The organism is Paraburkholderia sediminicola (assembly GCF_046026675.1).
GTDB lineage: Bacteria > Pseudomonadota > Gammaproteobacteria > Burkholderiales > Burkholderiaceae > Paraburkholderia > Paraburkholderia sediminicola_F.
The window spans coordinates 857,792-914,070 of sequence record NZ_JAQQEY010000001.1 but is presented as its reverse complement, the minus strand read 5'-3'; the positions used below and the strand labels follow the sequence as shown (position 1 = coordinate 914,070).

At 62.3% G+C, this 56,279-nt stretch carries 52 protein-coding genes, 1 other RNA gene and 1 riboswitch (2 of these 54 running past the window's edge); of the genes, 25 read left to right on the top strand and 28 right to left on the bottom strand.

Translation table 11 applies throughout. From position 1 onward, the window contains the following. From PQQ86_RS03975 to apbC, 4 genes are all read right to left on the bottom strand, one after another. Positions 1-22 carry the 5' end (the start) of an Orn/Lys/Arg family decarboxylase gene (locus PQQ86_RS03975; RefSeq protein ID WP_408265035.1) on the bottom strand. The gene continues 2,264 nt to the left of window position 1, outside the view, so 22 of the gene's 2,286 nt are visible here — the first part of the coding sequence; the start codon lies at positions 20-22; its stop codon lies beyond the left edge, outside the window. An 84-nt stretch (positions 23-106) separates the two neighbouring features. Further along, positions 107-676 carry a dCTP deaminase gene (gene dcd, locus PQQ86_RS03970; protein WP_012432068.1) on the bottom strand — a complete coding sequence of 190 codons (570 nt, stop codon included), beginning with the start codon at positions 674-676 and terminating at the stop codon, positions 107-109. 249 nt (positions 677-925) lie between these two features. Then, the gene (locus PQQ86_RS03965) at positions 926-1,459 is read right to left on the bottom strand and encodes a superoxide dismutase family protein (RefSeq protein ID WP_093636251.1); all 534 of its coding nucleotides are present in this window, start codon (positions 1,457-1,459) and stop codon (positions 926-928) included. A 131-nt stretch (positions 1,460-1,590) separates the two neighbouring features. Continuing rightward, positions 1,591-2,679: an iron-sulfur cluster carrier protein ApbC gene (gene apbC, locus PQQ86_RS03960; RefSeq protein WP_408265034.1), complete on the bottom strand. Its 1,089-nt coding sequence runs from the start codon at positions 2,677-2,679 to the stop codon at positions 1,591-1,593. 340 nt (positions 2,680-3,019) lie between these two features. On the opposite strand from apbC, the gene PQQ86_RS03955 reads away from it, so the two are divergent. Together PQQ86_RS03955 and metG are read left to right on the top strand one after the other, a co-directional pair. Next, positions 3,020-3,673 (top strand): YiaD family glycine zipper/OmpA-like lipoprotein, encoded by a 654-nt coding sequence (locus tag PQQ86_RS03955; RefSeq protein ID WP_054035104.1) that lies wholly within the window; start codon positions 3,020-3,022, stop codon positions 3,671-3,673. Between the two features lie 396 nt (positions 3,674-4,069). Further along, the gene (gene metG / locus PQQ86_RS03950) at positions 4,070-6,202 is read left to right on the top strand and encodes a methionine--tRNA ligase (protein WP_408265033.1); all 2,133 of its coding nucleotides are present in this window, start codon (positions 4,070-4,072) and stop codon (positions 6,200-6,202) included. A 114-nt stretch (positions 6,203-6,316) separates the two neighbouring features. Here metG and PQQ86_RS03945 read toward each other — a convergent pair whose 3' ends face one another. Beyond that, a complete protein-coding gene (locus PQQ86_RS03945) occupies positions 6,317-10,753 on the bottom strand; it encodes a translocation/assembly module TamB domain-containing protein (RefSeq protein WP_408265032.1) in 4,437 nt (1,478 codons plus the stop codon). Between the two features lie 28 nt (positions 10,754-10,781). Continuing rightward, positions 10,782-12,620: an autotransporter assembly complex protein TamA gene (locus PQQ86_RS03940; RefSeq protein WP_408265031.1), complete on the bottom strand. Its 1,839-nt coding sequence runs from the start codon at positions 12,618-12,620 to the stop codon at positions 10,782-10,784. Positions 12,621-13,046: 426 nt separating this feature from the next. Here PQQ86_RS03940 and PQQ86_RS03935 point away from each other — a divergent pair, with 426 nt between their 5' ends. The 4 genes from PQQ86_RS03935 to panD all read left to right on the top strand — a co-directional run bounded on the left by PQQ86_RS03935 (position 13,047) and on the right by panD (position 15,568). Beyond that, positions 13,047-13,232, top strand: a complete 186-nt coding sequence (locus PQQ86_RS03935) for a DUF3460 family protein (protein WP_054035105.1) — start codon at positions 13,047-13,049, stop codon at positions 13,230-13,232. A 4-nt stretch (positions 13,233-13,236) separates the two neighbouring features. Further along, positions 13,237-14,109, top strand: coding sequence for a segregation and condensation protein A (locus PQQ86_RS03930; protein WP_054035106.1), 873 nt, complete (start codon positions 13,237-13,239; stop codon positions 14,107-14,109). Positions 14,110-14,297: 188 nt separating this feature from the next. Then, on the top strand, positions 14,298-15,131 hold the full coding sequence (gene panC, locus PQQ86_RS03925) for a pantoate--beta-alanine ligase (protein WP_408265030.1): 834 nt from the start codon (positions 14,298-14,300) through the stop codon (positions 15,129-15,131). Positions 15,132-15,181: 50 nt separating this feature from the next. After that, on the top strand, positions 15,182-15,568 hold the full coding sequence (gene panD / locus PQQ86_RS03920; RefSeq protein ID WP_408265029.1) for an aspartate 1-decarboxylase: 387 nt from the start codon (positions 15,182-15,184) through the stop codon (positions 15,566-15,568). A 74-nt stretch (positions 15,569-15,642) separates the two neighbouring features. Here the strand turns inward: panD and PQQ86_RS03915 are convergent, their stop codons facing one another. Continuing rightward, the gene (locus PQQ86_RS03915) at positions 15,643-16,281 is read right to left on the bottom strand and encodes a ParA family protein (RefSeq protein WP_408265028.1); all 639 of its coding nucleotides are present in this window, start codon (positions 16,279-16,281) and stop codon (positions 15,643-15,645) included. A 210-nt stretch (positions 16,282-16,491) separates the two neighbouring features. Here PQQ86_RS03915 and PQQ86_RS03910 point away from each other — a divergent pair, with 210 nt between their 5' ends. Continuing rightward, on the top strand, positions 16,492-16,911 hold the full coding sequence (locus PQQ86_RS03910; RefSeq protein WP_408265027.1) for a PaaI family thioesterase: 420 nt from the start codon (positions 16,492-16,494) through the stop codon (positions 16,909-16,911). Positions 16,912-17,082: 171 nt separating this feature from the next. On the opposite strand, the gene PQQ86_RS03905 is transcribed toward PQQ86_RS03910, so the two are convergent. Together PQQ86_RS03905 and PQQ86_RS03900 are read right to left on the bottom strand one after the other, a co-directional pair. Next, positions 17,083-17,499 carry a DoxX family protein gene (locus PQQ86_RS03905; protein WP_408265026.1) on the bottom strand — a complete coding sequence of 139 codons (417 nt, stop codon included), beginning with the start codon at positions 17,497-17,499 and terminating at the stop codon, positions 17,083-17,085. A 143-nt stretch (positions 17,500-17,642) separates the two neighbouring features. Beyond that, positions 17,643-19,112 (bottom strand): cobyric acid synthase, encoded by a 1,470-nt coding sequence (locus PQQ86_RS03900; RefSeq protein WP_408270059.1) that lies wholly within the window; start codon positions 19,110-19,112, stop codon positions 17,643-17,645. Between the two features lie 167 nt (positions 19,113-19,279). Between PQQ86_RS03900 and cobU the strand changes: the two genes are divergently transcribed. Genes cobU through PQQ86_RS03880 form a run of 4 tightly spaced genes read left to right on the top strand, consistent with a single transcriptional unit; the run spans position 19,280 to position 22,707 of the window. After that, positions 19,280-19,834, top strand: a complete 555-nt coding sequence (gene cobU, locus PQQ86_RS03895) for a bifunctional adenosylcobinamide kinase/adenosylcobinamide-phosphate guanylyltransferase (protein ID WP_408265025.1) — start codon at positions 19,280-19,282, stop codon at positions 19,832-19,834. After that, a complete protein-coding gene (gene cbiB, locus PQQ86_RS03890; RefSeq protein ID WP_408270057.1) occupies positions 19,834-20,769 on the top strand; it encodes an adenosylcobinamide-phosphate synthase CbiB in 936 nt (311 codons plus the stop codon). Before cobU ends, cbiB begins: the two co-directional genes overlap by 1 nt. Then, positions 20,762-21,799 (top strand): threonine-phosphate decarboxylase CobD, encoded by a 1,038-nt coding sequence (cobD, locus tag PQQ86_RS03885; protein ID WP_408265024.1) that lies wholly within the window; start codon positions 20,762-20,764, stop codon positions 21,797-21,799. The genes cbiB and cobD overlap by 8 nt, the downstream gene beginning before the upstream one ends. After that, entirely contained in the window at positions 21,796-22,707 is a 912-nt protein-coding gene (locus PQQ86_RS03880) for a cobalamin-binding protein (RefSeq protein WP_408265023.1), read from the top strand. The genes cobD and PQQ86_RS03880 overlap by 4 nt, the downstream gene beginning before the upstream one ends. 36 nt (positions 22,708-22,743) lie before the next feature. Here the strand turns inward: PQQ86_RS03880 and PQQ86_RS03875 are convergent, their stop codons facing one another. From PQQ86_RS03875 to PQQ86_RS03845, 7 genes are all read right to left on the bottom strand, one after another. Then, positions 22,744-24,159, bottom strand: a complete 1,416-nt coding sequence (locus tag PQQ86_RS03875; protein ID WP_408265022.1) for a Fic family protein — start codon at positions 24,157-24,159, stop codon at positions 22,744-22,746. A 206-nt stretch (positions 24,160-24,365) separates the two neighbouring features. Further along, positions 24,366-24,956, bottom strand: a complete 591-nt coding sequence (gene cobC / locus PQQ86_RS03870; protein ID WP_408202244.1) for an alpha-ribazole phosphatase — start codon at positions 24,954-24,956, stop codon at positions 24,366-24,368. Next, on the bottom strand, positions 24,941-25,717 hold the full coding sequence (locus PQQ86_RS03865) for an adenosylcobinamide-GDP ribazoletransferase (RefSeq protein WP_408265021.1): 777 nt from the start codon (positions 25,715-25,717) through the stop codon (positions 24,941-24,943). Before PQQ86_RS03865 ends, cobC begins: the two co-directional genes overlap by 16 nt. Before the next feature lie 63 nt (positions 25,718-25,780). Then, positions 25,781-26,842: a nicotinate-nucleotide--dimethylbenzimidazole phosphoribosyltransferase gene (gene cobT / locus PQQ86_RS03860; RefSeq protein ID WP_408265020.1), complete on the bottom strand. Its 1,062-nt coding sequence runs from the start codon at positions 26,840-26,842 to the stop codon at positions 25,781-25,783. Between the two features lie 37 nt (positions 26,843-26,879). Then, a complete protein-coding gene (locus tag PQQ86_RS03855; RefSeq protein ID WP_408265019.1) occupies positions 26,880-27,719 on the bottom strand; it encodes an ABC transporter ATP-binding protein in 840 nt (279 codons plus the stop codon). Next, entirely contained in the window at positions 27,716-28,771 is a 1,056-nt protein-coding gene (locus tag PQQ86_RS03850; protein ID WP_408265018.1) for a FecCD family ABC transporter permease, read from the bottom strand. Before PQQ86_RS03850 ends, PQQ86_RS03855 begins: the two co-directional genes overlap by 4 nt. A gap of 27 nt (positions 28,772-28,798) precedes the next feature. Then, positions 28,799-30,697, bottom strand: coding sequence for a TonB-dependent receptor domain-containing protein (locus PQQ86_RS03845; protein WP_408265017.1), 1,899 nt, complete (start codon positions 30,695-30,697; stop codon positions 28,799-28,801). 91 nt (positions 30,698-30,788) lie between these two features. Further along, positions 30,789-31,044, bottom strand: a riboswitch (cobalamin riboswitch). 207 nt (positions 31,045-31,251) lie between these two features. Between PQQ86_RS03845 and PQQ86_RS03840 the strand changes: the two genes are divergently transcribed. The 5 genes from PQQ86_RS03840 (at position 31,252) to PQQ86_RS03820 (ending at position 33,671) form a co-directional block, all read left to right on the top strand. Beyond that, positions 31,252-31,608, top strand: a complete 357-nt coding sequence (locus PQQ86_RS03840; RefSeq protein ID WP_054035121.1) for a hypothetical protein — start codon at positions 31,252-31,254, stop codon at positions 31,606-31,608. Further along, entirely contained in the window at positions 31,605-31,916 is a 312-nt protein-coding gene (locus PQQ86_RS03835) for a cell division protein ZapA (RefSeq protein WP_200618763.1), read from the top strand. Before PQQ86_RS03840 ends, PQQ86_RS03835 begins: the two co-directional genes overlap by 4 nt. 94 nt (positions 31,917-32,010) lie before the next feature. Continuing rightward, positions 32,011-32,192: non-coding RNA, 6S RNA (gene ssrS / locus PQQ86_RS03830), on the top strand. A gap of 92 nt (positions 32,193-32,284) precedes the next feature. Further along, positions 32,285-32,743, top strand: coding sequence for an EVE domain-containing protein (locus PQQ86_RS03825; RefSeq protein WP_408265016.1), 459 nt, complete (start codon positions 32,285-32,287; stop codon positions 32,741-32,743). A gap of 196 nt (positions 32,744-32,939) precedes the next feature. After that, a complete protein-coding gene (locus PQQ86_RS03820; protein ID WP_408265015.1) occupies positions 32,940-33,671 on the top strand; it encodes an SIMPL domain-containing protein in 732 nt (243 codons plus the stop codon). A 92-nt stretch (positions 33,672-33,763) separates the two neighbouring features. Here PQQ86_RS03820 and lgt read toward each other — a convergent pair whose 3' ends face one another. Both lgt and PQQ86_RS03810 read right to left on the bottom strand, forming a co-directional pair. After that, on the bottom strand, positions 33,764-34,669 hold the full coding sequence (lgt, locus tag PQQ86_RS03815) for a prolipoprotein diacylglyceryl transferase (protein WP_408265014.1): 906 nt from the start codon (positions 34,667-34,669) through the stop codon (positions 33,764-33,766). A gap of 143 nt (positions 34,670-34,812) precedes the next feature. Then, positions 34,813-35,796, bottom strand: a complete 984-nt coding sequence (locus tag PQQ86_RS03810) for a LysR family transcriptional regulator (RefSeq protein WP_408265013.1) — start codon at positions 35,794-35,796, stop codon at positions 34,813-34,815. 232 nt (positions 35,797-36,028) lie between these two features. On the opposite strand from PQQ86_RS03810, the gene ilvD reads away from it, so the two are divergent. Beyond that, entirely contained in the window at positions 36,029-37,702 is a 1,674-nt protein-coding gene (gene ilvD / locus PQQ86_RS03805) for a dihydroxy-acid dehydratase (protein WP_408265012.1), read from the top strand. A gap of 187 nt (positions 37,703-37,889) precedes the next feature. Next, positions 37,890-38,231 (top strand): c-type cytochrome, encoded by a 342-nt coding sequence (locus tag PQQ86_RS03800; RefSeq protein ID WP_408265011.1) that lies wholly within the window; start codon positions 37,890-37,892, stop codon positions 38,229-38,231. Positions 38,232-38,314: 83 nt separating this feature from the next. Here the strand turns inward: PQQ86_RS03800 and PQQ86_RS03795 are convergent, their stop codons facing one another. The 3 genes from PQQ86_RS03795 to PQQ86_RS03785 all read right to left on the bottom strand — a co-directional run bounded on the left by PQQ86_RS03795 (position 38,315) and on the right by PQQ86_RS03785 (position 41,089). Beyond that, positions 38,315-38,989, bottom strand: a complete 675-nt coding sequence (locus PQQ86_RS03795; RefSeq protein WP_408265010.1) for a DUF2486 family protein — start codon at positions 38,987-38,989, stop codon at positions 38,315-38,317. A 104-nt stretch (positions 38,990-39,093) separates the two neighbouring features. Next, positions 39,094-39,510, bottom strand: a complete 417-nt coding sequence (locus tag PQQ86_RS03790; protein WP_408265009.1) for a DNA polymerase III subunit chi — start codon at positions 39,508-39,510, stop codon at positions 39,094-39,096. A 52-nt stretch (positions 39,511-39,562) separates the two neighbouring features. Beyond that, positions 39,563-41,089: a leucyl aminopeptidase gene (locus PQQ86_RS03785; protein WP_175052656.1), complete on the bottom strand. Its 1,527-nt coding sequence runs from the start codon at positions 41,087-41,089 to the stop codon at positions 39,563-39,565. A gap of 137 nt (positions 41,090-41,226) precedes the next feature. On the opposite strand from PQQ86_RS03785, the gene lptF reads away from it, so the two are divergent. The 3 genes from lptF to PQQ86_RS03770 are packed head-to-tail and all read left to right on the top strand — an operon-like array spanning position 41,227 to position 43,862. Continuing rightward, positions 41,227-42,324, top strand: coding sequence for an LPS export ABC transporter permease LptF (lptF, locus tag PQQ86_RS03780; protein WP_408265008.1), 1,098 nt, complete (start codon positions 41,227-41,229; stop codon positions 42,322-42,324). Between the two features lie 3 nt (positions 42,325-42,327). Next, the gene (lptG, locus tag PQQ86_RS03775) at positions 42,328-43,476 is read left to right on the top strand and encodes an LPS export ABC transporter permease LptG (RefSeq protein WP_408265007.1); all 1,149 of its coding nucleotides are present in this window, start codon (positions 42,328-42,330) and stop codon (positions 43,474-43,476) included. 11 nt (positions 43,477-43,487) lie between these two features. Further along, the gene (locus PQQ86_RS03770; RefSeq protein WP_408265006.1) at positions 43,488-43,862 is read left to right on the top strand and encodes a sirohydrochlorin chelatase; all 375 of its coding nucleotides are present in this window, start codon (positions 43,488-43,490) and stop codon (positions 43,860-43,862) included. 431 nt (positions 43,863-44,293) lie between these two features. Here the strand turns inward: PQQ86_RS03770 and PQQ86_RS03765 are convergent, their stop codons facing one another. The 7 genes from PQQ86_RS03765 to PQQ86_RS03735 all read right to left on the bottom strand — a co-directional run bounded on the left by PQQ86_RS03765 (position 44,294) and on the right by PQQ86_RS03735 (position 51,369). Next, positions 44,294-44,536: a DUF6429 family protein gene (locus PQQ86_RS03765; RefSeq protein WP_408265005.1), complete on the bottom strand. Its 243-nt coding sequence runs from the start codon at positions 44,534-44,536 to the stop codon at positions 44,294-44,296. 607 nt (positions 44,537-45,143) lie between these two features. After that, a complete protein-coding gene (gene cobA / locus PQQ86_RS03760) occupies positions 45,144-45,896 on the bottom strand; it encodes a uroporphyrinogen-III C-methyltransferase (protein ID WP_408265004.1) in 753 nt (250 codons plus the stop codon). A gap of 74 nt (positions 45,897-45,970) precedes the next feature. Next, positions 45,971-47,287, bottom strand: a complete 1,317-nt coding sequence (locus PQQ86_RS03755; protein ID WP_408265003.1) for a sulfate adenylyltransferase subunit 1 — start codon at positions 47,285-47,287, stop codon at positions 45,971-45,973. Positions 47,288-47,308: 21 nt separating this feature from the next. Next, the gene (gene cysD / locus PQQ86_RS03750) at positions 47,309-48,271 is read right to left on the bottom strand and encodes a sulfate adenylyltransferase subunit CysD (RefSeq protein WP_054042851.1); all 963 of its coding nucleotides are present in this window, start codon (positions 48,269-48,271) and stop codon (positions 47,309-47,311) included. 113 nt (positions 48,272-48,384) lie between these two features. Then, positions 48,385-49,131, bottom strand: coding sequence for a phosphoadenylyl-sulfate reductase (locus PQQ86_RS03745; protein WP_408265002.1), 747 nt, complete (start codon positions 49,129-49,131; stop codon positions 48,385-48,387). After that, complete coding sequence (locus PQQ86_RS03740) at positions 49,128-49,667, bottom strand: DUF934 domain-containing protein (protein WP_408265001.1); 540 nt, start codon at positions 49,665-49,667, stop codon at positions 49,128-49,130. The genes PQQ86_RS03745 and PQQ86_RS03740 overlap by 4 nt, the downstream gene beginning before the upstream one ends. A gap of 22 nt (positions 49,668-49,689) precedes the next feature. After that, positions 49,690-51,369 (bottom strand): nitrite/sulfite reductase, encoded by a 1,680-nt coding sequence (locus tag PQQ86_RS03735; protein WP_200657813.1) that lies wholly within the window; start codon positions 51,367-51,369, stop codon positions 49,690-49,692. Positions 51,370-51,588: 219 nt separating this feature from the next. On the opposite strand from PQQ86_RS03735, the gene PQQ86_RS03730 reads away from it, so the two are divergent. The 4 genes from PQQ86_RS03730 to PQQ86_RS03715 all read left to right on the top strand — a co-directional run. Continuing rightward, complete coding sequence (locus PQQ86_RS03730) at positions 51,589-52,530, top strand: CysB family HTH-type transcriptional regulator (protein WP_408265000.1); 942 nt, start codon at positions 51,589-51,591, stop codon at positions 52,528-52,530. A 32-nt stretch (positions 52,531-52,562) separates the two neighbouring features. Then, positions 52,563-53,723 (top strand): ABC transporter substrate-binding protein, encoded by a 1,161-nt coding sequence (locus tag PQQ86_RS03725; RefSeq protein WP_408264999.1) that lies wholly within the window; start codon positions 52,563-52,565, stop codon positions 53,721-53,723. A 290-nt stretch (positions 53,724-54,013) separates the two neighbouring features. Next, positions 54,014-55,222: an efflux RND transporter periplasmic adaptor subunit gene (locus PQQ86_RS03720; protein WP_408264998.1), complete on the top strand. Its 1,209-nt coding sequence runs from the start codon at positions 54,014-54,016 to the stop codon at positions 55,220-55,222. A gap of 15 nt (positions 55,223-55,237) precedes the next feature. Then, on the top strand, positions 55,238-56,279 hold the 5' end (the start) of the coding sequence (locus PQQ86_RS03715) for an efflux RND transporter permease subunit (protein WP_408264997.1). It continues 2,168 nt past the right edge of the window; the window shows 1,042 of its 3,210 coding nt (coding positions 1-1,042); the start codon lies at positions 55,238-55,240; its stop codon lies off the right edge, out of view.

The following is a 56,279-nucleotide window of genomic DNA, read 5'->3' as shown; positions in this document are numbered from 1 at the left end:
CGACGGGAAAACGAAACTTCATGGGCGATTCTCCAAAAAGAACGACCGCTGCATTTGACTAAGCAGCGGTCACCCGAATAGCTGGTGGGTCAGTACGCTGCCGACGTCACGTCTTGGGCAACGTGACGCCGTGCTGACCTTGATATTTGCCGCCGCGATCCGCGTACGACGTCTCACAAATTTCGTCGCTTTCGAAAAACAGCACCTGGGCGACGCCTTCGTTCGCGTAGATTTTCGCAGGCAAAGGTGTCGTATTCGAGAATTCGAGCGTGACGTGTCCTTCCCATTCCGGCTCGAACGGCGTGACGTTCACGATGATCCCGCAACGCGCATACGTGGATTTGCCCAGGCACACAGTCAGGACGCTGCGCGGAATGCGGAAATATTCGACGGTGCGGGCCAGCGCGAACGAATTCGGCGGGATGATGCAGACATCGCCCTTGAAGTCGACAAACGACTTCTCGTCAAAGTTCTTCGGATCGACGATGGTCGAGTTGATATTGGTGAAGATCTTGAATTCGTCGGCGCAGCGGATGTCGTAGCCGTAGCTCGAGGTGCCGTAGCTGACAATCTTCCGGCCGTCTTCGGAAACGCGGACCTGATCCGGTGCAAACGGCTCGATCATGTTGTGCGACGCGGCCATGCGCCGGATCCACTTGTCGGATTTGATAGTCATAGGTGAACGCTGCTCGACTTGAGTGACAGATGTGTGACGGGTAACGATCCGGTGTAAGGTCCGGGCCGGGCGCCCCCGGCTGGGCGACCCGAGCTACGCGTCCCGTCCGAAAGGCGCTTATTTTACGCGATCAGGAGAATGCTGCCGCGGCCGGTGCCTGAGAGCTGTCCCAGGCACCGCAAAAGGCTTGCCGTGAGGCCATTCATCGGCTAAACCCCGGCGGCGGATAAGACCTGCGGGGCATTACACTCACTGGCGAATCAAGCCGCATGCGAGCGCGGGGCCCGCGCCATGTTGCGGGTACGCGTAAGGGTCGGTCGCGTCGTGATGCAACAGAACCGCGCGTTGCAACACCGAGCGGATACCGTCGAGCGACACGTCCGGCGCAACAATGAAGCCGGTGGCCACGCCGTTCGCATCCGCGTGGATGTTGCCAAGGTCGCCTTCGACCCGGGCACCGGTTTTCAGACGCTCGGCTGCCGGAGAGAACACCGGGCCGGCGCTGGAGCCGTCGGCGGCATTGCAGTCGCCGCGCTCATGCACTTGCAACGCGTGGTCGCTATCTGGCGGCAAGCCCGAGAGATTGTAGGTGACCTGCACACCGTCCGAACGCTCGATGAACGTGACGAGACCGCGTGCCTGATTGCCCACGGTGGGCAGCAACTGCGCGTCAGCACGCTTTTCCTGTGGTCTCAGGAACGTGCTACAGCCGCATAACAGCACACTGCTGGCAGCCAGGACGATGAACGCATGCACCGCCTGCCCGTCGATTCGTTTTCCCATGCGATCCTCTTGCCGGCCTGGTGGCCGCCCCTGCGGCCGCTGAGCCGAACTTGTGAAGTCGACATGATACCGCGAGACCAGACGCAAATTGGCGACTTGGCCCCGCTTTAACCCCTTGTCCGAACGGCTAGTCAGGTGTTCTGGACGACGATGCTGGGAAACTTCGAGGTCATGTCGCGCGCCCGCTCGGCGATATGGATCGCAACCTTGCGCGCGATCGACCGGTAGATCTCCGCGATACGCCCTTGCGGGTCCGCCACGACGGTGGGTTTGCCGGAGTCGGCCTGCTCACGGATAGCGATGTCGAGCGGCAGGCTGCCGAGCACGTCGACGCCGTATTCCTTGCCCATCCGCTCGCCGCCGCCCGCGCCGAAGATATGCTCTTCGTGACCGCAATTCGAGCAGATATGCATACCCATGTTCTCGACGATGCCGAGAATCGGAATGCCGACCTTCTCGAACATCTTGAGACCCTTCTTCGCGTCGAGCAGCGCGATGTCCTGCGGCGTCGTGACGATCACGGCGCCCGTCACCGGCACGCGCTGCGACAAGGTCAGTTGAATGTCGCCGGTGCCCGGCGGCATGTCGACGATCAGGTAATCGAGGTCTTGCCAGTTGGTCTGCCGCAGCAGCTGTTCGAGCGCTGAAGTGGCCATCGGCCCGCGCCACACCATCGGGTTGTCCTGCTCGATCAGAAAGCCGATCGAGTTGGCCTGCAAGCCGTGGCCGGTCATCGGATTCATCGACTTTTCGTCGGGCGATTCCGGACGGCCGACAATCCCGAGCATCATCGGCAGCGAGGGGCCGTAGATGTCCGCATCGAGGATGCCGACCGACGCGCCTTCGCTCGCCAGCGCCAGCGCGAGGTTCACGGCGGTCGTGCTCTTGCCGACCCCACCCTTGCCCGACGCCACCGCAACGATGTTTTTAACGTTCGGCAAGAGTTTGACGCCACGCTGCACGGTATGCGCGGCGATCTGCTGGGATACCTCGACACGCACGTTTGCCACGCCGGGAACGGCCTTCAGCGCTTCGGTGAATTGCGTGCGGATGGCTTCAAACTGCCGTTTGGCCGGATAGCCGAGTACCACCTCGAGGCCAACCGTGTCACCCTCCACGGCCACGTTCCTGATGTTCTTCGCAGCCGCGTAGGGCTTGCCCGTGTTGGGGTCAGTGACGGCCGCGAGGGCAGCGTCGACCAAAGCCCGATCGATACTCATTGACACTCCGTGGGGAACACTTGCGGCGTGGTGGAATCCAAGTCTCCGCCACGCGCCAGAATTTGAAAAAAATTGTTAGACAGCATTGCTAAAACCAGGCACGCCGTGCACCCTTCGGGCAGGCGGAACGCCATGGGGTCGCATCGCTGCGTACTTCAGTCATCATTGTAGTGGCTGGCGCCAAGCCTTGCCGGAAGACCCTTCTCCGCTGTCGGACCGGGACCACGGAAGACGCAGGATTCTCGTATTGTCGACTTGCGCGCTTTACGGCCGTCACGTTCGACGGATAGATTGATCGCTTCCACCCGCTTTACTCGCTTCACTCAAGAGGAATCAGAAAATGAATGCAAAAATCATGACTCGCCTGGCTGTTTTTGCCGTTGCCGGTTCGTTGCTGGCAGGCTGTGCAAGCCAACAAGGTACGGACACGGCCGTCGGCACGGGCGTAGGCGCTGCCACCGGCGCGGCGATCGGCGCGATCTTCGGCGGCGGTAAGGGCGCGGCGATCGGTGCGGGCGCCGGCGCAGCGGTGGGTGGTATCACCGGCTACAACTGGCAAGCCATTCACAACAAGCTGTCGGGCGCCACCAAGGGTACCGGCACGCAGATCACCGAGCAGCCGGACGGCTCGCTCAAGCTGAACATCCCGAGCTCGGTCACGTTCGACACCAACAGCTACGCGGTCAAGCCGTCGTTCGCACCGGTGCTGGATCAGTTGACGCAGACCATGCAGCAGAATCCGGAACTGATCGCCCAGGTGATCGGCTACACGGATAGCACGGGTCAGCCGGCTTATAACCAGACGCTGTCGGTCAACCGCGCGCAAAGCGTGACGGGCTATCTGGGGCAACGCGGCGTCGCGCCGCAACGCCTGTCGGCACAAGGCATGGGCCAGAACCAGCCGGTCGCTGACAACAACACCGAAGCCGGCCGTGCCGCAAACCGTCGCGTGGAAATCTATCTGCGCGCCACGGCTCAGCACGCCACGCAATAACGGCACAGCCTGTAGAGGGAGAAGCAACCGGGCGCCGGGCGGCTCTTGCCACTTCGGTCTGAGGCGTCCGGCAAGCCGTAAAAAGCGCGGGAAACAAAATCTCGCACGAGAACGAAAAAAATTTCGAACTCTGCCGAAAATCCGCGGTCTGTCTTTACGGTACGTGGCTGGCGAAGCCGCCGCGTCACCATTCTCCTCTTGTCGTTGTTGCTCCGGGGTTAATAGCCCCGGTTTTTTTTGGGCGCTCGGTTTTCGCTCCGCAGGAAGTCTCCCTAGGGGACACACCGCCCTGCCCTGGCAGCGACCCACCCGCGCGGCCGAGGCGGCCCAGCCCGCGCCAGACGCCGGCCCTGCTAGAATCAACGTTTCGTCCCACCGCAGGCTCCCACCATCCTTATGTCAGCACCCGCAACCGATCTCTCCGCAGGCGCGCCGTCAGGCCGTCGCCAGGTTCTCGTCACGTCGGCCCTTCCGTATGCGAATGGGCAAATCCATATCGGCCATCTGGTTGAATATATCCAGACGGACATCTGGGTCCGGACGTTGCGAATGCACGGGCACGAGGTCTACTACGTGGGCGCCGACGACACGCACGGCACGCCGGTCATGCTACGCGCGGAAAAGGAAGGTCTGACGCCGAAGCAACTGATCGACCGTGTCTGGCAGGAGCACAAGCGCGATTTCGACAGCTTCGGGATTTCGTTCGACAATTACTACACGACCGATTCAGAAGAGAATCGCGTGCTGAGCGAATCGGTCTACCTTGCGCTCAAAGACGCCGGCCTGATCGAAGCGCGCGACATCGAACAGGCATACGACCCCGTCAAGGAAATGTTCCTGCCGGACCGCTTCATCAAAGGCGAATGCCCGAAGTGCGGCGCGAAGGATCAATACGGCGACAGCTGCGAAGTCTGCGGCTCGACTTATCTGCCGACCGACCTGATCAATCCGTATTCGGTCGTCTCGGGCGCCACGCCGATTCGTAAGACCTCGACGCACTACTTCTTCCGCCTGTCCGATCCGCGCTGCGAGAATTTCCTGCGCGCGTGGGTGGGCGGTCTGGCACAGCCGGAAGCCACCAACAAGATGCGCGAATGGCTCGGCGATGCCGGCGAAGCCAAGCTCGCCGACTGGGATATTTCGCGAGACGCGCCGTATTTCGGCTTCGAAATCCCGGGCGCGCCGGGCAAGTATTTCTACGTGTGGCTGGATGCGCCGATCGGCTATTACGCGAGCTTCAAGAACCTCGCTGAAAAACGCGGCCTCGACTTTGACGCGTGGATTCGCAAGGGCTCGACCGCTGAGCAATACCACTTCATCGGCAAAGACATTCTGTATTTCCACACGCTGTTCTGGCCGGCCATGCTCGAATTCTCGGGCCACCGCACGCCGACCAACGTGTTCGCACACGGCTTCCTGACGGTGGACGGCGCGAAGATGTCGAAATCGCGCGGCACGTTCATCACCGCGCAAAGCGTGATCGACACGGGCCTGAATCCGGAATGGCTGCGCTACTACTTCGCCGCCAAGCTGAACAGCACGATGGAAGACCTCGACCTGAATCTCGACGACTTCCAGGCGCGCGTGAACAGCGATCTGGTCGGCAAATACGTGAACATCGCGAGCCGCGCCGCCGGTTTCCTGATCAAGCGTTTCGACGGCCGCGTGCAGGACAGCGCGATGCAGCACCCGCTGCTCGCCACGCTGCGCGCCGCCGTGCCGCAAATCGCCGCGAACTACGAAGCACGCGAGTACAACCGCGCGCTGCGTCAGACCATGGAACTGGCCGATGCGGTCAATGCGTACGTCGACACCGCCAAGCCGTGGGATCAGGCGAAGGATCCGGCGAATGCGGCCGCGTTGCACGAAACCTGCAGCGTGAGCATCGAGGCATTCCGTCTGCTGTCGCTGGCGCTCAAGCCGGTGCTGCCGAAGTTGGCGGAAGCGGTCGAAGCGTTCCTCGGCATCGAACCGCTGGTGTGGGCCGACGCGAACGTGCCGCTCTCTTCCACGCGCCCGATCAACGCGTACAAGCATCTGATGACGCGCGTAGATCCGAAGCAGATCGAGGCACTCATCGCAGCGAATCGCGATTCGCTGCAAGCCACGCCGGAAGCCACGGCGCCGGTGGATGCCAAGGCCAAGTCGAAGGCAGCGAAAGCAGCCGCCGATAAGGATGAGACGCCTGGCATCATCTCGATCGACGACTTCGCCAAGATCGATCTGCGCATCGCGAAGATCGTCGACTGCAAGACGGTGGAAGGCTCGGACAAGCTGCTGCAACTCACACTCGACATCGGCGAAGAGAAGACGCGCAACGTGTTCTCGGGCATCAAGTCGGCCTATCAGCCGGAGCAACTGGTCGGCAAGCTGACGGTAATGGTCGCGAATCTCGCGCCGCGCAAGATGAAGTTCGGTCTGTCCGAAGGGATGGTGCTGGCGGCTTCGGCCACCGACGAGAAAGCCGAACCGGGCCTCTACGTGCTCGAGCCGGATAGCGGTGCGAAGCCGGGCATGCGCGTGAAATAAAGCGCGCGGCGTCGAACGCTGCAGGCATCAACAAAAACGGCACGCCTTAAAAGGCGTGCCGTTTTCATTTGTGTCGCGGCGTTTGTCAAAGCACGGCCACCGCCATCACCGCCATCACCACCGGATCTGATCGAAGCGCCGCGTGTAAAGCAATTCCATGCCGTCGAACGTGCCGCCATATGCCGCGACCGACCAATAGCGCGTGAGGTTCACCGTCGCCTTGATCGCATTGCTCGCCGACTGCAGACCCTGCTCGTAGCCCACCACGAGCCATTCGTTGATCGCCTTCGACACCATCACCACTTGCGGATCGGTCAACCCGACTTCGCTTCGCCCGATCGAAAACTCGTCGAGCCCGAAGGTCTGCGCGATCCGTTTGCCGCTCGCGCTACCAAGCAAGGCAAGCGCGGTTGTCATGGTGCTTTGCTGACCGAGGTTGTTACCCTGATCCGTGCCGTGTCCGAACAGCAGCCACGAGAGCTTTTCGTTATCCGCCACGTTCGGCTCGGACACCAGCTTCGCGACCGGAAACTGGACGGTGCCCGTGACCTGCACGCCCGCCTCGACCTGCTGATTGCGGCGCATGGCCAGGATGTTGATGCCCGGATTGGCCACCGGACCGTTGAACGTGAAGAAGCCATTCTCAATGTTGAGCTTGCGGCCGAACGCGGTATAGGTCGAGCCCTGCGTCACGCGGACATTCCCGACCGCGCGCAACGGCAGGTTCGGCGCGCTCATCGCGGTGATCGTGCCGCTCAGGCCGAGATCCGCGCCCATGCCGCGGAAACGGAAGCTGTTGCCGAGACTGATGTCGATATTGGCGCGCGGCGCGAACGGACCGATTGGCTTGTTGGTACCCGCCACTTGCGGCGGTGGCCGCTCGCCCGCCACCGTGCCGTCCGGACGTACCACCACCACGTCGTCGCCGAGCTTCGGCGCGGACTGCTCCGGCATATCGAACAACGCGTGATCGACCACGAATTTGCCATTGATCGCCATGCCGCCCTCTGCCCCGGCGTTCGCCACGCTCGCGCTACCCGATAGCGATAGATTGCGGTCCGGCGCCGCAAACAATTCCAGCTTGTCCGCGACGATGCTCGCGGTCAAATCCGGCTGTGCGCCATCCAGGCGCACACGGCCGGTGGCGCGCAGCGTGCCGCTCGCGCCGTGAAACTCGACCTGCTGGAAGTCCACCAGATTTTGCGAGAGCGCGATGCGCACCACACCGTCCTTCAACTGCACGCCCTGGTCGACCATCGTCGCCGACAAGCCATCGCCGATCAGCGACCCCGTCAGGTTCGGCTTGGCGACCGTGCCGCCGAGCGCAAGTTTCAGCGCGAGGTGGCCGTCGAGCAGATAGCTCGGGCCGAACAGGCCGCCGGTTGTTTTCAACGACGGCACGTTCGCATTCACATTCCCGCTGACCGCGCCCTCTTCGTTGACGGTCAGGAAGCCGTCGCGCATCACGAGTGTGGTATGCGCGTCGGCGTCGATCACGCCAATCCGGCTCGCCTGCGCGTGCACGATCGCATTCAGCCGGTTACCGCCGCTGAATTCGGCGCGCGCGCTCATATCCGTGATGCCCAACGAGGCGAGACCACGACCGATCTCGACCGTAACGTCGCCGCTGCGACGCTTCAACTGAATGTGGCCGCTCGCGGTGCTGCCGAGCGCGAAATCCCAGTCGCCGTCGAATACCAGATCGGTTTTGACGGCCGGCGGCTCGCCGGTGATTTGCCGCCGCAGATCTTGCAGGCGCGCGAGCGAAATGTCGGTCAAGCTGCCCGTGGACTGGATCTTGCCGTGGTCGAACGCGAACGATTTCAGGCTCAGCACCGCGCCCTCGAGCGTAAGGCGGGTCGCCCCAAGCGTCAGACGGTTCGGCCCGGCGCTCACGGCGAGCGGCGACTCGAGATTCAGCGCCGGTGTGCCGCGATTCTGCAGGCGGGTCACGGTGCCGTCCCAGCGCGTGCCGTCGCGTGCTTCGGTCAATTTGCCGTTGGCGGCGAGTGTCAGATCGAGCGGACGGTCCTGCAATTTGCCGGTAGCCACCGCTTCAAGCGTATGGTTGGCGCGCGTGCCCGACAGGCGCGCCGTGAGCGTGGTGAGATCGACGCCGCCAGCGCTGAGATTACGCGCGTCGGTCGTGAAAACGAGCGCGCCGTTCGCGCCGTCGCGCAGTTCGGCGTGACCTTCCGCATGCCCGATGCGGTTACTGCTGAACACCACACTGTCTGCCTTGTAGTTCAGCACGACATTCGGATGCGCGAACGAGCCGGTGACATCGCCATCGGCGGCGATAAGACCGGCGAGCCCGAAACCGAGGCGTTCAAGTTCCGGAGCATCGACACGGAAACGCAGCCGGTCGCCGCGCGCACCGAAGCTGCCCTGCAAGTCCACCTGATTGCCCGCCACCGAGAGATTCGCGCGGCTCGGCAGAATCCGCGAGCCGGACAACTGGACCACGCCGCCGCCCGTCAGCGGCAGGCCGTCGTAGACGCTCGGGCCGAGTTTGAATTCGGCCTTGGTGGTGAAGACCGGGCCGAGCATGCCGGCTGCCGTGAGCGTGCCGTTCACGCGTGCCTCGATCTTGTGGGCGGCAGGCGCGGCGTGCCTGGGCGGCGGCGTTTTGCGTTGAGCCACGTCGGCCCGCACTGCGGCCTTCGCTGTGTTCTTTACCGCGGCGGCGGCCTTGTCGCCAGGGGCCGCGCTTTTCGCACCGGCGGTGCTGCCCGCTTCTGCCGCGCCTTGTGCGCCTTGCGCGACTTTCGCGCCTTTCGCGCTTCTGGCAGGGCTTGCCGCAGGCGCCGGGCCCGTTACCGGCGTACGGGACGGCATCTGCGAAGTCAGCGTCAACGGATCGAAATCAGTCAGTTGCGCTTTCAGGTTGTAGGTGGAGTTCGCGTCGTGCTTAAGCGCACCGGATAGATCGATGCGGCCTTTGCCCGATGTGACCCGTACGTCGTTGAAGCTCAAGCGCGCGGGGTCGAAGATCACCTTGCCTTGCGCGCGCAACCCCGCTTTCGGGTCGGCGAGATCGAGTGTCAGGCTTTGCACGTCTTCGTTCAGACGGATGCCGATCGGACCGGAAAGCTGGGTAGGCCGCACGGTCGCTTCGAGCGCGTTCAGGTCGAGTCCGGCGACTTGCAGATCGAACTGGCCGCGTTTGCCGGTCAGCGCGCCACCGCCGGTGAGCGTGGCGCTCTTCACGAGCCGCACCATCAGGTTCGAAATACGCTGCGCCTGCGCGTCGAGCCGCACGTCGGCGTTGGCATCGATCACAGGGAGCAGGTTCTGGTCGATCGCACCGGGTTTGGCATTGACGATCGAGATATGGCCGGCGACGGCGAACCCCGCTGCGGCTTTTGCTGCTGCATCGGTGTTGACGCCGCCTTTGCCGTTTTTGACAACGTGCTGCGGCTCGGCAATACCGGTAGCGCTGCTGGCACCGGCAGTGCTCGCAGCGCCGGAAGCGCCGGCCGAACTCGCCGTATTCGCCGAGCCGGCAACACTTACCCCGCTGGCCGCACTAGCCCCACTGATCGCCCCCAAGGTCACCGCACCAGTTGCATCCTGTCCCACCGGCTGCAGTTCAGCCCGCACCGCCAGATCCGCCAGCGGTGCGCCTGGCGCAAACGCCTGCGGATTGATGTGATCGAAAGTCAGCGTGGCGCGTTGCAACGGCACGTCGCCGAACGGCGTGGCCTCGACTCGCGCATGGCCGGCGAGCTTCATGCCGCTAGCATCGAGTTCGGCGATGAGATTCTCCAGCGAACCGGTCAGATGGCCACCCACCTGCACCGCCTCGTTGTTGACCTTACCCGAATAGCCTATATCTCCGGTCAGCGGAAATGGCCGCACCCCATCGAGCTTCGCCGTCGCCGTCACGGCGCCGAACGGCGTGTCGAGCCGCTCGATCGCGGCCTCGTGGTGCCTGCCGTCGCTGCGGCCATGGAACATGAAACGGGACAGCTCGGTCGTCGACCCACCCTCGCGCAACAGCAGTTTGTCAACCTGCACGTCGCGCACCTCGAGTTGCATCGGCAAGCGCAAGTCTTGCGGCAATTTCAGCGGCCCGCTGCTGCTCGACGACGACGAACCGACACGGGCGTCGATCGTACCGACATGCAGGTAGTCGATCGCGAAGCGCCAAGGCTTGCGTGTCAGTTCCCAGCGGCCGGCCACGCGGTCGATCTGGATATCGGTGCCACTGCCGTCGAGACTGCGCCAGCGCACCTGCCGGAGTTGCACACCGTGGGCGATAGCGCCGCTCTCGAGCGTGCCGGTCAGCTTGCCACCCAGCAGTTTGACGGCCGCCTGCCACGCGTAAGCCGTCCCGCGCTCAGTCGTCAGCGCGCCGTACAGCAGGCCGATCGCCACGGCGACCAGCAGCACCAGCACGACGACCATCCACGCAAGCGCTTTCAGCAACAACCGGCCGCGACGGCGCCTGGGCTGCGGCGCATCGGGCGGAGGCTGCTGTCCGGGCGCTCCAGGCGGAAGAGCGCCGGGCGGCTGCGCGGGAGGTTGGGCGGAAACGTCCGTGGTCATGCGTGGATCATGTAGAAGCAGTTTTCCATCAGAAGGCGATGCCGAGGGTCAGGTACGGCCGCACGCTCCGGTTGCGGATCCCGTAGGCGACATCGACGTTGACCGGGCCGACCGGGCTGCGCCAGCGCGCTCCAACGCCGACGCCGGGATAAAAGACTTTCTCGCCCCAGGTATCGGTGGCGGTGCCGACGTCGAAGAACGCGGCTGCGCCCCAGTCGTGATTGAACCAATGCTGGTACTCCGCCGACGCGGTCACGAGATACTTGGTGGGCAGCACCGAACCGTCGACGTTATTACCAATGCTTTGATAGCTGTAGCCACGTATCGAATTCGAACCGCCCGCGCGGAACAGCAGCGAAGCCGGAATCCCGCTCGAACTGCCGCTCGTGAACACGCCGCCGAGTTCGGCACGGATCAGCACAAGGTCTTCCCTGCCGATCGGCAGATACTGCTGGCCACGGGCGTAGGCGCGCGCGAACGTCTGATCGGTCAGCAGGCCTTTGACCGCGAAGCCCGCTTCAACGTGAATCAGGTTGCCCGAACGCGGGAACAATGGATCGTCGGTATTGCGGCGGGTCCACGACCATGACGGCACCAGCGCGCGACTGGTAGTCGGCGCGATCGCGTTCTGATCGAGCCGGTCCTGGTAATAGAGGATCGCGTAGTTGTAGTCGATGAACTGCGACGTACGGGCCCGCTGCACGCCGCCGCGGATACTGTAGATACGCGTGTCGGACACGTCGGTAGTGGTGTAGGAAGCCAGCACGCTATTGGTCCAAGCGCGCGGCCCCGGCGGCATCGCGAGCTGGATTTGCCCGTACTGCTGGATCTGGTCGATGCGGCCGTCGACCGTAAACGGCCACGCTTTGCCGAAGGTGTCGAGATACGAATACGAACCCTGGATCAGCGGGCCGTTGTCGGTCGAATAACCCACGCCACCGCGAATACTGTTGTACGGATATTCCGACACCTTCACGTGCATCGGCGTTTCGACCGGCTTGGCCGGATCGCTGTCCACGTCGATCGCCACGCTCGCGTAGTACGGCGTGTTCTGCAACTGCCGCTGCAATTCGGCGACGCGTTGCACGTCATAGATATCGCCGGCCGAAATCGGATTCACGTTGTCGACGATCTGTTCCGGATAACGCCGCGTGCCGGATACGTCGAGCTTGCCCATCGTGAAAGTCGGGCCGCTCTCGTACGTCACCGATAGTTTCGCTTCGTGCGTACGCGGGTCGATCCGCGCCTCGGAGTGGTAGATTTTCGCGCCCAGGTAACGGCGCGACTGCAGCGCCTTGAGCGACGCGTTTTTCGCGTCGTCCCAGTCGCCTTGCGAAAACGGGTCGCCCTCGTGCAGTGAAAACGCAAAGCGCGCGGCATTTTCCTGCGCCGGATCTTCGGTCAGCACCGGGCCGCGAAACGATAGCGAAATCGACGTGATGAGGGTTTGCGGGCCGGGATCGACGCTCACCGTCACACGCTTCTGGTCGTCGACGGTTCGCACGTCGGTGCGCACGACCGGCGAGAAATAGCCCTGCGTGGCGGCCAGGTCGCGCACCTGTTGCGGGGTGGCCGTAATCAGAAACTCAAACTGGTCGTCGCTGATGTCGGGACGCTTGGCGAAGCGCGCCACATCCAGATGCGCTTCGAGCAGCTTGCGCAGCGAGCGCGGCGTGGCTTCGATATCGACCTTGTAGCTGGCTGGCGGGCGCCGTGCCGCGTGTGCGTCAACCGAAGCAAGCATGAGCATGACGATGCCGAACGCCAGCCACGCGCGCAGCCAGCGCCGAATGGGCGTCAGAGGCCCTCGCTCGTCACCGGTTTTGCCGCGCCGCCTAGGCGGCTTTTCGATCGCACACCCCGCCAAACAGGACCTCCGGCCGTGGTTGATGAATTCTGTCGCTCGGGCTCGCCGCGGCGGCCGAAGCTCGCTATTTGACCACATCGGCGCGACCGCGCCATCTCTTAAAAGGGCGTTTGCCGTATGGGACCCGGCGGGCGCTTAATCTGGTGCGCCGCCCCGAAACGGCATGCGTAGTGACGTCCACCCGGACGGCATAATCCGTGTTCACATGCCGATTCGCACACCGCTCCGCCGGCGACGTGCCCGCCTTTGACGCGTCGCAGCAGCGCGGGTTCCAGGCGTTTTTGCATGCGGGCCGCTCGCGCCGGCCATCGTTTTTCGACCACGCGCGGCGCATGCGGTAAAATTATGGAATAGGAGCGATGCTGCGCGGGTTTGCGCTTGTTCCCACCAAGCAGCCGCCATTCCCCAAACCACGGACGTCTAGCCATGTATCAATCGGACATCACCCAGTTCCTGAACCAGCTCAAGCAACAAAAACCGAATCTGGAAGCTGAGCAGCGCCGTGGCCGGTCGCTGCTGTGGGACAAACAGCCGATCGACCTCGAAGAACGCGCCGAGCAGAAAGCCTCGCGCGTGGAGCAGACGCCTTACTCGTACTATCAAAACTTCTAAGCGCGTGAGTCACGCCGACGAGGCAAAGGGCGCCACTCAGGCGCCTGACGCCGCGCTTGCCGCGCCCGCCACCGATTCGACGCCGGACACCGTAGACGGCATCGCTTTCGCACGCCTGTACGGCGAGCCGCTCTTCAAGCTGCCGACGGATCTGTACATTCCGCCGGACGCGCTCGAGGTGTTCCTCGAAACGTTCGAAGGTCCGCTGGACCTGTTGCTGTATCTGATCCGCAAGCAGAACTTCAACGTGCTCGACATCCCGATGGCGGATGTCACGGTCCAATATCTCGGCTACGTCGACCAGCTGCGCCAGACCAATCTCGAACTCGCGTCCGAGTATCTGCTGATGGCCGCCATGCTGATCGAGATCAAGTCGCGCATGCTGTTGCCGGTGAAGAAGGCCGATAGCGGCGACGAAGCCGAAGATCCGCGTGCCGAACTGGTGCGCCGCCTGCTCGAATACGAACAGATGAAGCTCGCCGCACAGCGCATCGACCATCTGCCGCAACTTGGCCGCGATTTCCTGCGCGCCGAGGTGTATATCGAGCAAAGCATCACGCCGCGCTTTCCGGATGTGGATAGCGAAGACCTGCGCGCCGCGTGGGCCGACGTGATCAAGCGCGCCAAGCTGGTTCAGCATCATAAGATTTCGCGCGAGGAGTTGTCGGTGCGCGAGCACATGAGCACGATCCTGCGGCGACTGCAGAACGCGCGCTTCATGGAGTTCTCGGACCTGTTCGACACGAGCAAAGGCGTGCCGGTGGTCGTGGTGAACTTCATCGCGATGCTGGAGTTGTGCCGTGAGTCGCTCATCGAAATCACCCAGGCCGAGCCGTTCGCACCGATCTATGTGCGCCTCGCCTATCTGCCGGCCTGATGCCGCAAAACGGGGCCTGCATGCGCCAGCGCTGCAGCAGACGCCTCCTTTCGGTGCACCCCGGGAACAAATCCACTACAATCCCGCGCTCCGAACCTGTCATTACCAGTGAGGCAGCGGGCCACGCGAAAACCTGAGTTTTTGCGCCAACCAAGTCTCGCGCCGCGCGAGGAAATCCCTGTCCGATCATGAAAGTCATCAGCTCGATCCATGAATTGCGCGACCAGTTGCGCGGCCAGAATCGCACCGCCTTTGTGCCGACCATGGGCAATCTGCACGAGGGCCATCTTTCGCTGATGCGCCTCGCGCGCCAGCACGGCGATCCGGTGGTGGCGAGCATCTTCGTCAACCGCCTGCAGTTCGGCCCGAACGAAGATTTCGACAAATACCCGCGCACGCTCGAAGCCGACATCGAGAAGCTGCAGAAAGAAGGCGTCTACGTGCTGTTCGCGCCGACGGAACGGGATCTGTACCCGGAACCGCAGGAGTACCGCGTGCATCCGCCGCACGATCTGGGCGACATCCTCGAAGGCGAATTCCGCCCTGGGTTCTTCCAGGGTGTGTGCACGGTGGTGATGAAGCTGATGTCGTGCGTGCAGCCACGCGTCGCGGTGTTCGGCAAGAAAGATTACCAGCAGCTGATGATCGTGCGCAGCATGTGCCACCAGTTCGCGCTACCGACCGATATCATCGCCGCGGAAACCGTGCGTGATAGCGACGGCCTAGCGCTTAGCTCACGCAACCGCTTTCTGCAAACGACCGAACGCGCCGAGGCGCCGGTGCTGGCCGCCGAGCTCAATCGCGTGCGCGATGCGGTGCTCGCCGGTGACCGCGACTTCGCAAAACTCGAACAGGCGGCGATGGCGGCACTGGCCGCGCGCGGCTGGCAGCCTGACTACATCGCGGTGCGCAAGCGCTCGAATCTGCTGGCACCGGGCGCGCAAGACGTGAATGCGGAGTTAGTCGTGCTGGCGGCAGCCAAGCTCGGCACCACCCGCCTCATCGACAACCTCGAAATCTGAAGCCGTCTTAGTTTGCGCAAACGCGCATAAGAAGCCACAAGGGATTGGTCATGCAACGCAACATGCTGAAGTCGAAAATCCATCGCGTCGCGGTCACGCACTGCGAACTGCACTATGAAGGCTCGTGCGCGATCGACGAGGACTTGCTGGAAGCTGCGAACATCGTCGAAAACGAGCGGATCGACATCTGGAACATCAACAATGGCGAGCGTTTCTCGACGTACGCGATCAAGGGCGAACGCGGCAGCGGCATGATTTCGCTGAACGGTTCGGCCGCACGGCGCGCTCAGTTGGGCGATCTGGTGATCATCGCGGCGTTCGCCGTGGTCGACGAAGCGGAACTGAAGGGAGGCTGGAAACCGGATCTGGTGTTCGTCGACGACAACAACAAGATCAAGGGCAGCCGCGATCACGTGCCGACCCAGAACTGGACCTGAGCCGGATCTGAACCGGCCTTTCGCCGCACGGCACGGTTCCATGTAGCGGGCGGTCACGCCGCCTGCTATTCACTTCAAACCTTCTTACCGGCGCCGTTGGTCCATTGGATAATCGGCTGCCATTGCTCCAGATCCTTCTCCACGCGGCTCTTTGCGACGTCCCACAAAGTCAGGCCGTGCGCTGCCAGTTGCACGTAGTTCTGCGTGTCGCGCAGGTAACCCAGCACCGGCAGCTTCAAGCCCTCGACAAAGCGATGCAGTTGCTCCGCTGAGCGCGTGCGCGCGTCGACGCGCATGCCCACCACGCCGATCTCGATCGCGCCTTTCCTGACCGCCTTCTCCTTGGCCAGCCGCTCAAGAAATTCCTGGGTGGCGAGAATATCGAACATTGACGGCTGCAGCGGCACGATCACCTTGTCGGCCAGATCCAGCGCGATATTGAGGCGGTTGCCGTGCAACCCGGCCGGCGTGTCGATGACCGCGTGTTCCAGACCTCGGGGCGGTTTGGCGGGGTTTTCGAGGTCGACCTCCCAGGTCTCAATGGCCGGCAGCGCAGGCGGCCGCAGCGACAACCACGCGTGCGACGATTGCTGTTTGTCCATGTCCGCCAGCGCGATCCATTCCCCTTGCGACGCGAAATAGCCGGCCAGATTAGTGGACAGCGTGCTTTTGCCCACGCCGCCCTTCGGATTCGCCACCATGATTACCGTCATGAATTCTCCCGGAAAGAAGGCTGGGCGCCGCCAGCCGGTTTACCGCGCAGTTTGCTCTGACTTGCGCCGATGTGCCCTGATCCGTGCCGGTTTCAGGTTCACCCGCCGATCCAGCCGTTGATAATATCGACAAATGCACCGGGGCCGAAGCCCCCAAACGGCTATTGACCGCCTTACATCACTGTTTTTTCCATCGAGGACCCGAATCTCATGAGCAAACTTCGCCCGGAATACTCCATCGAGCGCCTGCACGAACGTCAGAAGGGCAAGCTGCCCGGCTTGCTGGGCGTGCATGTTCTGGCGCTGGAGGAAGGCACTCTGACCGCGGAATTGACCGTGCGCGAGGAGTTGCTGGCGCCGAACGGTTTTTTGCATGCCGCCACAGTGATCGGCCTCGCCGATACCGCCTGCGGCTATGCATGCCTCGCCCACCTGCCCAAGACGGCGGGCAATTTCACGACCATCGAGCTGAAAAGCAATTTTCTCGGCACGGCGACAGAAGGCACGATCCGCGCGGTTGCCAAGGCCGTCCATCTGGGCCGCAGCACGCAGGTGTGGGACGCCACCGTCACCGATCCGAACGGCAAGACGATGGCGCTGTTTCGCTGCACGCAGATCGTGTTGTATTGATTGATTGGCGCGGGGCGCGGCGCAGGGTCCGAAATGCCCGGAAAGCCCGGAAAGCCCGAAGTATTACTCCTCGCTCAGTGCAACAAAAAAAGCACGCGGCCTCACGGCGCGTGCTTTTTTGTTGCCGGCAAGGCGGAGTGCCGGTGCGGTTTAGTACCTGGGTGAAACGTATCAGGCGGCCACTGCGCGCGGCGCCTTCGCACCGCTCAGCGCCAGCGCACCGGCGCCAAGCAGCGACTGCACAGCCAGCGTCACCGCCCAGAAAGCCGGATATTCCCAGCCGCCATGCGGCGACGCGAACCCCCAGCCGTTCTGCAGATGCTGCGACGTTGCGCCAAGCATGAACGGCAGCAGCACCAGCGCGACCCAGCGGACCTGCACGCCGAGCAGCAGCGCAATACCGCCGATCAATTCGACGAACGCCGTCACATAGCCGAGCCAACCCGGCAAGCCGAGCGAAACGAAAAACTGCGCCGTTCCCGGCAGCGTGAAAACAAAGATCTTCTGCAAGCTGTGCGCGAGATACAGAACGCCCAGGGCCAGACGAAGGATCAAGGCGGCCAGATCGGCGGAGCGGTTCGAGTTCATGACGAATCCTTTACGAGAGGGAGACGACCCGCATCGGGCGTCGACGTCAAGACTGTATTCGAACCAATTGAGGTGAAAAACTGCCTCTTAGGCTTTGATTATTTCCCAATGGGATTTAATCGCCCTCATCCAGCCAACTTCGCTCAGCCAATCGCAGCAAAAAGCTTCGAAAGATCGAGGTGCTCGGCGAGCGCGTCGGCCAGACGATCCAGCGAAGCCTCACGCAACGCCGGGTAGTCGATTTTCTCGGTGTCGCTCAGTCCCGCCCACGCCAGCAGCGCGGCGCACGCAGCCGGCGTGTCGAACAGCCCGTGCACGTAGGTAGCGAGGATTTGGCCATCGGCCGAGATCGCACCGTCGGGATGCGCGTTTGACGTTTCGCCCAATTGCAGCGCGGGCGAGTTGAGCGCCGGGCCCTGCGTCTCGCCCATGTGAATCTCGTAGCCGGCCACCTCGGGCGCCCCCGGCAACGCGAGCCGCCCTGTCACGTTCTTGAGCGTTTTTTCGCGCGTCAGCACCGTCGAGTAATCGAGCCAGCCGAGGCCCGCGCTCGTTCCTGGCGCGCCTTCTACACCGTGCGGGTCGGCCACTTCATGGCCGAGCATCTGCATGCCGCCGCAAATTCCGATAACACGGCCGCCGTAGCGTAGATGCCGTTGCAACACCGTGTCCCAGCCTTGCGCGCGCAAAAAGGCCAGATCGCCCGGCACGTTTTTCGAGCCCGGCAGAATAATCAGATCGGCCGGCGGAGGTGGCGTGCCGCTTCGTACGTAATGAAAATCGACCTGCGGATGCGCGCGCAGCGCGTCGAAATCAGTGTGATTGCTGATGTGCGGCAGCACTGGCACGACTACCCGCAACATCTGGTTCGGATCGTCGCTTTGGCCGCTGTGCGCCGCACGCAGTTCGGGCGGCAGCATGTCTTCGGCGTCGAGCGTCAGACCGTGCAGATACGGCACCACACCGAGCACCGGTTTGCCGGTCTTCGCTTCGAGCCAGTCGAGTCCAGGCTTGAGCAAACTGACATCACCGCGAAAGCGATTGATGATGAAGCCGCACACACGCGCCTGCTCGCTGTCCGACAGACACGCGAGCGTACCGGTCAGATGCGCGAACACCCCGCCCCGGTCGATGTCGGCCACCAGCACGACCGGACAATCAACGGCTTCAGCGAAACCCATGTTGGCGATATCACGGTCGCGCAGATTGATCTCGGCGGGACTGCCCGCGCCCTCGACAAAAATCGTGTCGTACGCTGCTTGCAGACGCGCATACGATTCCAGCACCGCCTCGAAAGCGATCGGCTTGTAGTCGTGATACGCGCGTGCGTCGAGATTCATGCGCGCCTTGCCGTGGATGATCACTTGCGCGCCACGGTCACTCGTCGGCTTGAGCAATACCGGGTTCAGATCGGTGTGAGCGGCAATGCCAGCGGCCAACGCCTGCAAGGCCTGCGCGCGGCCGATCTCGCCGCCGTCGACCGTCACCGCGCTATTGAGCGCCATGTTCTGCGGCTTGAACGGCGCAACCCGCACCCCGGCGCGGCGCGCCAGCCGGCACAAACCCGCGACGAGCGTGCTTTTGCCGGCATCGGACGTAGTGCCCTGAATCATCAGCGTGCCGCGCGGCACAGATACGGCGTCATGCGGGTTCGAAATAGCGGTCACGGAATATCGGCTTGGGCGGTGAATAGACAATGAATGCGGACAATGAATGCGGGCGATGAACGCGGCATTATCCCATCGTGCCGGCACGCGCTGCACGCCGGTACAATCACGCGATGATTTCCCGCGACCTCACCTTCGTTCTCGGCGGCGCCCGTTCGGGCAAGAGCGTGCACGCCGAACAACTGGCGAACGACAGCGCCCTCCCCGTCACGTACATCGCCACCGCGCGCGTAGCCGACGACGCCGAATTCAGCGCGCGTATCGCGCATCATCGCGAGCGGCGTCCGGCGCATTGGGCGTTGCACGAAGCAGACGTGGATCTCGCCGGCGCCGTCACGCAAATCGACGCGCCCGGTCACTGCATTCTGATCGACTGCCTCACGCTGTGGCTCGCCAACCTGCTGTGCCCACCTGACGGCGACGGCTTACCGGTCGATCACTATCACACGCACTTTGCCGCTTTCGAAGCAGCGCTCATCAACGCCAGAGGCAAGATCATCGTGGTCAGCAATGAAATCGGTTTGGGCGTGGTGCCGCTCGGCGCGGAAACGCGTCTCTATGTCGACGAACTCGGGCGGCTCAATCAGCGCATCGCCGCGTTGAGCACCCAGGTCACGATGATGGTTGCGGGCTTGCCGCTCGTCTTGAAGACAGCGGGCGGCGCATGATGCTGTCGCTGCCTTTGATCGTTACGCTGGCAACGGCGGGCGTCGCCGTCGACCGTTGGCTCGGTGAGCCGCGCACGGCGCATCCGCTGGTCGGCTTCGGCAAATGGGCGATGCGCCTCGAAACGCGCTACAACACCGGCCGGCGCTTACGTCTCAAGGGGCTGCTCGCCTGGTCGCTGGCGGTGATGCCGCCGGTGCTGGTCGCCTGGTGGCTGGTCTCCGTGCTGCCTTTTTTTGCGGCCTGCGCGGTGCATGTCGTGTTGCTGTGGTTCGCCCTCGGCGCACGCAGCCTGCACGATCACATTGCACCGATCGCCGAGGCACTGGCGCGGCGCGATCTGGCGCAAGCGCGCCTCTTGACCTCGCGCATCGTGTCGCGCGAAACCGCTCATGCCGACGAAGCGGCGCTGTCGCGCGCGGCCGTCGAATCAGCTCTGGAAAATGGCAACGACGCGATCTTCGGCGCGCTGTTCTGGTTCGCGATCGCGGGCGGCCCGGGCGCGCTGGGGTTTCGTCTGGCCAACACGCTCGATGCCATGTGGGGCTACCGCACGCCGCGCTATTTGCGCTTCGGCTGGGCCGCCGCGCGCATCGACGATGTGCTCAACTGGATTCCCGCGCGCCTCACCGCAGCGAGCTACGCCCTGCTTGGCGACACGCGCACCGCGCTACGTTGCTGGCGCGAACAGGCGCCGCGTTGGGACAGTCCGAATGCCGGGCCGGTCATGGCGTCAGGCGCGGGCAGTCTGAACGTGCTGATCGGCGGGCCCGCGGTTTATCAAGGCGCGCTTGAACACAGGCCGACGCTCGGTTTCGGACACCCCGCGAAGGCCAGTCACGTTACGGCGGCGTTGATGCTGGTCGAACGGACAGTCATTCTCTGGCTGGCGGTACTGATCGTGCTGGCCTTGCTGAGTGTGCCCTTTCATGGTTGATGGAACGGTTGGCCACAGGGCCGATACCGGCACCGCGCTCGACGCCGTGGTTCACGGCGGCAATTTGCATGAAGCGGCTGAGCGCTATGGCATTCCGTACGCGCAATGGCTCGACCTGTCGACGGGTATCAATCCGCACGGCTATCCCGTGCCGCCGGTTCCCGCCGATGCCTGGCGCCGCCTGCCCGACGACGGTGACGGTTTTGCCGCCTGTGCCGCGCGTTACTATGCCGCGCCCGATGCCGCGCACGTGCTGCCCGTAGCGGGGAGCCAGGCAGCGATTCGCGCGCTGCCATCGCTTCTGCCACGTGCCCGGGTCGGCATCGCGCCCCTCACGTACAGCGAATATGCGCCAGCGTTCGAGCGTGCTGGGCATGAGGTCCTGCCACTGGATGTGTCCTGGGACACGTTGCCCGACGCGCTCATCCATGTGGTCATCGTGAATCCTAACAATCCGACCGCTGAGCGTTTGAGCGCAGGCAAGCTGCTGCACTGGCATGCGCAACTCGCCGCACGCGGCGGCACGCTGCTGATCGACGAGGCCTTCGCCGATGCGATGCCTGCGGCGTCGCTCGCGGCAAGCACCCATCGCGATGGGTTGATCGTGTTGCGTTCGCCGGGGAAATTCTTCGGGCTCGCCGGCGTGCGCGCGGGCTTCGTACTCGGCGCGCCAGTTTTGCTCGATGCATTGCATCGTTCGCTCGGGGCATGGACGGTTAGCGGCCCGGCTCGTCATGCCGTCAAAGCCGCGTTTGAAGACCTGGCGTGGCAGCAGCAGATGCGTACGCTGCTAGAAGCCGAGAGCGCCCGCCTGGTAGGTCTCTTGCAGGCACACGGTCTCGCCACGCACAGCACCCCCCTCTTTGCGTGGACCGACAGTGCTCGCGCTGCAGCTCTACATGAAGCGTTAGCACAACGCGGCGTGTGGACACGGCTCTTCACAGCAACGGGAAGTGTACGTTTCGGGCTGCCTGCCAGCGACACGGAATGGGCACGCTTTGAAGAGAGTCTGCGCGAGGCTGTTCGATGATTCGACTCTCGCGCTTTTTCATCGCCGCGGCACTTGGAGTGAGCACGCTGCACGCGCACGCCGCGATCACCGTCACCGACGACACCGGCGCAACCGTCACGCTGCCCGCTCCCGCGCAGCGCGTCATCAGTCTCGCGCCGCACGTCACCGAACTGCTGTACGCCGCGGGCGGTGGCGCGAAACTGGTCGGTGCGGTGTCCTACAGCGATTACCCGCTTGAAGCGAAGCAACTGCCGCGTGTCGGCGACAACAAGGCGCTCGACCTCGAACGGATCGTCGCGCTGAAGCCCGATCTGATCGTCGTGTGGCGGCATGGCAATGCGCAGCGCCAACTCGATCGCCTTCGTGAGATGCATGTGCCGCTGTTCTTCAGTGAGCCGCATCATCTCGACGATGTTGCGATGTCGCTGACGAAGCTCGGGCAATTGCTCGGCACCTCGCCGACCGCCGATGCCGCAGCAACAGCATACCGTCAGGACATCGCACGATTGCGCACGCAGTATGCGAGCCGCCCGACTGTCAGCGTGTTCTATCAGGTGTGGGATCAACCGTTGATGACGCTCAACGGCGAACATATGGTCAGCGACGTGATTACGCTATGCGGCGGCCGTAATGTGTTTGCGAAACTCGAGCCGCTGGTGCCGACCGTCTCGACTGAAGCGGTGCTCGCAGCGAATCCGGAAGCGATTGTCACTGCCGCACCCGGCGCGACCAAACCGGACAGCGCCTTGCCTCAACTCGATACTTGGCGCGCCTGGCCGAGCCTCAAAGCGGTGGCGAACAACAATCTGTTCGCCATCGACGGCGATCTGATCAACCGGCCCGCGCCGCGTATCGAGCAAGGGGCGAAGCAAATGTGCGAAGACCTGGAACTCGCGCGCTCGCGGCGGAAGAACGGCGCGCAGTGATGCCGCTGCGAAAGTCGTGAAGCAGGCCGTGCCGCGTCAGCGCGAGACGGCGTCCGCCCGCTTGAACGGCCAGCGTTCGAACTCGGAAAGCCGCAGCCGGTAGCGCGCGACATTGCCCAGGTAGAGTTGATCGAGATCGGACTGGATCGCATCGACGAATGAAGATACCTCCGCCGCATCCACCTGATTCTGCGCGAGCGTTTCAATCTCGCCGCGCGTGCCGGCGAGGCCACCGCGAATCACCTCCTGCACCACCTGTATCAACGCATTGCGATACTTGAGGCGGAACGCGTCCGGCTCGCCGATCGATTGTCGAATCGCCAGATAACGCTGACACGAGCGCTCGTACGCCCAGATGAAGACGTCGCGCAACAACTCGACGCGATTGGTCTCGTACACCCCGAGCGTACCGTCGACGTAAGCCTTTTCGGGAACGTCGATGAACGACAGCGGACACAAATTCTGCCGGATCAGCGGGATATTCGCGGTCAGCCGCGAGACCCGTTTGTTGACGTCTTCGAATGGCTGCAGATAGGGCAAGTGCACCATGCTGAAGAAAGCCTGTTCGAAGGGATCGTCGATCTGGGCGGCCTTGTTCAACACCGCCTCGAAGCATTCCGCGATTTGCTGCGGCACCGCGAGCGGAAAAAATACGGTGCCGCTGATCTCCACTTCACGCACGCGCAAACGGCCGCTGGCGAACGGGTCGGACATCAGGTTGTCGGAGAGAATCGCGTGAAGGTTCAGTACCGTGAATCGATTAAAGCCCACTTCGTTCGCGCTCTCGACGATCATTTCGATCGCGGCCTTGTGGTTCAGGATCATCTGCGTTTCCTGAGCGTCCTTGCCTTCCGCAATGTGCCCTTGCTCGATCAGCCGTACGGTGTCGAGCCGTGTGTAGGTATTGCCCTCGAGCCGCGACGACGCCCACGACAAATCGATCAGAAGCCGGCTCATGATGTCGCGTGCGTATGTGCCGGCCGGCCGCACATCGGCCGACGTGCGGCCCCATTCATGCAGGCGTTCACGCTGCGCTTGCGATAGATACGCGTCCTGATTCGGACGATAGCGTTCGAGAAACGCACGGTTATAGCCGACCGGCCGACGCTCGTGCAGCGGCCTGTTCACTTCCGAGCGCACCTCGAGGCCCGCACTCGATACGGGCACGTAGGCCTCGCCGGAAGTGCTTGCGCCAGCGATAACCTGGGTGGGAAAAACAGCCGCGCCTGGAGCCGCGGCCTGCTTGTAGGACACTGCCCGGCCGGCACCTTCCGAAACGATCCGGCCCGCTTCGAGCAACACGTCGAGACGACGTTGCAGCGTGCGGCGCTGCATGGGATGACGGCGCCCGGCAAGTGCCGCGGCAAGCGCACGAACGCTCCGCCCCTCGGCGCTTGCCGCGATGAGCTGCTCGATCAGATCCAGTTCCTGCTTGATGCCACTGCTGTTCATGCGCGCCACCTCTTGCCAATGTGTCGCGATAAATCCTAATCGCGACACTTTTCCATGGAATTGTGGCACAAATCGCCCTAATCGCGACACTTTTTGCAATTCAAAGTGTCACGATTTCTGTTTTCACGACAAATTTCCTAGAAAAGTGTCACGAATAGGACTGGACTAACGCAATTCGGGGGACTGCAGGGTCCAAGCCCCTTCCCTCACACATTCCATCTCACCAACGACCACTGCTGCGTCTCGTCATCCCTGCGCAGCCAGACAATCCCCGCCATCTCCAACGACCAGCGCAGACAGCTTTCCACCGGCACCTCCAACACCAGCGAAGCGATCACCCGCATGACGCCGGCATGCGTGACTACGTATGCGGGCGACAACTCGCGCGTCTGCGCAAACGCGTCGAACCACGCCCGCACCCGCGTGACGAATTGCGCGACGCTCTCGCCGCCATGCGCCCGCGCATGCTCGAAGTTAGCCGCCCAGGCGTCGAGCAGGTCGCGATCGATCGCGTCCCAACGCTGCTCCTCCCAATCGCCGAAATTCATTTCCTTCAGACGATCGTCGTGACTGAGCGCGCAACCGAAATCGTTCGCCATGACCGCGGCCAATGTCGCGCAACGCGTCAACGGACTCGACATCAGCACACGCGGTGGCGGTATCTGCAAGGTCGCCAGTTTCAGCGCAAGGGCACTCGCCGATGTCTCGACGTCTTCGGCGAGCGCCACGTCGCTGTGGCCGTAGCACACCCCTGAATCGAGCGCGACGGCAGGATGACGGATCAGGACGATATCCATGCGAGCCCCACGAGGTAGATGCTCAGTTCAAAGATCTGTTGCGCGAAGCCGAGGCAGTCGCCGGTGTAACCACCAATGCGTCTGATGAAATAGCGGCCCAATGCAAAGCGCAGTGCTACCAGTACGGCAAGCATCACGCAGGCGAAGCGCCAATTCGGCGAATCCAGCAAGTTCGGCCAGAGCAACAACGGCAGACCGAACACCGCTGCGCAGAACATCGCGGGGCCGCTCAGGCGCTGCGCAACCGGTTTGGCTTTGCCTTCGGCGCGCACGTAGTCGAGTGTGGCCAGATAGCTGATGGCAAACATGCGGCTCGCGGCATGCGCTGCAATCATCAGACTTGCGGCGCGCATCGGCGGCAACGTGGTGAGCGTTTGCCACTTCAGTGCCAGCGCAATCACGAGCGCGATGGCGCCGAAGGCGCCGATGCGCGAATCATGCATGATGCGCAATGCGTCCTCGCGCGTATAGGCGCCACCGAACGCATCGACGCAATCGGCAAGTCCGTCCTCGTGAAATGCGCCGGTGACGAGAAGCGACACCGCCATCGACAGGAGCACCGCCACGCCCGCTGGAAAGACATGCAACGCCGCGAGATAAACCAGCGCGCTCAATCCACCGACCAATAGACCGACGAGCGGGAAATAACGCGCCGCCGCATTCAGATAGTGCGGCTCATGGCCGACCCAGCGCGGCACAGGCACGCGCGTGAAATAGCCGAGTGCCGTGAAGAAATAACGGAGTTCAGCGAGCGGATTCATGAGTAAGCCGGACGCACGCTTCTGTATGACTGCACGTCGCACAACCGCGCTTTGTATAACGGATCACGCATCGCGATTTGCGACACCGGCCGATTCGAAGCTGGCCATTTCGTTCACGAACGCTACCGCCGCGCGCAGCAGCGGCACCGCGAGTACCGCGCCGGTGCCTTCGCCGAGACGCATATCGAGCGAAAGCAAGGGCAGCGCGCCGAAATGATCGAGCATGCGCCGATGCCCCGCCTCATTCGACGCATGCGCGAACACACAATACTCACGGACGTTCGGCGCCAACGCATCGGCCACCAACAACGCCGAGGTCGCGATGAAACCGTCGACGAGGATCGTCATGCGCGCTTGCGCGGCAGCGAGATATGCACCCACCATCATGGCGATTTCGAAGCCGCCGAAGATGGCGAGCACGTTGAGCGGATCGGTAGAAGCAGCGTGATGCGCGACCGCAGAGGCGAGTACGTTGCGCTTTTTTGCAAGCCCCGCGTTGTCGAGACCGGTCCCGCGGCCGACGCATTCGTCGATCGGAACGCCGCACAAGCGGCTCATCAGACACGCGGCCGACGACGTATTCGCAATGCCCATTTCGCCGAAACCGATCACATTGGTGCCGAGCGCCGCGTGATGCCGCACGCGAGCCGCACCCGCCTGCATCGCGGCCAGCGCCTGTTCGTGCGTCATGGCGGGTTCGTGCGCGAAGTTGCGCGTGCCGGCCGCAACCGGAATGTTGATGAGACCGTCTGTTGACGGCAGCGGCGTCGCAATGCCTGAGTTGACCACTTCGAGCTCGACGCCGGAGACGCGGCTCAAGGCATTAATCGCCGCGCCGCCCGTGAGAAAGTTAGCGACCATTTGCGCGGTCACCGCTTGCGGGTACGGACTCACGCCTTCCTGCGCAATACCGTGGTCACCGGCGAACACGATCATCGCCGGACGTTCGACCGTGGGGTGCCTCGTACGCTGGATCAGCCCCATCTGGCGCGCGAGCGTTTCCAGCCGCCCAAGACTGCCGGGCGGCTTGGTCTTGGTATCGATGATGTGCTGGAGTTCGGCACGCAGCGTTTGATCGAGCGGTTCGACTTCGGTCAATCCCGGCAAACCTGGCAAAGAAGTCATAGACGTTTCTAAAAAAGAGAGTGTTTTTATAAAGCGCTTAGCCTGCCGGCGTGTCATGCGCCGCAGCCGATTCGTGACGCGAGCGCGGCGCGGGAATCAGCGCCTCATGCTCGCCGTCGCGAATCAGAATCAACGGATAGCCGAACGCACGGCTCGTCAGCGTGGGCGTCAGCACGTCGTGCACCGGTCCAGCATACGCGCCGCCGTTGCCGTCTAGCAGCAGCGCATGCGTCGCGAAGCGGCGCGCGAGGTTCAGGTCGTGGCACGAAAACATCACTGTACGCCGAGGTTCGTGCGTCCAGGCGGTCAGCGCTTCGAGACAGTCGATCTGGTGGTGCAGATCCAGATGCGAGAGCGGTTCGTCGAGCAGCAACAACGGTGCTTCCTGGCACAACACCGCCGCGAGAGCAACGCGTTGACGTTCGCCGCCCGAAAGCGACAGCACGTCGCGCGCAGCGAATGCGGCGAGGCCCAAAACGTCCAGCGCGGCATGCGCGGCCGCGCGATCGGCCTCGCCGTCCCAACCCCAGCCGGTCAAATGCGGAAAGCGGTTCAGCATCACGATGTCGAGCACACTTGCGCTGAAGGCGTCCGCAGCGCTTTGCGGCATCAGCGCGCGACGCTGCGCAAGCGGCAATGGCTGCCAGTCGGCGAGACGCACCCCGTCGAGTTCGACATGACCCGCCGACGGCTGCGCCAGACCGGCGAGCGTGGATAGCAAGGTCGTCTTGCCCGCGCCGTTGGGACCCGCGACGCACCAGATCTCGCCTGCGTAGAACGTATGCGTGAACGCGTCGAGCAAGGTGCGCATGCCCGCACGCAAAGTCAGGCGTTGCGCGCTAAGCGCCGAATGCGGGGCGGTGTGTGCGTTCATCATCGGCGCCTGCGCAACAGCATCCACAGAAACACGGGCACGCCGACGATCGACGTGATCACGCCGACCGGCAATTGCGCCGGTGCGATCACAGTACGTGCAATCAGGTCCGCGCCCATCACCGCGACACCGCCACCGAGCGCCGCTGCCGGCAGCAGCATGCGCTGATCGTTGCCGAACGCGAGCCGCAGCATGTGCGGCACGACGAGCCCGACAAAACCGATCGTGCCCGCCGTGGTCACCGCCGCGGCGGCCGCCAGCGACGCCACCAGATACACGCGCAAGCGCAGCGGCATCACCGCAACACCGAGCGCCTGCGCGGCGGCGTCGCCCCGCAGCAGCACATTCAGGCGCGGCGCAACGGGCACAATCGCCACCAGCACGACGACGAGCGCGGCGAGCGCCGTCCATGGCATCGTGCCGCCGTTCAGATCGCCGGTCAGCCAGAACAGCATGCCGCGCAGCCGATTGTCCGGCGCAAGGTTGAGCAACAGAGTAATGAGGGCGCCCCAGCCGGCTGCGATCACCGCGCCGGTCAGCAGCAAACGCGGCGACGTATCCTGCGGCTCGCCCCGCCACAACTCGCGGCGTGCGAGGCCGAGTACCAGCAAGATCGACACGAAGGCGCCGGCAAACGCGCTGGCGTCGACGATCCACCACGCACAACCGGCGATCATCGCCACCAGCGCGAACGTCGCCGCGCCGCCCGACACGCCTAATATGTAGGGTTCGGCCAGCGGATTGCGCAATAGCACTTGCAGCAGCGCACCGGCCAGCGCAAGCAACGCGCCGCACGCGAAGCCGGCCAGCGCGCGCGGCAATCGCAGCGTGCGCACGATCTCACCGGCAAGATCGCCGGACTCCGCGTGCGACGCGTGCGACGGCAGCAACGCCGCCAACACGCGCGCTGGCGCGAGCGACACGCTGCCCAGCGCGAGCGACGCCATCAGCACGACCAGCGCGATCGCCGCGAGCGCGAGCCAGATCGCGGCCGCGCGCTTCGCGCTCATCACGCGCAACATGGTTGTGGGCATCGGGCTCGAACCACGGTTCATCGGCGCGTTCTCATGCAGGTACGTTCGTCACTGCTGCTGCCAGCCGACCGTGACATACGCACCGCGCCGCGGCGAGTTATACGAGTAGGCCGTTTCATAGTCCTTGTTCAACAGGTTCTGGATCTGCGCGGCGACGTACCACGCCTTCGTGATGTTGTAGCGCGCCGACAGATTCACCGCGCCGTAGCCGCCCAGCGTGCCGCTGCTATCTTCACGGGCGCCGCTGACGATCCACTCGCCGCCGACGCGCCACCCGGCAATGCTGCGATTCACCGTCAGCGACGCGAAGCGCCTTGCACGCCGCACAAGATCGGTATCGCTATCGAGGTCGACAGGATTCTGCAGCGTTACCGATGCGCGCACATCCGTCTTGCCCACATGCCCGCTCCACGAACCTTCGAGTCCCTGCACCTTCGCATGGCCGACGTTCTCGGCCAGATAGATGCCGGGCGTAACCTGCTCGTAGTCGATCAGATTCGAATAACGCGTCTGGAACGCGCTCAGACGCATCACGCCAAGCGCGTTCGACGCGTACTGCAACGCGGCTTCGATCGAATGGCTGCGCTCCGGCTGGATCGACGGATTGCCGCTGAACGGATAGTACAGATCGTCGAAGCTCGGCGCGCGGAACGAATCCGAATAGCTTGCAGTCGCCTTCCAACGCTCGGTGATGTCGAAACCGTAGCCGAGATAGTAACTGTTTGCCCCGCCGAAATCGGAATACTGATCGCGTCGCACATTGGCCTGAATCTGATTGCGCCCAAAGCGCCCTGTATAGCCGACAAAGCCCGAATCCACATGCCGGTCGGGCGCGGCGAACGTATCCGAGTCGAGGCTCTGATCCAGATGCTCATAGCCGACCTGCAGTTTCTGCTGCGCGGCAAGCGCGAAATCGTTCTGCCACGTGTACTGGCGATTGTCGGTATCGAAGCGGCCGTTGTAGACGCCGTTGGTATTCGACACGCTGCGGTCGTCGCCTTCGGAAACGATGAAGTGCGTGGTCCACCAGTCGGTCAGTTTGCCGTTCGCGAACACCGACACCTGGCGCACTTTGCTGTAGAGATTGTTCAGATCGGTCGGCACACCGTACGCGTTGTCGTAGCTGCTATTGCCGTTCGACTGGAAATAGGTGACGCCCGCGTCCCACTTGTCGCTGAACTTGTGGCGCAGCGAAGCCGAGATACTTTCGTTCAGATAGCCGTTCGCGTTCGGATTCGAGTTGGGCGCCTGGGACGGATTGAGCGAGGAGAAGCCGTCGTCTTTCGAACGCGCGAGCGAAATGCTGAAGGTGGTGTTGCCGTCTTTATCCAGCGCGCCGTTCACACCGGCTTGCTGCGTCTGCGTGTGATAGCTGCCATAGCCCAACGAAAAACTGAAGCGCGGCGGATGGTCGCCGCCGTCTTTGGTGAACACCTGCACCACGCCGCCAATTGCGCCCGAGCCGTAAAGCGCGGACACGTTGCCATTCACCACTTCGACGTGATCGATCTGGTCGAGCGGAATCTGCGCGAGTTGCGGCGCACCCAGGCTCACGGAGTCGACTCGCACGCCGTCGATCAGTAAAAGTGATTGCGTCGACGATGCGCCGCGCAGAAACAGGCTTGTCGTGGAACCCGGGCCACCGGTGCGCGAAATTTGCGCCCCGGGCGCGAGTTGCAGCAGGCCGGGCAAATCGGTCGCGGTCGTGTCGGCAATGTCCTGCTGATCGAACAGTGTGGTCTGTGGGATCGCATCGGCGAGCGGTTGCGGCCCACGCTCCGCGGTCACGACAACGGGCGACAACACCGCAGGTGACGAACCGCTCGCCCCCGTATCGGCAGAAGAAGATGAAGACGAGGACGAGGACGAAGAAGATGCTTGAGCATGCACGACGAGCGGCAGGCTCGCAAAGGCGAGCAACGCCGCGCGAGCGATAAGGGACAGCATGGGATGACATTCCTGTGGATAGCGTGCGCGGCCCGCTTCCCCGCGGGCCGATGCGTAACGAGGCGCCCGCGTTGTTTTACGTTTGCGCGGGAACGAGCCTCTCCCTCTGGCCGGTATCCGGGCTGGCGACACATCGATCCCGCCTTCCCACGCGTGACGCGCAGTGGCACACTCGCGTGTTCGGCTTCAAACACGCGATCAGGATCGACCTGCATGACGAATGCGGTCGCTTACCGTTGCGGGGGCAGCGCAGGTTGGCGCGTTCAGGCGAAGCGCGCGCCCTGCTTTCCGTTTAACTACGCACACTGTGAAAAGCGCGCGCGGGCACCAAAGTGCGGCCAGTTTAGGAGCGGCCTTCAGGTCCGTCAAGAATGGTTAATCCGTGCGCAAACTGTTCTGTTAAGTGCAGGTTATTGTCCGATGCACGAGTTGTTTTTCATCATATGGTCGATAAAAGCCGGCACAAAGCGATGTTGTTACGTCTCGAAACGAGACAATTGTCGGAACCTGCGACATTCCGCGCTAAAATGCGATGTCTTTAGAGGACGCAGCAGATGCTCACCGAACTCGAAACACTTTCACAGAATATCGGCAAGCTGATCACGATCAGCCAACGCCACAATGAAGCGCGGCTCGCGCTCGAAGATCAGCTCGCCCAAACGCGTGCCGAAGCAGAGGCCACGCGCACGGAACTCGCGCTGATGCGCGAGGAGCGCGATGCGTTGCAGGCTGAACGCGACGCGCTGTCGGCAAAGATCGACGACGCGCAGGTGCGCCTCAACGCGATCCTTGAAAAATTGCCGCGGGCTCGCGCGCACAGCGAGCCTGATAATCAGCTCGATCTGCTCGAGGCCGCGCCGCATGAGGAAGAAGCGGAGAGCGACGTCACCCGCCATGGAGAAAATGCATGACCACCAAGCAGATCGAAGTATCGATTCTCGGCGTGCCCTATCGTCTCGCCTGCTCGCCGGAAACTGAAGGCGCGCTGCTTGAAGCGGTTGCCCGCGTCGACGCCGAGATGTCGAAGATCCGCAATAGCAGCAACGTGCGCGGCACGGATCGCATTGCCGTCATGGCCGCGCTGTCGCTGGCATCAGAACTGCTTAGGCTGCAAAGCAGCGTGCGACACGGAGAAGCATTTCCCGCTGAAGAAATCCGGCGTACAATGCACCAAATGAACGAGCAACTGGGTACTGTGATTCAGCAGTACAGCATGTAGAAAGTATCTTGCAGCCGGTCCTGAGATCGGTTGCGGATTCAAGCGAGGTGCGTGAGCAAAGATTCATGCAAACGTTTTGAATTCAATCGGTTTGACTTCCCTGCCTGGTTCGCCAAGGTCATATATTCCTTGAACCAATGCCATGTGCACGGTTGTGGAAATTTGTAGCACGGGTGTGCGCGTCACTCTGTCTGATGTACCCGAAGTGCTGCTAACTGCGACCAATTCTGAACCCCCGGTTCAGGATGCCGGCCTAGCGGCTAAGGCGGGGACCTTATTCAAACGGCATCGGACTTCGGTTCGGTGCCGTTTTTCTTTGGGCCTCGATTTTTCTTGCTGTATCAAACCTTTAACGTTCAATTCGATTCATGCGCTACTGGCTAATGAAGTCCGAACCGGACGAAGCAAGCATCGACCATCTCTCCCAGGCACCGCACCATACGTTGCCGTGGACAGGCGTGCGCAACTATCAGGCGCGCAACTTCATGCGTGACATGATGCAGGTCGGCGACGGTGTGCTGTTCTATCACTCGAGTTGCCCGGAGCCCGGCATTGCGGGGCTCGCGGAGGTATCGTCCACTGCGTATCCGGACCCCACTCAATTCGATAAGAAGAGCCCCTACTACGACCCGAAGTCGTCGCAGGAAACGCCGCGCTGGCTACTCGTCGATGTGGTGTTCAAAAAGAAGATCCCATTGATTCCGCTTGCCGCGCTGCGCGAGCATGAGGAATTGAAGGACATGCGTGTGCTCGTCAAAGGCAACCGCCTGTCGATCACACCAGTGACCGAAGCTGAATGGCGCTTCATCACCAAACGTCTTGTTTGACGTTGCATACGCGCATGTGACCCGTTGCCGCTTGTGTCACGCGCATGTCTGTGCGCTGATGAACACAAACGTTCAGCAAACGTCAAATTAGGGAACCAAGCTCAGGTTACAAGCGCCTAACGGACTCGCAAACGTTGTGCCATCGCATGGCGTTCGCTCCAATCGTGCACAACCTGTTCAAGCAAGGAGTCCAAGAATGACGAAAAATACCGCACGTGCACTCGCTCTCGCTCTCATATGCGCCGCGCCGGCCGCGCTCGCGCTGACGCCGGCCATGGCCCGCGCGCAGGGCGTGACGCAATATCAGCCCGCAGGCGTGCTGTCGCTGAATGCGCAAGCAAGCTCGGAAGTGCCGCAAGACGTCGTCGATATCACGCTGTTCTATGAGCAGGAAGCGAGCGATCCGTCCGTGCTCACCTCCACGCTGAATCAGCGCGCCGATGCGGCGCTGCAAAAAGCTAAAGGTGTGAACGGTGTAACGGCTCGCACTGGTTCCTTCTCTATCTACCCGTCCACCGATCGTGACGGCCGCATTTCCGCATGGCGCGGCCGTACCGAAGTTGTGCTCGAATCGCACGACTTCGCCGCGGCGTCGAAACTCGCGGGTCAGATGGCATCGATCATGCAGGTCGGCAACGTGCAGTTCTCGCTGTCGCCGGAAGCGCAGCGTGCCGCGGAACAGAAGCTCACCGGTGAAGCCATCAAGTCGTTCCGCGAGCAAGCCGCTTCGTCAGCGCAGGCGTTCGGCTACAGTGGCTATTCGATTCGTGAAGTCAACGTCGGACACAACGGTGTCATGCCGCGTCCCATGATGATGATGAGCGCGCGTGCAATGGGTGCTGATGCGAAGGCATCCGCGCCGGTACCGATCGAAGGCGGCACGTCGACTGTCACGGTCAATGTGTCGGGCTCGGTGCAGATGAAGTAAGGCGTTTTACGCTAAACGTACGGCTGTAAAGAAAAAAGCCACGGCATGCCGTGGCTTTTTTGTTGGCTGCTCACTACGATAAAACGTAGCGCTTAGTTCGCGCCGACCGCCTGCGCCGGTTCACGCCGCGCACGGCGATAGGACCACACCAGTATCCCGATGCCCACGAGGATCATTGGCAGCGAGAGCCATTGGCCCATCGAGAGACCCATTGCCAGAAGCCCAAGGAAATCGTCCGGTTCACGCGCGAACTCCACCGTGAAACGCGCGAGACCGTAGCCGATCAGGAACACCGCGGAAATCGCGCCCAACGGCTTTGGTTTGCGCGAAAAGAAGAACAGCACGAAGAACAGCGCCACGCCTTCCAGCGCAATCTCATACAACTCCGACGGATGACGCGGCAGCATGTGATATTGCGCGAACACTTCGTTCAGATGCCATTGCGCGGCCAGTTGCGGATGGGTGGTGAGCCACGTGGCGTCGTCCGGCGCGGCGCCTGGAAACAGCATCGCCCAGGGCGCTGACGGATCGGTCACGCGGCCCCACAACTCACCGTTGATAAAGTTGCCGAGGCGCCCTGCCGCGAGCCCGGTCGGCACCATCGGCGCGACGAAATCGGTGACCTGCAGCCATGAGCGCTTGCGCTGATAGGCAAACAGCACCATCGCCAGCGTCACGCCGAGGAAGCCGCCGTGAAACGACATGCCGCCTTCCCACACCTTGAAAATGTCGAGCGGATGCGCGAAGTAAAAGCTCGCCTTATAGAACAGCACGTAGCCGAGCCGGCCGCCGAGGATCGTACCGAGCACGCCGTAAAACAGCATGTCGTCGATATCTTTAGCGGTCCAGCCTTGCGCGGCGACGTACGGCAGACGCAGCCGCAAGCGGCCGACGACGATCGCCGCGATGAACGCAACGAGGTACATTAGTCCATACCAGCGCACAGCAAGCGGCCCCAGATGAATGGCAACGGGGTCGAAATTCGGGTGAATGAGCATCGTGTTGTTATGGGCAGTTCAGGTTCAGAAGCGGATTTCTAGTCGAGTTTCAAGTAGCAGCCGGCGTTGTGCGCATCGTGCGGCGCATGCGTTGGACGGTTCCGCTTGCAATGCGTTCGCGGCAGCGGCTCACCTAAGCTCGCCTAAACACGAGGCGCCACGAACTGCGCCTCCATGGTGGCCGCGTGCGCTCGCACGATCTCGATGAAACCGGCCAATACCGGACTCACCTCCGCCGTGCGCCAGACCAGCCCCGTCTCGATCGCCGGCACCGATTCGGAGAGCGGCCGGTACACGACACCCGTGCGGCGCAGATTACGCAACGATTGCGGCACCAGTGCGACGCCCATCCCGGCCGACACGAGGCTCACGATCGTCTGCATCTGGATCGCCTCCTGGCTGACCCGGGGCGCCAGGCCCGCCACGCCGTAGCAATCCATAATGATGTCATAAAAGCCTGGCGCCAGACGTCTTGGGAAGATCACGAGCGGCTCTTCGGCGACGTCGCGCAGGCTGATGGGCGTGTCCAGCCACTCCGCGCGCGGGTCAGTCCTCGAGCCGGCGGCGCTGCCCACCCGCTCGGCCATGTCCGTCGACATCGCGATCACCAGCGGCTCGCGGGCGATCGGCAACCACGCGAGCTGGGTGGCATGGCGCGACGGTAGCGGCGCGATCACGAGGCCTGCATCGATGCGCCCGGCCACCAGTTCGTCGATCTGCACGTCGCTGGTGGCTTCGGTCAGTTCGAGGCGCACCCGTGGATGACGCGCGCCGAAATCGCGCAGCAGTAACGGCAGCAGGCCGTAATCGGCCGTCGAGACGAAGGCCAGCGACAGCGCCCCGGCCTCGCCTCGCGCGAGGCTCTGCGCCAGCGGCTTCAACCCCTCGGCGCTCGCCAGCAGGCGCTGCACTTCGGGCAACAGGTCAGCGCCTACCGGGGTCAGCTCCACCGAGCGCTTGGTGCGTGCGAACAACTCGACGCCAAGTGTTTCCTCCAGCGCCCGAATCGCCTGCGACAACGGCGGCTGCGTCATGGAAAGACGCACGGCCGCCCGCCCGAAGTGCTTTTCTTCGGCGACGGTCACGAAATAGCGTAATTGGCGCAGGTCAGGAATCGTGGGTAGCATGATTAATACATTTTACGACCTAATCGAGCCTGAATAATATATTGGACACGCGCTTCGCAAAACTGCACCCTTGCGCAACGCGTCGGAACTAAACTGAACTGACCTGAACCGCCGTATCGGCCGACGCCGGCGGCAACGCATTGGCAGCGTCCGCGCCGCCTCTGCGGCAGTACCTGAGCCCTGAGCCCCGCACACGCAGCACGGATCAAAACAAAACAGATTGGAGTTCCCCATGGCATACAACCGTCGTTCGAAGAACATCACGCAAGGCGTGGCGCGTTCGCCGAACCGCTCGATGTACTACGCACTTGGCTATCAGAAAGAAGATTTCGACAAACCGATGATCGGCATCGCCAACGGCCATTCGACCATCACGCCGTGTAACGCCGGCCTGCAGCGTCTGGCCGACGCGGCGGTCGCCGCGGTCAAGGGCGCCGACGCGAATCCGCAGATCTTCGGCACGCCGACGATTTCGGACGGCATGTCGATGGGCACGGAAGGCATGAAGTACTCGCTCGTGTCGCGCGAAGTCATCTCCGACTGTATCGAGACGTGCGTGCAAGGCCAGTGGATGGACGGCGTGGTCGTGATCGGCGGCTGCGACAAGAACATGCCGGGCGGCATGATCGGCATGCTGCGGGCAAACGTGCCGAGCATCTACGTGTATGGCGGCACGATCCGTCCGGGCAACTGGAAAGGCACCGACCTGACCATCGTGTCGTCGTTCGAAGCAGTGGGCGAATTCACGGCCGGCCGGATGTCCCAGGAAGATTTTGAAGGGGTCGAAAAGAACGCGTGCCCGTCCACGGGTTCGTGCGGCGGCATGTACACCGCCAACACGATGAGCTCGTCGTTCGAAGCGATGGGCATGTCGCTGCTGTACTCGTCGACGATGGCCAATCCCGACCAGGAAAAGGTCGACTCGGCAGCCGAATCGGCACGCGTGCTGGTCGAAGCGGTCAAGAAGGATCTGAAGCCGCGCGACATCGTCACGAAAAAATCGATCGAGAACGCTGTGGCCGTGATCATGGCCACGGGCGGCTCGACCAACGCCGTGCTGCACTTCCTCGCCATCGCCCACGCGGCCGAGGTGGAATGGACCATCGAAGACTTCGAGCGCATGCGCAAGAAGGTGCCGGTGATCTGCAACCTGAAGCCGTCGGGCCAGTTCGTGGCGACCGATCTGCACAAGGCCGGCGGCATTCCGCAAGTCATGAAGATTCTGCTCGACGCAGGTATGTTGCACGGCGATTGCATCACGATCACCGGCAAGACGATCGCCGAAGAACTGAAGGATGTGCCGAGCAAGCCGCGCGCCGATCAGCAAGTGATTTTCCCGATCGAGCAGGCGCTGTACAAGGAAGGCCATCTGGCGATTTTGAAGGGCAACCTGGCTGTCGACGGCGCCGTCGCCAAGATCACCGGCCTGAAGAACCCGGTCATCACCGGCCCGGCCCGCGTGTTCGACGACGAGCAAAGCGCGCTGGAAGCCATTCTGGCCGACAAGGTCGTTGCCGGCGACGTGGTCGTGCTGCGCTACCTCGGCCCGAAGGGCGGCCCCGGCATGCCGGAAATGCTCGCGCCCACGTCCGCGATCATCGGCAAGGGGCTCGGCGAAACCGTCGGCCTCATCACCGACGGCCGCTTCTCGGGCGGCACGTGGGGGATGGTGGTCGGTCACGTCGCGCCGGAAGCCTTCGTGGGCGGCACGATCGCGTTCGTGCAGGAAGGCGACTCGATCACGATCGACGCGCACAAGCTGCTGCTGCAACTGAACATCGACGACGCCGAACTGGAACGCCGCCGCGCTGCATGGCAGCAACCGAAGCCGCGCTACACGCGTGGCGTGCTGGCGAAGTACTCCGCGTTGGCGCTGCCGGCCAACAAGGGCGCAGTGACGGGCTAAGCTGGAATTGAGCACGCGCTGCGCTGATGCGCCTCGATTCTCCGGGGCTAACGCGTAGCATCGCTCGACGCCACATCGGCTGCGTGAGTTACGAAAAAGCGCAAAGGGGCGCACGGGAAACCGTGCGCCCCTTTCCTTTTATAATGCGTGCACCACGAGTCGGGCACCTGCACCGACGGAGACCAGAATGAAATCAATGTCGTATGCAGCGCTCGCGGCGGCCAGCGTGCTGAGCGCTATGTTAGCCGCAGGCAGTCCGGCGGCGCACGCGGAGGTGCCCGCCGCCCTCGCGCTTGCCCAGCAGCAAAACTGCATGAGCTGCCACTCGGTGACGCGTCCATTCATGGGACCGGCGCTGCATGACGTCGCCTCGAAATATGCCGGCCGCGAAGATGCCGCCACCTATCTGCAGCACAAGATTCTGGATGGCAGCACGGGCGTGTGGGGCGTGGTACCGATGCCCGCGAATACGCAACTCACGCCCGATCAGGCGGCTACGCTGGCGAGCTGGGTGCTGACGCTCAAATAATCACACTTAAACGAAGACTCAATTGAACGCCGTTTGATGAACGCGGTGAGAGAGCCCGGACAACGGCGCGCCCGCGGCGACGATCAAGCGCTGCCCGAGCGCCGGGCGATCTCCTGATCGACCGCTTCCCTGACCCAGCCGGTCAATTCGGTCTCCAGCGCCAGCGCCACTTCGCGCGTGATCTGATTGACGAGCCAGGACGTGTGATCCTGCAACGCGTCGCGGCAACGTGCTTCGATGATGCCGCGCCCCTCGCCCGTCAGAAAACCCGCGAACCGTCCACGCAGACGTTCGGCGATGACATCGGCATCGAGATTCGGCTGCGGCTGTGCTTCGTAAGCGATATCCGGCGGCACGATCGTACCCGCCTCGATCGGCGCATGCGGTTCAGCCCGATCGAAGACGCCCGCTGACGGCGCAAAGCCCGGCTCATGCCCGTGCCGGTGATCGGAAGCGTGGTGTGCCCTCGAGCGCTTTTTCGGGTGAGCGTGCTCGGCCGGATGCGCGTCCTCCGACGCATGCGCGGGCTCCGACTCGAGTGTCGGCTCCTTTGGCGCGTGCGCGGATTCTGGCGCAAGTACCTCAGGCTCATGCCTGGGTTCCGGCGTAAGGACCGGTTCTTGCGCAGTCGCGGGATCAGCCAGTGGCTGGGTGGCCGGCGCCGCTGCGCCGCCCTCCGCCTGACGCGCCTGGGCAGGGTTGCCCGGCACGAGAATCTCATTCAGAACCGGGATCGAACTATCGTTAGGATCGGACACGCGCGCTCTCCGTGTTTGAGTCCAAGCCGAGGCAGGCCGCGCGCGCGTCGAATCCATCCGACAAAACACCACGCGACGCGGGCCAAATAAGACGTAGCTGGGGCCTAGCTGCCTTGCTTGTAGTTGTTCAAAGCATAGCCGCGATCGCGATAGAAACGATAGCGTTCGCGGCCCGCCGCGAGTTCGTCGTGTGCGTTACCGACCACTTCCAGCAATCTTTCGAAGCGAGCGAATTGCGCCGGCACCGTGGCGCCGAGATTGAGCAACACCTGATGATGCGGCACATCATCGAGGTTCGACGCCAGCACGATTGGCGTTTGCGCGGCGAGCGACGTACCCGCCGTGCAGTGCGGCACGAAGTCGAGGGGCGAGAAGGTCCACAACTGCTCGTCGAAAACCCGCAGACGCTCGGGCTCGGCCAGCACGATGGTCGGCTGGCCCGCCTGATACGCCTTGCGGATCAGGCGGCACGCATACAGCAGCGAATCGCCGACGTTCGAGTGAAAATCGATTCTCGTCATCGGCGGCTCCGCTTTGCGTCTACAGCAACGCTCGCAACCTTACTGCAATGCGTCATTGTGCAGCGCGACCGTCAGCGGCCCTGTCGATCAGGAACTGCGCGAGCAAGGGCACCGGGCGGCCGGTGGCACCCTTCGCCGCGCCACTCTTCCACGCGGTGCCGGCGATGTCCAGATGAGCCCACGGATAAGCTTCAGTGAAGCGTGACAGGAAGCACGCGGCCGTCACGCTGCCCGCCGGACGGCCGCCGATGTTGGCCAGGTCCGCGAAGTTCGACTTGAGCTGATCCTGATACTCGTCGTCGAGCGGCAGGCGCCAGGCCGGATCGGACGCTTCACGCGAGGCATCGAGCAGCTCGCCCGCCAGGGCGTCGTCTTTCGAGAACAGACCGCTGTTGTGATGACCCAGCGCGATGATGCAGGCGCCTGTGAGCGTGGCGATGTCGATCACCGCCGCCGGCTTGAAACGCTCGGCATAGGTCAGCGCGTCGCACAGGATGAGCCGGCCTTCGGCGTCCGTGTTCAGCACCTCGATCGTCAGGCCCTTCATGCTGGTGACGATGTCGCCCGGCTTGGTGGCGGTGGCCGACGGCATGTTCTCGACGGCCGGGATAATGCCGACCACGTTGATCTTCAGGCCCATTTCGGCGACGGCGCGCAACGTGCCCAGCACCGAACCGGCGCCGCACATGTCGTACTTCATCTCGTCCATGCCTTCGCCCGGCTTCAGCGAAATGCCGCCGGTGTCGAACGTGACGCCCTTGCCGACCAGCACCACCGGCGCGGCTTTCGCGGCGCCGCCCTGGTACTGCAGCACGATGAACTGGGCCGGTTCGACCGAGCCGGCCGTGACCGACAGGAACGAGCCCATCTTCAGGGCTTCACACTGCTTTTCGCCGAGCACTTCGACTTTCAGCTTCCAGTCTTTGGCGAGCTTCTTCGCGGTGTTGGCAAGATAGGTCGGCGTGCAGACGTTGCTCGGCAGGTTGCCGAGGTCGCGCGTCAGATCCATGCCGTTGGCAAGCGCGGCGCCCTGCTTGGCCGCCAGCTTGGCGGCCTTTTCATCGCCGGTGTTGACACTGAACACGATGCGCTTCAGGGCGCGCGGCGCGTTGTCCGGCTTGCTCTTCATCTGCGTGAAGCGGTAGCTCAACTCGCGCAGCGCGAGGATCGCGGCGCGCACGCCCCAATCGGCCGAGCGCTCGAGGATCGGCAACTGGGCGAGCGTGAAGGTGACCTGGACGATCTTGGTGCCGAGCAGTGCGCGCCAGGCGGCCCGCACGGCTTCGCCGTAGGCTTTCTGACTGAAAGCATCCTGCTTGCCGAGGCCGACCAGCAGCACGCGCGACGCGCCGATGCCTGAGACTTCGTGCAGGAACAGCGTGGTGCCGGCCTTGCCGTCCATGTCGCCGGCCTTGATGACGCGGGTCAGGAGGCCCTTGGTGGCCGCGTCGATCTCCAGCGCAGCGCCCGAGAGCGTTTGCGACTCGAACACGCCGATTACGATGCAATCGGATTTCCCGGTCAGGAAACCGTTTGACGAGCCTTTGGTCCAATCACAGGCTTTTATGCTAAAGTCCATCGCGCTTGTCCTCGGATAAAATCTGGGCTTAGGATGAAAGCCGCAATTATCCGCTATTTTTCCCGCGGCGGCTGCACCGGAGGCGTGACGGGAACCAATCCGTGCGTCACTGAGAGCGCCCCACCTCATCATCAATAATGATCTTCGAACGCTCCCTCCAGCGCGAACTCGCGTATACGGCTGGTGCCGTGTTCATGGTTCTCCTCACGCTCGTGCTGACGACGATGATGATCCGCATCGTCGGCCTCGCGGCCTCGGGCGAGATCGACCCGCGCGACGTGCTGGTCCTGATCGGCCTGACTGTGATCGGCTACCTGGCGATCATGCTCGTCGCGACCCTGTTCGTGTCGATCCTGTTCGTCCTGACACGCTGGTACAAAGACTCCGAGATGGTCGTGTGGCTGTCCTCCGGTGTCAGCCTGACGCAATTCATCAAGCCGATCGCCATTTTTTCTACGCCGATCATCATTCTCATCATGTTCTTCGTGTTCATCGGCTGGCCGTGGTCGAACCAGCAGAACAAGCTGCTGCGCGCGCGTTTCCAGCAGCGCGACGAAGTCTCGCTGCTCGCGCCGGGTCAATTCCGCGAGTCGACCACCAACCACCGCGTGTTCTTCATCGAGAAGATGTCGCCCGACCAGGCGCGTGTCGAGAACGTCTTCGTGACCAGTACGGAGAACGGCAAGGTCAATGTGGTCGTGTCGAAAACCGGCCACACCGAAACTCATAAGAACGGCGACCGCTTTGTCGTGCTGGAAAACGGCCGCCGCTATGACGGCGAACCGGGCCACCCCGATTTCCGCATCATGGAGTTCGAACGCTACGGCCTGAAGATCCAGAGCCAGCCGGTCGTCAATACGCCCACTACCACCAGCTTGCCCACGCTCACGCTCCTGCGTAACCCCACCGACGACAATCTCGCCGAGTTCGCCTGGCGCGCGGGGCTGCCGCTGATCGCGATCAACCTGATGCTGCTGGCGATTCCGCTTGCGCACCAGAACCCGCGGCGCAGCCGCACGATCAATCTGGTGATGGCCGTCCTGATCTATCTGACGTATTCCAATCTGTTGAACGTCGTGCAGGCATGGATCGAGCAAGGCAGGATGTCGTTCGCGGTTGGACTGGTGGGCCTGCACGTTATTGTGGCGGTGATTGTCGCGTTCATCTTCTGGCTGCGCGTGCGCAACCGGCCACTATTCACGCGGGCGATGTTCAGCCGTTCGCAGGGGGCCTGACCGATGCGCATCTACGAAAGGTACTTCGCGCGTCAGATCTATCTCACGTTCATCTTTATTCTGTTCGCGTTTTCGGGTCTGTTCTTCTTCTTCGATCTGATCAACGAACTGAATTCCGTCGGCCACGGCAACTACAAGTTCCAGTACGCGGTGCTGCGCGTCGCGCTGCAAACGCCGTCGCGCTTCTACGAAATCATTCCGGTTGCTGCGTTGATCAGCGCGATCTACGTGTTTGCGCAAATGGCGGCGAATTCCGAGTACACGATTTTTCGCGTGTCCGGCCTCGCCACCAATCAGGCGCTGCGCTCGCTCATGAAGATCGGCATTCCGCTGGTGTTCCTGACTTACCTGATCGGCGAGGTGGTCGGTCCGTACACGGATCAGTTGTCGGAACGCGTGCGGCTCGAGGCACTGGGGTCGTCGGTATCGAGCAACTTCGAGTCGGGTGTATGGGTAAAGGACACGCTCACGGCGCGCGCGGACGGCGAGCAGGTGACGCGCTTCGTCAACGTCGGCGAATTGAAGCCGGACGCGACGATCAGCAACGTGCGCATCTACGAATTCGATTCGCAGTTCCGTCTCTCGAACGTGCGGATTGCGAAGAGCGGCACGTATCGGCCGCCGGGTCATTGGCAACTGACTGATGTGACCGACACGCAACTGATCGACGTCCCCCCTCCTGCGGGCACGCCGGCTGATGCGTTGAATCCGGTGTACCGTGCAAAGCAGGTGGCGTTGCCGGAGTATTCGCTGCGTTCGGAACTGACGCCGCAGATCTTGTCGGTGCTGCTGGTGTCGCCGGACCGGATGTCGATGTTCAACCTGTTCCGCTACATCCAGCATTTGACCGAGAATCATCAGGACACGCAGCGGTATGAAATTGCGCTGTGGCGCAAGCTGCTGTATCCGTTCGCGGTGTTCGTGATGCTGGTGTTGTCGTTGCCGTTTGCGTATCTGCATACGCGTGCCGGCGTGGTGGGGGTGAAGGTTTTCGGCGGGATTATGCTGGGGATGAGTTTCCAGCTGTTCAATACGCTGTTCTCGCATATTGGCACGTTGAATACGTGGCCTGCGCCGTTGACTGCGGCTACGCCTGGGCTCGTTTATCTCGTGCTCGGGCTGGTCGGGTTGAAGTGGGTTGATCGCCATTAGGGGCCTTTGTCATGGCTACGCATGGACTTGTTTTGTTTGCGCATGGCGCGCGGGATATGCGGTGGCGGGAGCCGTTTGAGAGGCTCGCTGAGAAGGTTCGCGCTGCGCGCGGCGCTGATGCCGGGCCGGTTTTGTTGGCTTTTCTTGAGTTGATGGAGCCGGATTTGCCCACCGCTGTGGGGGATCTTGTCTCCGATGGGTGTTCTGTTGTGACCGTTGTGCCTGTGTTTTTTGGGCAAGGTGGGCATGTTCGCAGAGATCTGCCGGAGGTAATCGAGCGGTGTCGGGGGTTGTATCCTGCTGTCGAGATTAGGTGCGCTACGGCGGTTGGCGAGGATGAAGGTGTGTTGGACGCCGTCGCTGAGTATTGCCTTCGGCAGGGTTGATTTTTTGCCTGCGCGGCGCTTTTGTCTGTGTTCTTAGGGCTTCGGCCTTTCCTTGTTCTGGCTTTGGTGCCTTTCCTTGAATTGTTAGTGGTCTATTAGCGTTGCCCCTGTGCGGGGCGGCACCTACTTTTCTTTGCATGCCGCAAAGAAAAGTAGGCAAAAGAAAGCGGCTCAAACCGCTCATGCTAAGCGGGAACCGTGGTTTCCAACGGGTAGTGGTGCATCTGGAATCTGCGTTCTCGCACATTCCGCGTTAGTGACAAAGGATTCATCAGCTCCCACTCCGCACTACGTGCGTCGCGGACGGGTCTGCATGGGAAACCACGGGCTTCGGTTGAGGTCTGTGGGGCCGTCGGCTTCGCCTCGGCGATGCGCTGAATTGACGCTTGGTGAATCAAGCAGCTAGTGCCGTGAGTTAGAAGCTTGTTGAATCAATTCTCCGTTCTTTCCGGAATGACGAAGTGCTGACTAAAAAGCCGCTCGGACTCGCGTAGTCCTTCGTCCGTAAAGATCACGGACTTCGTCTTGTTGACGGGGTCTTCGATGAAGCCTCTTTCATGAAGTCGGTTCAGCACGTCCCAGTCGAAGCCCTTCCATGCGCGGTATCGATCATGCAGGGTCAGGTAGAGAAGGGCCAGGGCGACTTCGTCAATTGCATCGATATTGATATTCATGGAACTCCTGCTACAGCCTTCCGGCCCGCACACAAAATCGTTCGAGGCGAGCCACTATCTCATCAGTTGGCCTGCTCCAGACAAACGGTTTGCGCGACCGCCGTCTGCTCATCGTTGCCTCCTCGCCTCAAGTGCCAGACAAAACACTTTAGTACGTGATCGGCATCACTCAATGAATTTTTAACTCAAGACGTTGGCGATCGCAAGTGCGTCCTAACGCCGGAAGCAGCTATTGATCTAATAGCGCAGCAGTGAGCGTAACGATAGCTAGTTACTGGCAGGACTTCCACTGCGTGTCGACAACAACGCACGGTCTGGTGAAGTACCGCCTCGGCGCGCGCAGCGCCGCCGGAAGTATGACGCCCTTGTCACAGGCGCATGCAGCGGCACGAACACCGATTCCAGATGCACCACTACCCGCAGCAGACCACGGTGCCCACTTAGCAGTAGCGGTTTGAGCTGCTTTCTTTTGCCTACTTTTCTTTGCAGCCGGCAAAGAAAAGTAGGTGCCGCCCCGCACAGGGGCAACGCTAATAGACCACTAACAATGCAAGGAAAGGCCAAAGCCCTGAGAACACCGCCAATGCCGCCGCAAAAGGCAAAAAAATCAAGCAGCAACCAACATCCCATCCGCGGAGCGAACAACCCGCTGCCGAGCAGCAAAAGCCTCCCCAATCATCAGAAGACTAGGCTGCGAAGCATCAAGCCACTGCTGAGCCTCACCACAGGCGAGCCCCGAAAGCGTAAGAGTAAGCATCCGCTCACGAGGCGTACTACACGCCTCAATAATCGCCACAGGAGTCGCGCCATCGCGACCAGCATTAATCAACTCCTGGGCTATCTCAGGCCCACTATCGCGGCCCATATAGAACACGAGCGAATCAGCATTCACCTGCTCCCGAATCGCCGCAGTATCAGCCGCCCGACTATGCGTAGCCAACGCAACACTGCGAGACACGCCGCGAAGCGTCAACGACCGCTTTAACGTTGCCGCGCTGGCGAGCGCAGCCGTAATCCCAGGCACCACCTCATAGTCGATACCAGCCGCCTCAAGCGCCCGCATCTCCTCATCGGCACGCCCAAACAACATCGGATCGCCGCCCTTCAAACGCACCACCACATCGTGCTCAAGCGCAGCATCCACGATCTGCTTGTTGATGAACTGCTGCGCCGTCGACAACTGCCCGCACCGCTTGCCAACCGCAATCCGCCGCGCGTGGGAAGGTGCGTAGTCAAGCATTGCCGGCTCAACAAGCGCGTCATGCAACACCACATCCGCCATGCCGAGCAGCCGCGCGCCGCGCACCGTGATGAGATCCGCGGCCCCTGGCCCTGCACCGATCAGATACACCTTACCCATTCGCCTTAACCCCATTCGTCCAGTTCGTGCAAAACCCGAAGCCGCGAGCGCGCGTTAGTTGCCCGGCCGGTGACTCAAGCCGAAAACGCCCGGATCATCCCGGCCGCGACAGTGTGATGCGTCGCTTCGTCGATCAGCACGAATGCGCCCGTGCCCTGATGCGAGTCGTACACGTCGCACACCAGCGGCTTTTGCAACGTCAGCGCCACGCGGCCGATGTCGTTCATCGTCAGTTCCTTGCGATCAGTCGCCTGCGACAGCGTATGCACGTCGAGGACTTCCTTGATCGCACCGATTCGCGCGAACACCGTGCTGGTGGTCTGCTTCAACAGGTACTTACGCTGCGTCGACAGCGGCGTGTCGTCGAACCAGCACAGGTCGGCTTCCAGCTTCCTGGCCGGTTCCGGCGCCCCTTCACGCAATACAAAGGTGTCGCCGCGCGATACGTCGACGTCTTCCGCCAGACGGATCGTCACGGTTTGACCGGCAAATGCGCGGTCCACCGCTGCCGTACCGCCCGTCACCGGCGCGATGATCTCGGCAACCGTCGCTTCACGGTTCGCCGGCAACACGACGATAGTGTCGCCGACCTTCACCTCGCCCGCTTCGACACGGCCCATGTAGCCGCGGAAATCGTCGGCCTGGCTGCCGTCCTGACGCGCAACCCATTGCACCGGGAAACGCAGCGCCTGGCCGGTCGGAACTTCGACCGGCAACGCCTCGAGCAAATCGAGCAGCGGCTCGCCCGCGTACCACGGCATGCTTTCGCTAGCCGTCACGATGTTGTCGCCCTTCAGCGCCGACACCGGCACGAAGCGCACATCGTTCAGGCCGAGTTGACGCGCGAGTTCGACATACGCATCGCGAATCTCGTTGAAACGCGTTTCGCTGTAGTCGACGAGGTCCATCTTGTTGATCGCGACGATCGCGTGCTGCAAGCCGAGCAGCTTCACGAGCGCGCTGTGGCGCTTGGTTTGCGGCAGCAGTTGCGCAACGCCATTGATGAACGTCACACGCGTTGCGTCGACCAGAATGATCGCTGCATGTGCAGTCGATGCGCCCGTCACCATGTTGCGCGTGTACTGCTCGTGGCCCGGCGTATCGGCGATGATGAACTTGCGCTTGGCCGTTGCGAAGTAACGGTATGCGACGTCGATCGTGATGCCCTGCTCGCGTTCGGCTTCGAGGCCGTCCGTCAGCAGCGACAGATCGATTTCGTCGCCGACGGTACGCTTGTTCTTCGCGCGTGACAGTGCGGAGAGCTGATCGCTCAATACCGCTTTGCTGTCGTACAGCAGGCGGCCGATCAACGTGCTCTTGCCGTCGTCGACGCTACCCGCAGTAATGAAACGCAGCACGCCGAGGTCTTCTGGTTGGTGAATACCGCTCATGATTGCCTTATCCTCGTGTGCTTAGAAATAACCTTGCTTCTTACGCTGTTCCATCGCGGCTTCGGAGACCTGATCGTCCATCCGCGTCGCGCCGCGTTCCGTGATTTCGGTCACGGCCGTTTCGGCGATGATCTTCTCGAGATCATCAGCATCGCTCTCCACCGGGCACGTGCAGCTGATATCGCCCACGGTGCGGAAACGCACCAGCGCGGTTTCGCTGGTCTCACCTTCACGCATCGGCGTAAGCGGCGTAACCGGCACGAGCAGGCCGTTACGACGCACGATCTCGCGTTGATGCGCGTAATAGATCGACGGCAGTTCGAGTTGTTCGCGGGCGATGTACTGCCACACGTCGAGTTCGGTCCAGTTCGAGATCGGGAACACGCGCAGGTGTTCGCCGTTATGCAGACGCGCGTTATACAGGCTCCACAGTTCCGGGCGCTGCGCTTTCGGATCCCATTGGCCGAATTCGTCGCGGAACGAGAAAATCCGTTCTTTTGCACGGGCCTTTTCTTCGTCACGGCGCGCGCCGCCGATCAACGCGGTGTACTCATGTTCAGCGATCGTTTCGAGCAGCGTCACGGCTTGCGCAGCATTGCGCGAATCCAGTTCGCGGCGCAGACGCACGGTGCCGCGCTTGATCGAATCTTCGACGTGACCCACCACCAGTTCAGCGCCGATCTCTTTCGCGCGGCGATCGCGGAAGTCGATCACTTCGTCGTAGTTGTGACCGGTGTCGATATGCACGAGCGGGAACGGCAGCACAGTCTTGCGATTCGCGCCGATGCCGAAGGCTTTCAGCGCGAGGTGCAGCACCACGACCGAATCCTTGCCGCCCGAAAACAGCAACGCGGGCTTGCTGCATTCGGCGACCAGTTCGCGCAGGATGTGGATCGATTCGGCTTCGAGCCAATCGAGGTGATCCATCCGGTTCGCCGTGTTGGTAAGCGGTGCATTCACAGTGGAATCGAGCGTGGTGCTCATGTTTGGGTCCTTCGTTGATTCGCGTCGCAAGCGGTTGCCCGCGTCGCGGAAGTATTCAAATCGGTATGTGAGGCGTTCAGGTCGGAAACCAAGGCCTGAACCGCCTGAATGCTTTATGCCGAAGCGTTCTCGCTGGTGCTGACGGGAATCGGCGTAATCGTCGTGATGTGCAGGCCGCACTCCTTCGTATCGCGCGACTCCCACCACCAGCGCCCTGCCCGGCTGTCTTCACCGGGACGGATCGCGCGGGTACAAGGCTCGCAGCCGATGCTCGGGTAACCCCGCGCATGCAGCGGATTGACCGGCACGTCCAATGCTTTCAGATAGTCCCACACCTCAGCTTCGGTCCAGTCCGTCAGCGGATTGAACTTGGCGATATTGCGAGCGGCGTCGTGTTCTTCCTCGTGCAGTTCAGCACGCGTCACCGACTGCTCGCGGCGTTGGCCCGTCACCCATGCGCTGACATCCGACAGCGCGCGGTTCAACGGCTCGACTTTGCGGATTTCGCAGCAGCGCTTGCGCAGATCGACGCTTTCATAAAACGCGTTCAGACCATGCGAGCCGACGTACTCTTCAACCGCGGCGGCTTGCGGGTGAAACTGCTCGATATCGTAGCCGTAGCGTTCTTTCACGCGATCGAGCATGCCCAGCGTTTCCGCATGCAGACGGCCCGTGTTCAACGAGAAAATGCCGATCTTGACGCCACGCGACAGAATCGCGTGCGTGAGCAGCATGTCTTCCGCCGCGAGGCTGCTGGCAAGCTTCACGTTCGCGTGACGCGCGGCGATCGAATCGAGCAGCGCATCAAGGCGCTCGACCTTCGCTGCGAGTTCCGGCGTGAGCAATTGTGCGCCGCTCATGCCGAGGCCTTCGCCAGTTCGCCCGCTTCGCGGCGACGGAACAGCGGCGACGAGTTCACCGCGCCCTGATAGTTGAAGCTGAATTCGTCGAACGCCTTGAGCGCGTCGTCGAAGTCTTTGTCTTCACGCAGTGCATACGCGTCGAAGCCGCAGCGGAACATGAACGCCAGCTGATCGCGCAGCACGTCGCCGATCGCACGCAGTTCGCCCTTGTAGCCATAACGCTCGCGCAACAGGCGGCCAATGCTATAGCCGCGACCGTCACGGAACACCGGGAAGTCCACGCCGATCAGCGCGATCGTGCCGAAGTCGCCGACGATATCCGCCGGTTCGCTATCCGGCGCGAGCCACACGCCGATTTCAGCAGTGCTGCGCGAAGCGATCAGCGCATCGCGCGAAGCCTGCCACAGCGCGAGCGGCACCAGCACTTTGCCGGCCGGCAATGCGTCGACTGCGGGCAGCGTGCCGTCTTCAGCGGCGCGCACCACCGTCCAGTCATCGTTGACGATCGCGCGATTCTTGATAATAGAAGCCATCTGTTCAGTATCCTTTTCGCGGTTACGCGTGAGCCGGTTGACGCGAGGCGTACACACGTTCCTTGAACGGAGCCATGCCGATGCGATTGTACGTTTCGATGAAGCGCTCGCCTTCGTGGCGATTCTCCACGAACGTGTCGATCACTTTGCTCATCACGTCCGGCATTTCTTCCGCCGAGAACGACGGGCCGATCACGCGGCCGAGATGCGCGCCCGTGGCGCCCGTACCCTGCTCGCCGCCGAGCGTCACCTGATACCACTCCGAGCCGTCCTTATCGACGCCCAGAATGCCGATGTTGCCGACGTGGTGGTGACCACAGGCATTGATACAGCCCGAGATGTTCAGCGACACGTCGCCGAGGTCGTACACGTAGTCGAGATCGTTGAAACGTTCCTGAATCGCGAGCGCGATCGGAATCGACTTCGCATTCGCGAGCGAGCAGAAATCGCCACCCGGGCACGCGATGATGTCGGTCAGCAAGCCGATGTTCGGCGTCGCGAAACCTTGCGCCTTGGCCTTTTCCCACAGCGCGAACAGGTCGCGCTTCTTCACGTTCGCGAGAATCAGGTTCTGTTCGTGCGACACGCGGATTTCGCCGAGCGAGTACTCGTCGGCCCAATCGGCGACCGCTTCCATCTGCGCGTCGGTTGCATCGCCCGGGGCGATCGTGGTCGGCTTCAGCGACAACGTGACGGACGAATAGCCCTCTACCTTGTGCGGACGCACGTTACGTTCGACCCAACGGGCAAACGCACGGTTTTCCAGCAGATGGTTCTCGAACGAAGCATCCGTATCCGGCAGTTTTTCATACACCGGCGGCTGGAAGTATTGCGACACGCGGTCGACTTCAGCTTGCGTCAGCGTCGACGGACCGTCCTTCAGATGTTGCCATTCTTCTTCAACCTGCGCCGAGAATTTCTCCGGGCTCAGTGCCTTCACGAGAATCTTGATCCGCGCCTTGTACATGTTGTCGCGACGGCCGTAGCGGTTGTACACGCGCAGCACGGCTTCGCAGTACGTCAGCAGGTGTTGCCACGGCAGATCCTTACGGATGATCGCGCCGATGATCGGCGTACGGCCCATGCCGCCGCCGGCCAGAATGTCGGCCACCAGCTCGCCCTGCTCGTTCGTCTTCAGATACACGCCCATGTCGTGAATCTGCACGGCAGCGCGGTCTTCCTTCGAACCCGACACGGCAATCTTGAACTTACGCGGCAGCCAGGCGAATTCCGGGTGGAACGTCGACCATTGGCGCAGGATTTCCGCCCAGGGACGCGGATCCACCACTTCGTCCGGCGCCACGCCCGCGAACTGGTCGGCCGTGATATTACGGATACAGTTGCCCGAGGTCTGGATACCGTGCATCTGCACAGCGGCGAGCTTGCGCAGGATTTCCGGCGTTTCTTCGAGCTGGATCCAGTTGTACTGGATGTTCGAGCGCGTCGAGAAGTGACCGTAGCCGCGGTCGTGCTCACGCGCGATCTGCGCCAGCACGCGCATCTGGTCGCTGCGCAAGTTGCCGTACGGAATCGCGATACGGTGCATGTACGCGTGACGCTGCATGTACAGGCCGTTCTGCAGGCGTAGCGGACGGAACTCCTCTTCGCTCAATTCGCCCGACAAGCGGCGGCGAACCTGATCGGCGTATTGCGCGACCCGCTCATCGACGATGGTCTGGTCGTACTGATCGTATTGGTACATTCGGGGACCCCAATTTTTTGCGTGACACACGGCAGTCCGGTTCCGCCGCGCCCTGGATATCTCTATTTGTCAGTCCAGCCGAGTCAGGGTTTAGACCCATCTCTCATTTGCTTATGACAAATACAGATATCCATATTGAAAAAGATGGACAGATCGTAATAAACTCGCCTTATATTTCAAACGACTAAAAAATTCTTTTGATATGCGGAGAGGTTATATATGAACCTGCACCAATTCCGCTTCGTCCGCGAGGCTGTGCGGCAGAATTTCAATCTGACCGAAGCGGCCAAAGCACTGTATACAAGCCAGCCAGGCGTCTCCAAGGCGATCATCGAGCTGGAAGACGAGCTGGGCGTCGAAATCTTCACACGACACGGCAAGCGCGTGCGCGGGATGACCGAGCCGGGGCGCATCATTCTTCAGTCGGTTGAGAAGATTCTGCAGGAAGTGGAGAGCCTCAAGCGGGTCGGTAAAGATTACGCAGCCCAGGATCAGGGCAACCTGGTGATCGCCGCCACCCACACGCAGGCGCGCTACTCACTTCCGGCAGCGATCGCCGAATTCAAGAAGCGCTTCCCGAAAGTTCACCTTTCAATTCTGCAAGGTAGCCCGACCCAAGTGGCCGAGATGGTGATCCACGATCAGGCCGATCTCTGCATCGCCACCGAAGCGATCGCTAACTACAAGGAGCTGGTCTCGCTGCCGTGCTTCCAATGGCACCACGTCGCCGTGATGCAACCGGATCATCCGCTGCTCGACCGCAAACTTTTGTCGCTGGATGATCTGACCCAATATCCGCTGATTACGTACGACAATGCGTTCGCCGGCCGCACCAAGATCAACGAGGCGTTCCGCCTGCGCGGACTGCATCCGGACATCGTGCTGGAGGCGATCGACGCCGACGTGATCAAGACCTACGTGGAACTAGGTCTGGGCGTCGGCATCATGGCGGATATCGCGTTCAACGCCGAGCGCGACCGCCATTTGCGCGCCATGCCGGTCGGCCACCTGTTCGGCAGCAATGTGACGCGGGTCGCGCTGAAACAGGGCGCCTATCTGCGCAGCTATGTGTATACGCTCGTCGAACTGCTGTCGCCGAGCATGAACCGCAAGCTGATCGAACAGGCGCTCAAAGGCGAACACGAAACCTACGAACTTTGATATCACCACGCTTCCCGCTACGGAGACCCTTGATGACGTCGCATAAGAACAAACTTCGCGGCCTGGCCGCTCTCGGCGCGCTCTTGCTCGCTACCGCAGCACAGGCCGACATCAAGGTCGGCATCGACCTGTCGAGTACCGGCCCCGCGGCCGTGATCGGAATCACCAGCAAGAACGCGATGCTGATGTGGCCGGCCACGATCGCAGGCCAGAAAGCCGACTACATCTTCCTCGACGACGGCTCCGACCCGGGCAACGCCGTGCGCAACATCCGCAAGCTGATCAATGAGGACCATGTCGACGTGATCGTCGGCCCGAATATCACGCCGGCGGCAATGGCCGCGCTCGATCCGGTCGCGGAAAACCAGACGCCGATGATCACGCTGATCGGCTCGGCGAGCGTGGTCGAACCGCAGGAAGGCAAGAAGGTGTGGGCCTACAAGATGGCCCAGACCGACAGCGCGATGGCCGACGTGATGACGCGCTACATGTCGAACCACAACGTGAAGACGGTGGGCTTCATCGGTTTCGCGGACGGCTACGGCGAAAGCTGGCTCAACGAGTTCAGCAAGTTCGCGGCCTTGCGGCATATTCAGCTGGTGGCCACCGAACGCTATAACCGCACCGACGCCAGCGTCACCGGCCAGATTCTCAAGCTGATGGCCGCGAAGCCTGACGCGATCCTGATCGCCGGCGCCGGCACACCGACCGTGCTTCCGCAGCGCACGCTGATCGAACGCGGTTTCAAAGGCCCGATCTATCAGACGCACGGCATCGCCACGCCAGAGTTCATCAAGCTGGGCGGCAAGGACGTGGAAGGCACGCTGTTCCCGACGCAGCCGGTCGTGGTGGCGCGCACGTTGCCGGCCGATCATCCGGCGAAGAAGGCGGCGCTTGCCTTCACCAACGAATACGAAGCGAAGTACGGCCCGGGCAGCGTGACCCAATTTGCGGGCGATGCGGCAGGCGTATATCCGCGTTTGCAGGATGCGGTCGCGCGCGCGTTGAAGACGGCGCAGCCCGGTACGCCGGCTTTCCGCACCGCATTACGTGACGAACTGGAGCACGCGCATGAGCTGGTCGTGCCGAACGGTGTGGTCAATACGAGCCCGAAGGACCACGTTGGGCTGGATCAGCGCGCGAGCGTGATGGGCATCATCAGGAACGGCAAGTTCGTTTATTTGAGTCAGTGAGCGGGCCATGCGCGTGGCGGGGTCCATCCCGGTTCAGTCACGCGCGTCGCACTGCCCACCGCCACCGTCTGTCCGTCTGAATTTGTCACTTTTAGTCAATATGCACGCCTGCCCCCCGAGCACACCATTCGAGCGGCGCGTGTCATGCAAGCTGCGTGTAACATGCTGACGGCCAGCTTGCAGTGAACTGCGAGTTCTGGCTAATTTTGCCGACTCCGTGCGAGCGTGCGGCGCCTTGAGACCACAAGGCCGCCGCCCCTCGCCAGCCCGTGAAGTCCGTCAGACCGCGCATGCTAAAAACCAGAAAACGCATCATCATCGCCGCCGTTGTAGCCGTTGTGATCCTTACCATCGCGATCGGCCATGCCATCAGAAAGCGCAGCGGCGCCGACGCCGCCAGCGTCGAGGCGCCCTCTTCCGTCGTCGAATTCGCGCCTGACGACCTCACCACCGTCAGCCGCCGCACCCTCTCCGAAACGCTGCCGCTGACCGGCTCGCTGCGCGCTGTGACGCAAGCCGCAGTCAAATCGAAAGTGGCCGGCTCGGCGCTCAACGTCATGGTGCGCGAAGGCGATCCGGTCAAGACCGGTCAGATTCTCGCGAAGATCGACGCCCGCGACTACGTCGCCCGTGCCGAACAGACGCGCGGTCAGATGGCCGCCATGGCCGGCCAACTCGACATCGCCAAACAGACGCTGGACAACAACCGCGTGCTGGTCGAAAAGGGCTTCATTTCGAAAAACGCCTTCGACACCGCGCAAAGCCAGTATCAAATCGCCCGCGCAAATCTCGATGCGGCGAAAGCGGCGCTGGCGTCATCGAATCTGTCTTTGGACGATACCGTCGTGCGTTCGCCGCTCGACGGACAGATCGCGTCGCGCTCGGTTGAACCAGGCGAGAAAGTTGCCGTCGATACCAAGCTGTTCGACGTGGTCGATTTGCGCACACTCGAACTGGAAGCGCCGGTACCGGTCGGCGAGATCGGCCGCGTCCGGATCGGCCAGCCGATTCAGATCGCTTTCGACGGTATCGACACACCGATCCAAGGCGCGATCACACGCATCAACCCGGCCGCGCAAGCCGGCTCGCGTTCGATCATGGTGTATGTGCAGGCCGTCAATCCGACGGGCAGGTTGCGGGTCGGTATGTTCGGAACCGGCACGATCTCGGTTGGCAGCAGGCAGAACGTGCTGGTCGTCCCCGCCACCGCCATCCGTACGGACGGCACGCGCCGCAGCGTCTATGCGCTCGTCGACGGCAAGCTGGTTGAGCAACCGGTGCAGACGGGCGCGACAGGTGATGCCGATGGCGATAAGTGGACCGAGATCGTGGGCGGCCCGTTGGCGCTCGGTCAGCAGATCGTGAAGAACAATCTCGGCTCATTGCGGATCGGCAGCACCGTGCATGTGGTGCAGCCAGCCCAATCAGCGTTATCCGTCCAACCCGGGCAGGCTGCCCCGCAAGCGGCCAGCGTGCCGGGCGCAAGCAGCGCACGCTGACCGGAGCCCTCGCCTATGTGGTTCACCCGCATCAGCATCGGCAACCCGGTGCTCGCCACGATGATGATGATGGCGCTGCTCGTCATCGGTCTGTTCTCTTATCAGCGGCTCAAGGTCGATCAGTTCCCGGATATCGCGTTCCCGGTCGTGGTCGTGCAGACCGCCTATCCGGGGGCGTCGCCGGAATCGGTCGAGTCCGACGTCACGCGCAAGATCGAGGAAGCGGTCAACACGATCAGCGGTATCGACGAAATCACTTCGCGTTCGTACGACGCGCAGTCGGTCGTGATCGTGCAGTTCGATCTTTCCGTGGACGCGGTGCAGGCCGCCCAGGACGTGCGCGACAAGATCGCGCTGATCCGCCCCGATCTGCGCGACGGCGTGAAGGACCCGCGCGTGCTGCGCTATGACCCGGCGGATATGCCGATCATCACGGTCGCCATCTCGAACGCGCCGGGCGCGTCGCTGTCCACGCGCGATCTCACCACCGTCGCTGATCAGATCGTGCGCAAGCGGCTCGAAACCGTGCGCGGCGTCGGCTCGGTGTCGCTGGTGGGCGGCGTAAAGCGGCAAGTGCAGATCGACGTGAATCCGGAGAAGCTGCAGGCGCTTTCGATCGGCGTCGATCAGGTAATCCGCGCGGTGCAGAACGAGAATCAGGAGATTCCGGCCGGGCCGCTCACATCGAGCAATGTCGAGCAGACCGTGCAGGTCAAAGGCCGTTTCGAGAAACCGGACGACTTCAAACGCATCATCGTCGCGCGGCGCGGCGCGCAGTCGGCGATTCCTACTGCTTCGTCGGCGACGCAACCGGTCACGCTCGATCAGATCGCCGACGTGGTGGACGGTCAGCAGGAACCGGACAGCATGGCCTTGCTCAACGGGCAGCGCGCGCTGTTCCTGTCGATCATCAAGGCGCAGGGCGAGAACACCGTGGACGTCGCGCACGGCGTGCGTGACGCCGTCGCCCTTCTGCAGCCGCAACTGCCGCCGGGCGTCAAACTCGATATCACCGACGATTCGTCGATCAACATCGAAGAAAGCGTCAACGAGGTGA

What these genes read in the sequence shown, in the direction of transcription:
- lptF (WP_408265008.1), top strand. Translation starts at nt 41,227, where the DNA reads ATGATCTTCGAACGCTCCCTCCAGCGCGAACTCGCGTATACGGCTGGT.
- cobD (WP_408265024.1), top strand. Translation starts at nt 20,762, where the DNA reads ATGGTTGATGGAACGGTTGGCCACAGGGCCGATACCGGCACCGCGCTC.
- PQQ86_RS03845 (WP_408265017.1), bottom strand. Translation starts at nt 30,697, where the DNA reads ATGCTGTCCCTTATCGCTCGCGCGGCGTTGCTCGCCTTTGCGAGCCTG.
- PQQ86_RS03910 (WP_408265027.1), top strand. Translation starts at nt 16,492, where the DNA reads ATGAGCAAACTTCGCCCGGAATACTCCATCGAGCGCCTGCACGAACGT.
- PQQ86_RS03840 (WP_054035121.1), top strand. Translation starts at nt 31,252, where the DNA reads ATGCTCACCGAACTCGAAACACTTTCACAGAATATCGGCAAGCTGATC.
- PQQ86_RS03810 (WP_408265013.1), bottom strand. Translation starts at nt 35,796, where the DNA reads ATGCTACCCACGATTCCTGACCTGCGCCAATTACGCTATTTCGTGACC.
- ilvD (WP_408265012.1), top strand. Translation starts at nt 36,029, where the DNA reads ATGGCATACAACCGTCGTTCGAAGAACATCACGCAAGGCGTGGCGCGT.
- PQQ86_RS03800 (WP_408265011.1), top strand. Translation starts at nt 37,890, where the DNA reads ATGAAATCAATGTCGTATGCAGCGCTCGCGGCGGCCAGCGTGCTGAGC.
- PQQ86_RS03900 (WP_408270059.1), bottom strand. Translation starts at nt 19,112, where the DNA reads ATGATTCAGGGCACTACGTCCGATGCCGGCAAAAGCACGCTCGTCGCG.
- PQQ86_RS03755 (WP_408265003.1), bottom strand. Translation starts at nt 47,287, where the DNA reads ATGAGCGGTATTCACCAACCAGAAGACCTCGGCGTGCTGCGTTTCATT.
- PQQ86_RS03785 (WP_175052656.1), bottom strand. Translation starts at nt 41,089, where the DNA reads ATGGACTTTAGCATAAAAGCCTGTGATTGGACCAAAGGCTCGTCAAAC.
- cobT (WP_408265020.1), bottom strand. Translation starts at nt 26,842, where the DNA reads ATGACTTCTTTGCCAGGTTTGCCGGGATTGACCGAAGTCGAACCGCTC.
- PQQ86_RS03955 (WP_054035104.1), top strand. Translation starts at nt 3,020, where the DNA reads ATGAATGCAAAAATCATGACTCGCCTGGCTGTTTTTGCCGTTGCCGGT.
- PQQ86_RS03855 (WP_408265019.1), bottom strand. Translation starts at nt 27,719, where the DNA reads ATGATGAACGCACACACCGCCCCGCATTCGGCGCTTAGCGCGCAACGC.
- metG (WP_408265033.1), top strand. Translation starts at nt 4,070, where the DNA reads ATGTCAGCACCCGCAACCGATCTCTCCGCAGGCGCGCCGTCAGGCCGT.
- PQQ86_RS03850 (WP_408265018.1), bottom strand. Translation starts at nt 28,771, where the DNA reads ATGAACCGTGGTTCGAGCCCGATGCCCACAACCATGTTGCGCGTGATG.
- PQQ86_RS03820 (WP_408265015.1), top strand. Translation starts at nt 32,940, where the DNA reads ATGACGAAAAATACCGCACGTGCACTCGCTCTCGCTCTCATATGCGCC.
- cobU (WP_408265025.1), top strand. Translation starts at nt 19,280, where the DNA reads ATGATTTCCCGCGACCTCACCTTCGTTCTCGGCGGCGCCCGTTCGGGC.
- PQQ86_RS03825 (WP_408265016.1), top strand. Translation starts at nt 32,285, where the DNA reads ATGCGCTACTGGCTAATGAAGTCCGAACCGGACGAAGCAAGCATCGAC.
- PQQ86_RS03790 (WP_408265009.1), bottom strand. Translation starts at nt 39,510, where the DNA reads ATGACGAGAATCGATTTTCACTCGAACGTCGGCGATTCGCTGCTGTAT.
- lgt (WP_408265014.1), bottom strand. Translation starts at nt 34,669, where the DNA reads ATGCTCATTCACCCGAATTTCGACCCCGTTGCCATTCATCTGGGGCCG.
- PQQ86_RS03880 (WP_408265023.1), top strand. Translation starts at nt 21,796, where the DNA reads ATGATTCGACTCTCGCGCTTTTTCATCGCCGCGGCACTTGGAGTGAGC.
- PQQ86_RS03770 (WP_408265006.1), top strand. Translation starts at nt 43,488, where the DNA reads ATGGCTACGCATGGACTTGTTTTGTTTGCGCATGGCGCGCGGGATATG.
- PQQ86_RS03735 (WP_200657813.1), bottom strand. Translation starts at nt 51,369, where the DNA reads ATGTACCAATACGATCAGTACGACCAGACCATCGTCGATGAGCGGGTC.
- dcd (WP_012432068.1), bottom strand. Translation starts at nt 676, where the DNA reads ATGACTATCAAATCCGACAAGTGGATCCGGCGCATGGCCGCGTCGCAC.
- PQQ86_RS03835 (WP_200618763.1), top strand. Translation starts at nt 31,605, where the DNA reads ATGACCACCAAGCAGATCGAAGTATCGATTCTCGGCGTGCCCTATCGT.
- PQQ86_RS03945 (WP_408265032.1), bottom strand. Translation starts at nt 10,753, where the DNA reads ATGACCACGGACGTTTCCGCCCAACCTCCCGCGCAGCCGCCCGGCGCT.
- PQQ86_RS03720 (WP_408264998.1), top strand. Translation starts at nt 54,014, where the DNA reads ATGCTAAAAACCAGAAAACGCATCATCATCGCCGCCGTTGTAGCCGTT.
- PQQ86_RS03730 (WP_408265000.1), top strand. Translation starts at nt 51,589, where the DNA reads ATGAACCTGCACCAATTCCGCTTCGTCCGCGAGGCTGTGCGGCAGAAT.
- PQQ86_RS03965 (WP_093636251.1), bottom strand. Translation starts at nt 1,459, where the DNA reads ATGGGAAAACGAATCGACGGGCAGGCGGTGCATGCGTTCATCGTCCTG.
- PQQ86_RS03765 (WP_408265005.1), bottom strand. Translation starts at nt 44,536, where the DNA reads ATGAATATCAATATCGATGCAATTGACGAAGTCGCCCTGGCCCTTCTC.
- cysD (WP_054042851.1), bottom strand. Translation starts at nt 48,271, where the DNA reads ATGAGCACCACGCTCGATTCCACTGTGAATGCACCGCTTACCAACACG.
- PQQ86_RS03935 (WP_054035105.1), top strand. Translation starts at nt 13,047, where the DNA reads ATGTATCAATCGGACATCACCCAGTTCCTGAACCAGCTCAAGCAACAA.
- PQQ86_RS03915 (WP_408265028.1), bottom strand. Translation starts at nt 16,281, where the DNA reads ATGACGGTAATCATGGTGGCGAATCCGAAGGGCGGCGTGGGCAAAAGC.
- PQQ86_RS03905 (WP_408265026.1), bottom strand. Translation starts at nt 17,499, where the DNA reads ATGAACTCGAACCGCTCCGCCGATCTGGCCGCCTTGATCCTTCGTCTG.
- panD (WP_408265029.1), top strand. Translation starts at nt 15,182, where the DNA reads ATGCAACGCAACATGCTGAAGTCGAAAATCCATCGCGTCGCGGTCACG.
- panC (WP_408265030.1), top strand. Translation starts at nt 14,298, where the DNA reads ATGAAAGTCATCAGCTCGATCCATGAATTGCGCGACCAGTTGCGCGGC.
- PQQ86_RS03865 (WP_408265021.1), bottom strand. Translation starts at nt 25,717, where the DNA reads ATGAATCCGCTCGCTGAACTCCGTTATTTCTTCACGGCACTCGGCTAT.
- cobA (WP_408265004.1), bottom strand. Translation starts at nt 45,896, where the DNA reads ATGGGTAAGGTGTATCTGATCGGTGCAGGGCCAGGGGCCGCGGATCTC.
- PQQ86_RS03875 (WP_408265022.1), bottom strand. Translation starts at nt 24,159, where the DNA reads ATGAACAGCAGTGGCATCAAGCAGGAACTGGATCTGATCGAGCAGCTC.
- PQQ86_RS03745 (WP_408265002.1), bottom strand. Translation starts at nt 49,131, where the DNA reads ATGAGCGGCGCACAATTGCTCACGCCGGAACTCGCAGCGAAGGTCGAG.
- PQQ86_RS03725 (WP_408264999.1), top strand. Translation starts at nt 52,563, where the DNA reads ATGACGTCGCATAAGAACAAACTTCGCGGCCTGGCCGCTCTCGGCGCG.
- lptG (WP_408265007.1), top strand. Translation starts at nt 42,328, where the DNA reads ATGCGCATCTACGAAAGGTACTTCGCGCGTCAGATCTATCTCACGTTC.
- cbiB (WP_408270057.1), top strand. Translation starts at nt 19,834, where the DNA reads ATGCTGTCGCTGCCTTTGATCGTTACGCTGGCAACGGCGGGCGTCGCC.
- cobC (WP_408202244.1), bottom strand. Translation starts at nt 24,956, where the DNA reads ATGGATATCGTCCTGATCCGTCATCCTGCCGTCGCGCTCGATTCAGGG.
- apbC (WP_408265034.1), bottom strand. Translation starts at nt 2,679, where the DNA reads ATGAGTATCGATCGGGCTTTGGTCGACGCTGCCCTCGCGGCCGTCACT.
- PQQ86_RS03740 (WP_408265001.1), bottom strand. Translation starts at nt 49,667, where the DNA reads ATGGCTTCTATTATCAAGAATCGCGCGATCGTCAACGATGACTGGACG.